Genomic DNA, 57,671 nt, shown 5'->3' with positions numbered 1-57,671 from the left:
CGGCTTCCGCCAGATACCAGGCCAGATGCACCGCGAGCGTCGTCTTGCCGACGCCACCCTTCTGGTTGTTGATCACGATCGTCTTCATGCGGCTGATCGCCTTCAGAATGGAACGCCGGTAGGGGCTGCGGTCGGCTGCGGTCGTTACCGTGGTTTGCACCACGGCGCCGCTTCCTGCGACCAATGACGCGACTCGCGATCGGAGTCGCCCTGTCACAATGGACAGGGTGAGGAAGCCAGGGCCGATGACGCCTCGTTTGCGTGATGAGTGCAGCAGCCACGTTTTCTGGGGAGATTCACCGGGGTGGGCAATTTGTCCGGAGATAATGATCGGCTTGGTTAGCGGCGCGCCGCGCGACGAGCTTCACTGGCCCTTCAACGTGGTGCAAACCACCGATCCGATATTGCTGCTTCACGACGGGGCCAGCGAAACGCTTCGTTGCCGCCTGGTCGAAGCGGTGGTGCAAACCACAGTGTTCTCGAAAGCCTCGGTTCGCCCTTTCTGCGGGCATGCGTGACAGCCGTAACGAGCGCGGCAGGCGCGACGACACCATGGCGTACTCCTGTCACGGCGCCAGATGCAGAGAGAACGGGGGCCGCCGCTTGAGGCTTCGGTCGCCGCGATAACTCTCCGTCGATAAGGCGCCACACCAAAACACAAAAAGCTGCCAGCGAACTGCTGGCGTCGTAAATGCGAAACAGGCGCAAGAAGTGGGGCGGCGAGCGCCGCCTAAACTGCGAGACTCCGCAATGACAAACACGCCGGACTGCGAATTTCGACTGGGCAGCGGCGTTCTTAGGGGCGGCTGCTGGCCCTCGCACTTCTCTTAACATCCCTTCGTTATCGTCGCCTATCATAGCCCCGCGTGGCTTCCAGCCGCTCTCCATGCCGTCAAACTCTGAATGTCTGGATCGTCCATCGGAATGAGCGCAGCCGACCCGGCCACGTATCCATGCACCGCCCAGTCTCCTGAGAAACAAAGAGATCGCTATGGAGAAGATTTGGTTTATGCACCATCATGCCAAATACGTTACGCTTGAAATGTAACGATAGTTACATTATGCTTACACCCATGCCCGATTTGAAATGGCTCCTTCTTACCTACAAGGTTCCTGCCGATCCCCCGGCGAAGCGGGTCGCTCTCTGGCGGCGGCTCAAAAGCATCGGGGCGGTCTACTTGCAGAGTGGCGTCTGCCTACTACCCAAAACCGATGATCATGTGCGCCAATTGAAAATGCTGGAAAACGACGTCGCCGAGATTGGCGGCGAATCGGTGCTGCTGGAAGCGGTCGCGCTCGATCAAGCCCAAAGGGAAAAAGTCATCGCCCGGTTCAAGGCGGACCGTGACGAGCAATATCGAGAGTTTCTGGGCCGCTGTGCGGGCTTCGAAGCCGAAATCGCCAAGGAATTTGCGATCAACAAATTCACCTATGCCGAACTGGAAGAAGAGGACACCGACCTGAAGAAGCTTCAGGGGTGGCTGGAGAAAATCAAAAAGCTGGACTTCTACGGCGCACCACTCGCCGCTGATGCCAGTGAGCGCCTAAAGGCATGCGAGGCATTGCTCGAACGCTACGCGCAACGCGTTTACGACGCCCATGATGAAAACTGTGCAACAGGCGGCGACGATGCTGTCTGATCTTGATATCGCGGTGACACGCGGAATGAACGGTTGGACCGGGCAATCGCCGCTGATCGACCGCCTGATGGTTTGGACGTCCGAAATCGGTGTGCCGTTTTTGGTTGCGGCCGTCGCCTTGCAGTGGTGGCAAGGCAATAACAAGCCGCGCACTCGACACGCTCTTTTGGCGACCGGCTTCTCTTTCCTCTTTGGATTGGCCCTCAATCAGGTCATCTTGCTGTTCGTCCAGCGCGCGCGGCCCTACGAGGCAGGCGTCACCCACCTCTTAATCGAGCGCAGCGCCGATTTTTCGTTCCCTTCAGATCACGCAACCACGACCGTCGCGATTGCGGCAGCTTTCCTGATTCATGGCATGCCGCGACGGGAACCTTGTTCCTCGCAGCGGCCATGTTGATGATTTTCTCACGGGTCTATGTCGGAACCCACTACGCCAGCGATGTGCTGGGGGGTGCTCTTACGGGCGTCATTGCTGCAAGCCTGGTGCGCCCCGTCTATCAGCGAGACACACGGATAGACCGCCTTATGACAAACATTCTGTAGGAACGGGACAAAGGTAGGATGGATAAATTGGCGCCAAGTTGTCGTGCTTTGGGCTGGGCCCACTTCGTCCATAAGTATTTCATTTGGATTATCGTCGCTTCCTACGCCGCGGCGGCTTTCCTGCCACAGTTCGGGCTTTGGATTCACGCCTTCAATCTCGGAGGTCTCCTTTCACTGCAAAACGGCGTGAACCTGAGTTTGCCTCCGGTGATGTTAGCCGCGCTCTTGTTCAACGCTGGCCTCGGCGTTCCACTGCACGAGCTGTCGGCGCTTACGCCCCACAAAGCGTTCGTGATGCTGGCGGCACTCGTTGGCAACCTCGCTGCGCCGCTGACGGTGATTGCCGCAATTAGCTTAGCCATGATGTTCTGGCACGATCCCGACGAAGTTCAGCAGCTGCTGGTCGGGCTTGCCCTCGTAGCGGCGATGCCGATTGCTGGGGCGTCAACGGCGTGGGCACAAAATACCAACGGCAACACTGTCCTGAGTCTGGGGCTCGTATTGCTCACCAATCTGCTTAGTCCAATAACGACGCCTTTGATTCTTCACTCGGTCGGCTTTTTGACAACTGGCGATTATTCTGAAGACTTGCATGAGCTGGCCTCGGGACAGGCCGCGACATTTCTGGGTGTATGGGTGATTCTACCTTCACTCTGCGGCCTCGCGACTGGCAGATTGATGGGCGAAGCGCACATAGCGCGAGTGATGCCCTACGTGAAGCTCGCAAATTTCGCCGTTCTCGTGCTCCTCAACTATTCAAACGCGACGCCCGTCTTGCCGAAAGTGGTGTCTCTTCCCGACCCGGATTTTTTGGCAGCCGTTTTGTTCATCGTCAGCATGTTGTGCGTGGCCGGCTTCGGTACGGGCTTGCTACTATCGCGCTCGCTCAAAACCAGCCGTGCCGAAACCGCCTCCCTGATGTTCGCGCTCGGCATGAATAATAATGGAACCGGTCTCGTCCTTGCTTCAGTAGCGTTGGCGAACCAGCCTCAAGTTATGCTGCCGATTATTTTCTATAATCTCGTGCAACACCTTTTCGCGTCGATAGTTGACTTCAAGCTCTCGCGCTCTCGCGTTGGCTACTCATAGCGTTTGCATCTGCTTGTAATCAGGTTCCGCCTTTCGTATCTCGTGGCCGAATACCTCATATCAAATAGAGCATCAGGTCGCGCATTCCGGCGTCCGCCCCCCTGCACTGCGCCGCCTTTTCCTCCATCGCCCGTTTGAGCCGCTTCAAGTCATCCGCGATCTTGCTTCGAATCGAATTCTCGATCACGCCGCGATCGTGTCGAATGAACCTTGACCCCGCGGCACAGCGTTAAAAATCCGTTTAGGGGTTCAAGGCTAAATGGCGGCCCCTTCAGCCCGGTCAGAGAAACGAGTGCATGAGCCAGGATGCCGATCTCGAAAAGAGAGCTCTCGAAGCATTGCTCCATTATCGCGAAGCGCTCGCCAAGGTCGAAGCGTTGGAAAAGGAAGAGGCGACGGCGCACCTGGCGCTTGTCGAATGGCGCGGTCGCGTTGAAAAGTCGACTTCCGACCCCGCCGCTTCGATCGCGAGATCGAATCTTCTCGGAGCTGAGTGCGACGCCATTTCTCGATTGCACAATATCCGCAACGCAATGAGCGAAGCAACGGCGAAGTTAAAATCGGCTTTCACGACTCTTGTCGTCTTCGAGGACGCGTTGGGCTACCTCCCGATTCCGGAGGCGACCGATTCGAATGAGAAGGACGCCGGCGACAGTCTCGAAGAGTGAGCTACTGGAGAGAGCTTGCCGTTTTCTTGCTTGTCGGTGACGCCGATAGGTTGGAGCAGGCCTCGCTCCCGAACCGAAGCGGCCAATTCCTCAAGAGCGAACTGTTGACGCGGCTGTCCGGGTCTTCCTCGATCGCGCTCAGCGCGATCTCGAGCGGCGCGCCGGTGGCGCCGACGGACGGTTCGAGGCACTCGAGCTGATCATGGAGCGCTGCGACATCGTCGAGTTTTTGTGCATAGCTCATGTGAGCTCCATTTTGGCCGCGAGTTTGTCAAAGACCATCCGCAGCTCTCGACCGGCCTCGCGGGGGGCCGTCTTCGGCAGGCTCCAGACCGTTTTCTTCTCCGCTCGATCGACGAGCGTTGCGGGATCACGCCGTCGAAGAGGTATTTCGTGCCAAACTTCTGTACGAGGTTCTTCAGATTGTCGCGCTGGCGCGGCGAGGTCGTCTGCAGGCGGTTCGGGATCAACCCGAGAAAGGTAAGATTGGGATTGTACTTCTGGCTGACGCCGAGGATCTGCTTGAGAAGCGTTTCGATCCCGTCGATCGCGCAATCGTCAAGGTCGATCGGTGCCAACACGAAATGACCGGCGATCAGCGCAGCTAGGTTGCGCACGCCGAGCGTCGTCGTGCCGTTGCTCTGTGGGTCAAGATCGAGAAAAAGGACGCGCTTGCGATGCTCGGCAAAATACCAGGCGAGGTGAACGGCGATGGTGCTCTTTCTGGCGCCGCCCTTCTCGTTATTCACTAAGATCATTTTCACGAGACGGCTCCGGTCGAGGCAGCGTGATCCATGCTGAGTTCTCCGCCCGTTCAAGGATACGACCTCGACGCATCACTCGGCGGGACGTTCGCCTGAAGAAGCAAATTCGACTGATCACGGCGAAATTTCACAGGGGTAGACAAACTTGCGTGAGCGATTAACGCACGCAGATGCACAGCGACCAAAGTCGCAGAGTTTCTTGTTCAGAAGTTTGCCAGACAAACTTCTGAGCATCCCCTCGCTTGAAAAAGGAGCACGTTGCGAGCGTCGCTGCACGCGAAAACCAGTCGCAACCCCGCCGTGCTCTGGGTCGAGCGCGGTCGACGCGGAGAAATCGGGCCAGTCATCCGCTGGCCCGATCGCAAATCCAAGGAAGCTCGCATCGGCGGGCGGCGCGCGGCCGCCCCATTGTTCACGTAACTTGCGCTTCGCAGTTTTCTTCTGCGCCTCGGTCGCGGCGTCAGCCTCGTCCCTGTCGGATTGGTCCGTCTTGGCGGAGGCGAGGATCGAGAAGTCCTCGCAGTTGAGGTCGACGGTGTAGACCTTCTCGCCGTCCTTCTCGAAGCTGCTCTGCTTCAGCGTGCCGCGCGCGACAACGAGGTCGCCGGGCTTCGCATAGTCGCGGACATATTTGCGAGTGCTCTCGCTCCAGATCGTGATTTCGTTCCAATAGGACTTGTCCTTGGTGTCGCCGTTGCGGTCTTTGAAGGCGTAGTTGGCGCAAATCGAAACGTGCGTCGTCTGCCCAACTCCACGAACCTTGCCGATGCGGCCGAGGATCTGGAATTCCGCGAAGGTTTTCATCTTGCTCTCCGTCGTTGGGGCGCCAGCCCCAGTTGCGATGGCAGTCCGTGATGACCGCGAAGGCGATGCCCGAACCGAAGCGCCGAGAGGCGCGAGGCCGAAGCAAAGCGGAGGACCCGAAGGCCACGGCGATTTTGTTGCGCGAGGAATTGGCGCGCTGCGCCAAGGGGAAAATCGCCGCGGCCGCAGGGTTTTGGGCGGCGACCGCGGCCATAGGACGAAACGCCATGCACCCGGAGGCGGGCGCGGTAATAGCGAGCGATGGAATATGACGCGGCGAATTCAAATCATCGCCGCGGCGGGCCTTGTGAAGCCCGGTAAGTCGCGGTTTCGATTTCGCAGGAGCCAGCTATTCTAGGACCGTATGGCGAAGTGAGAAGAGGCTCTTGGAGCAATGTCCCATCTGACAAGGCATGACGCAATGGGTCGCCGGCGCATGAAACAGGCGCATAACGATGGAGCGGCCGCGATGATGCGCGGATGAGGCAGTATTGGCGAAGCAATCGATCTCATCGACGAGACGCAACCGGTCTCTGCCTGACGACAACATGCCGAGACGCGGCGTGAACGGAACAAGACGCCCGAACCGAAAGACGCTGGAAACCGTAAAAAACGACGTCCGGCAGCATCGGGCGCGCGCGCAAAGTGGATAAACGAGACAACAAGGTCGGATCGAAGCGGGACAGAGCACCCATTGCCACGGCTTCGGCATCCGCCTCACAGTTCGCGACTGGTGCAAGATCAATGGCTCGCAATGAGCAAGACTGTGGCCAAACCGGCAGGACGCGATGCGCCAGCGTTGTCGAAGGGAGCCGTGACGAGGGGGCGCACGGCGAGCACCTCATGGCGCCAAGCGCCGAACGATAAGGGCCATGGCCGAAATATTTGCGCGCGGCGACCGATCGCAGGAGGCATGAGTGCGTCGCGGATCGAGTTTGCCATCGCATTCGCGCTATGAGCGATGCGGCGCGGACAAGGCGCCCGCAGTCGAACCGGTCGTTGGTCAAAAATGAGCGCGCATTATCAAGGCAGGCCGGCCTCTCAAGGTACTCCGCCTCAAGCTAACGATTGCGACGACCCATCATGCGGTCCGAGCCTTATTAAGCCATGCGTTCGATCAGCGCCGCATGCATGCGCAAGGCACGCTGACACTGTTCGTGCTTGTTCATTGATCGCGATGCAACAACGGTGTCAGCTCCTGAACGCTAATGGACGATATCTAGTCCCGCGCGCAATCCACGCGCCAATTTCACGGCGTCGGCATTCGCCCAGAAATGAACGAAGAACAGCCGCGGCTCGTCATTGAGCATGTGGTTGTGGAGCGCCGTGACCTCGATCCCGCTGGTCTGAAGCGCTTTCAACAGCGGCTCGACCTCCTTGGCCTTTGCGACGATATCCCCCGTAATCGCCGCCTTGCCCGCCCCGGTGGATTGGAAGTTTACGGCGTGTGCGACGCCCATCGCGGGGGCGACTGTCGCGCCTTCAGCCTTGATGGCCTCGGCTCTTGGAATGCTGAATTGGTAGACGCCGCCGTTGTTTTTCCCATGGGAGCCGAGGACTTCTTCGACCTGCGCCGTGTCGAAGTCGATCTTCGGAGGTTCACCAACCGGAACGACGGAAGGCTCAAACGGCGTCTTTGTTTCGGCGAGCGCCTGCCGAACGACCGTGGCAAGTTTCGCGGGATCGCCGTGCGCGCCGACGTGCATATAGAAAGGCGCGGGGCTGGCACGCAGGAGGTGGTTATGCACGGCCGTCACCTGGACGCCGTTGGCGAGTAGAGACCGCATCACGGGATTCACCTCGGTTTCCGTCAGGACCAAGTCGCCCATCATCATGGCCGCATGTCCTGACGGCTCGAAAGCAATCCAGCCGCCGAGGGCGAGACCGGGCTTTATGGTGACGCCGTCGAGGGTAACGTGAAGATCGCTGCGCGGGAGACCGTATTTATGCACGCTTCCAGCGACGGCGGCCTTCTTGCCGATAGCGGCATCAACCTGCGACCAGTCGGTTTCAGCTACAGCAACGGACGCGGGCGATAGCAGACAGATTGTGGCGAGAGCGGCTAGCGGTTTGTTCATGGCTTTCTCCCTTCCCGTCGAAAGTCTAAATCGCCCCTGCGAGAAACAGCCCTATTCCAGCCAGGCACGAGGCCGCCAGGGTCTGGAGAATGTCGACACGAAGCCGGAAGATCGCAATCGCCGCAGCGACCGAGAGGGCGAGACTCCAGAAATCCATGCTTGCGAGCACGGGCGCGTCGAATGACAGCCCGTAGCCATCCACGGCGACCGTCTTGCGAAAGATGGTGTGGATCCCAAACCAAATCGCGAGGTTCAGGATCACGCCGACGACGGCGGCGGTGATCGCCGCCAATGCGCCGGAGAGCGCCTTGTTGGCGCGGATTTTTTCGATGTATGGCGCGCCGAGAAATATCCAGAGAAAGCAGGGCGCGAAGGTGACCCAGGTTGCGAGCAACCCGCCGAGCATCCCCGCCAGGAGCGGCGGCAAGTCGCCCGGCGAGCGAAACGCCCCCATAAAACCCACGAACTGCAAGACCATGATGAGAGGCCCTGGCGTCGTTTCCGCCATGCCGAGCCCATTGAGCATCTCCGCCGGCGTTAGCCAGTGATAGCTCTCGACCGCCCGTTGCGCGACATAGGCGAGGACCGCGTAAGCTCCACCAAAGCTCACGACAGCCATTTTGCTGAAGAACACCGCGATCTGGGAGAAGACGTCGTCGGGACCGGCCACAAACAGGATCGCGGCGACGGGGATTAGCCAGGCCACCAACCAGATTATGCCGACATGCAGCGTATGTGTTAGAGAGGGTAGCGCGTGAGCGGGCGTTTCATTGCCAAGCAGGCTTTCGCGGTCCTCATGCGTTGCCCCGTGTCCGACTGCCGCGAACGCAGGATTCCCCCGCGTCGCTTCGACATATCCGATCAACGCCGCGGCGAGGATGATGAGCGGAAATGGCAAGGCGAAGAAAAAAATGCCGACGAACGACGCTGCAGCTAAAAGGCGCATTGCCGTTGATCTGAGCCCACGCCTTCCAATTCGCACGACAGCTTCGATGACGATGGCGAGAACAGCGGCCTTCAACCCGAAGAACAATCCGCCCACGATCCCGACATTCCCCCAAAGCGCGTAAATGATGCTGAGCGCCATGATCGAGATGACGCCGGGGAGAATGAATAGCCCGCCAGCGACGAGGCCGCCGAGGGTGCGATGCATGAGCCAGCCTATATAGGTGGCGAGTTGCTGAGCCTCGGGGCCGGGCAATAGCATGCAGTAGTTGAGGGCATGCAAGAAGCGGCTTTCCGGCACCCATCTCTTTTCATCGACTATGATCCGGTGCATCACCGCAATCTGTCCGGCGGGCCCACCGAAGCTCAGCAGAGCAACTCGCGCCCAGACGCGGAACGCTTCCGATAGCGACACGCCATGATCGCTGCTCGTCGTTTGTATGTGAATGTTCACGCCGTTTTTCCGGATTTTGTTGCAGGCCAGTTGTGGGGCTCGTCGGTCGCGTCACGACACCAGCGATAAAAGGCGTCGTAGAGCTCCATCCCCGCTTCGAGCTGTTCGAGATCATCCGCATACATGCGGGATTGGCCGAGCGATGCCGCGAGCAGCCCCGCTGCTTCAGGAGCAAGGTCAGGCCGCGCCGTATCGGCTCCACGAACGATGACGGCAAGCTTTTGCAGAGGTTCTATCGTTAGGCCCCATTCCTCGAGCATCGTATCGAATGTGCAGCGTTCGCCCCTGTGGCTCCAGAACGCGCCCTCTATGTCGAAAGGCGCGCCGCCGAAGCGTTCCGCGACCGCTGACACTTCCGCGGGCGCGACGAAGAGGAAAACGGCGCTCGGATCGACAAACCGGCGAATAAGCCATGGACAAGCGATACGATCGACTTTTGGGCGGGAGCGCGCGACCCAGATTGTTCGTCCGAGTGCATCACGCGGCGGCACTTTCCCCGCGGGGACGACTGGGCCGCCTGCTTTGACCCAAGCGAGGTGTCCGCCCGCTAGAACATCGGCGGATTTCGCCCCTGCGTAACGCAGCCACGCGGCGACGCCTTCGCTGACCTGCTCGCCACATTGATCGATGACGATGGAGGGGCGACCGACGAACTCCGGAGACCAGTCCGGGACAGATTCGTGACGGCGGCGCAAAGCGCCCGGCGGGAAGCGCGGATCTGCCTCGTAATCCCTATCGGTCCTCACATCGATGAGCGCCGGACAATGGGCGACGCCGATGAGACGCGCGAGCTTGTCAGGAGAGATGGAGTTGATTGACGACATAGTGCGCCCTTGGTGGAAAACCTGGACGCGATTCTTGGGCATGTCGCCTCGTGGGGAGATCGCTTCCCCATGGAACGACAATCTGCCGCCTAGGCGTCAGAAGTCAAGGCCGATTTTGACGTTTGGACTTGCGGAAAAAACAGACAATTTCACATAGTGCGGCTCTGCGAACAACTGGACGGCTACTCAAATTGCCGGCGTTTCGCGCAAAACCTCGCAATTGAAGGTTGACGATGCCTATAGCGTTTTCGAGCAAGTTGAACTGTAAAAGGAACAGACGGTTGCGGTTTTGCCAAACGCAATGACCGCGTCGCACCATAAAGCCATCGCTAACACCATAGAACGACCTGTGAGGGGATGTCCCGAAGAATGTTGAAAATGGAGGAGCGGCGTTGCTCGCCTTGAGCCGTTAGGCTCGGGGTGCTGATTCCACGAAAGGAAAGCAACGCCATGAAGGAACATACCACATCGACGGCGATTCCCACGCATGCGCTGAAAGCCGAAGCGCTGGCGAGCATGTCGGCGAGCTTCGAGCGGTTCTGCCTTGCCGCCGGGGTCGAGGCGCTGAACGAGATGATGGAGCAGGATGCGGCGGCGGTCTGCGGCGAGCGTCACGAGCGGGGCGAACGGCGCAAGGCGCATCGCTGGGGGAGGACGAGAGGCAAGATTGGCTTCCACGGCGGCAAGGTCGAGATCGAGCGCCCGCGCGTTCGCGGGCTCGATGGCAAGGAACAGGTTCTGCCGAGCTGGGAAAACGCCATTAACGAAGATTTGCTCGGCAAATGGGCGATGAACCAGATGCTGATCAACGTCTCGACGCGCAGGTTCAAACGTTCGGTTCGCCTGCCCGAGGGAGACGTTCCATCGCCCGAGGGGGCCGGGCTGTCGAAGTCGGCGACGTCCCGCCGTTTCGTCGCGCTGTCGGCTTCGCGCATGAAGGCGTGGATGGAAAGCAGGCTCGATGCACTCGATCTGCTGGCGATCCAGATCGACGGCATTCACATGGACGAGGACCTGATCCTCGTCGCGGCGATCGGCGTCGACGCGAACGGCGACAAACACCCGCTCGGCCTCGTCGAGGGCGCGACGGAAAACGCGACGACCGTGCAGGCGCTCATCGACAATCTCGTCGAGCGTGGGCTCGATCCCAGCGCGCCGCGGCTCTTCATCATCGACGGCTCGAAAGCACTGTCCAAGGCGATCCGGCGGACCTTCGGACGCGACGCGGCGATCCAGCGTTGCCAGGTTCACAAGGCGCGCAACATTCTGGAGCGCTTGCCCAAATCCATGCACGCCTCGGTGAAGCGCGTCTTGCGGCAAGCCTGGGAACTGGACGACGCCGACAAAGCCGAAAAGCTCATTCGCAATCTCGCGCGCCGTCTCGAACGCGATTGGAAGGGCGTTTCAGCTTCGATTCTGGAAGGCCTCGACGACATGCTCACCGTCACGAGGCTGAAACTTCCGCGGGAGCTGCGCCGATCGCTCGCCTGCACGAACATCGTCGAGAACGTCATGAGCACGGTGCGCCGCGTCTGCCGAAACGTTAAATACTGGCGGTCGGCATCGATGGCCCTGCGCTGGGCCGCCGCCGCCATGCAGGAAGCAAGCAAAGGCTTCCGGCGATTGAAGGCGCACAAGCATCTGCAAGCTCTCCGAGCCGCTCTGGTGCAGCGAAACGCAAAGGCCGCGTCAGCGGCGCACCTTGTTCAAACCGCCGAGGCCGCATAAGATTTGTCACGCAGCAGCCGCTTCGCGCTTTTCAACAGCGACCGGGACATCCCCACCTGTGATGTTTCTGCATCACTGCCAAGAAAAAGGACGCTATGTAGCGTGAGCCTCAACCAGTTGGCTTGACTTGAAAACCGCATTTTGCGCCTACTCTAGCGACGGTTCCCGAAAGGGATCAATAGGGAATGCGGTGAGCGCGCGTCGCGCAATTCCGCTGCTGCCCCCGCAACTGTAAGCGGCGAGTCAAAGACCGATACGCCACTGGAGCAATGTTCCGGGAAGGCGGTCTTTGAGCGAAGACCCGCGAGCCAGGAGACCTGCCGTCTTTCGTGGTTACGCGCGAGAGTGTCGGACGGGGTGCGCCGATGCGGGTGAAGCCTGTCGTGGCGCGTGGCGCGGACTAGGCGGAGCTCTTCGCAGTAACGGTCCACGTCTGCTGCGAGCGCTTACAATGCCGCTTCCGCCAAATCTGGCCCGCTTCCTTGTGCCGATACTCGCGGGCACAATTGCTTTGGGCGCGAGGGCTCAAACCGCGCTCCCCACAATACAGGTGGGTGGACATCGCAACGCTCCAACTGCTCATCTCCACGCTCATCCGCCCGCGACGGGACATGTGCGCGTCCAAACGCCCCAACAAGCGCCACGACCTTCGCCGGTCGTTGCGGCGCCGAATCCCGGACCGACGCAGCCGACTGAACCCAAATCGCCGCCGATCACCGCGGCGAGCGAGCAATTCTTCACCGGCAAGGAAGTGAACGCGCTGCCCTTCGCCCGCCCCGGCGACGCGCTGGAGATCGTGCCCGGCCTCGTCGTCACCCAGCACAGCGGGGAAGGCAAGGCGAACCAGTATTTTGTGAGAGGGTTCAATCTCGATCACGGCACTGATCTGGCGCTCTATCTCGACGGCATGCCGCTCAATATGCGCACCCATGGCCATGCCCAGGGCTATGCCGACAGCAATTTCCTGATTCCTGAACTCTTGTCTTACGTGCTTGCCCGCAAGGGGCCCTACGACGCGCAAGACGGCGACTTCTCTTCGGCCGGCTCGATCTACATGCAATACAAGGACGCGATCGACAAAGGCTTCTATGAGCTGACCGGCGGCAGCTTCGCCTATGCGAGAGCTCTTGCCGTCGCGCCATACAGGGAGTTCGCAGGCGGCTCCGCCTATGGCGCGGTCGAGGCGCAGTATTACAACGGTCCCTGGGAGCGCGGCGACAACATGCGTCGCATCAACAGCGTGTTGCGTTGGTCGCGCGGCACGCAGGAAGACGGCGCCTCCGTGACCTTCATGGGCTACGCCAACAAATGGTATGGGACCGATCAAATTCCGCTTCGCGCCGTCAGCTCCGGGCTGTTGTCGATGTGGGGCACGATGGACCCAACCGCGGGAGGCGCGACGTCGCGCTTCTCGCTCTCATCTCGCTTTAGTCAGATTGAAGGCAATCAAGCCACGCGCGTCGAAGGCTATCTCGTTCACTCAACCTTGGACCTCTACAGCAACTACACCTACTTCCTGACGCATCAGAATTTGGGCGACCAGATCCGCCAGTTCGACTACCGCACGATCGTCGGCGTTAATGCGCAGCATGCGATCAGATGGGCCGACGTCAATGGCGCGCCAGTCGAGACCCGCATCGGCTTTCAGGGACGTTACGACGACATTCGTCTTGGATTGCAGGAGAGCGTCCGCCGCCAACTCTATGACACGCTCAGCAACAACGGCGTCGGCGAAGGCAGCATCGGCGTCTGGACCGATACGACGGTGCGCTGGACGCCTTGGCTGAAGACCGTCACCGGCGCGCGCTTCGACTATTACAATGCGGCGGTAAGCTCGCTGCAGACGCTACTGGATGCTCCAAAACTGACAACGAGCGCCGGCTTGCCCGCCTTTCTGCTCACTGGCCCGTTCAATCAAGGCGTCAAGAGCGCGGCGCTGTTCAGTCCGAAGGCCTCGATCATCGTTGGCCCATTCTACAGGACGGAATTCTTCGCCAATTATGGAGAAGGCTTCCACTCGACCGACGCCAGAGGCGCCGTGCTGCAGTTCTCCACATCGGAACTCGCAGATGGCGACGGCTTCGTTCAGGCGGCGTCGATTCCGCTGCTTGTGAAGTCGCGGGGGGCGGAGATCGGGGCCCGCACCAAATTCCTGGAGGGGCTTGATTCCAGCATCAGTTTGTTCTGGCTCAATCTGGAATCGGAAAACCAATTCGTTGGCGATAGCGGCACGACCATTTTCGGTCGCCCCAGTCGAAGATATGGGATCGAATTGGCCAACCGATACGCCCCGAACCCCTGGATCAGATTTGACGGCGACGTCGCGCTCGTTCATGCGCGCTACCGCGGCGTCGACGTTGGGCAGACCTTGGCATGGCTCGATCTCATCACGCCTGACGCGCTGCCGTATGGGACCTTTCTCGGGAATGCGCCCGGCAACTATCTTTCGAACGCCATAGCGGTGACGGCCATGGGCGGACTGGAGGTTGGTGAGGCGACCGGATGGTTCGGCGCTCTGAAATATCGCTATTTCGGGCCGAGGCCTTTAACCGAAGACGGTTATTTCAATTCTCCTGCAACCGGCACGTTGAACGCACGACTGGGTTATCGATGGGCCGACGGCTGGCGGCTGCAGTTCGACGCCTTCAATGTTTTCAACTCGCGTTCCGACCAAATCACTTTCGCATATGGTTCGCTCCTGCCGAGCGATCCGCTCTACGCTCAATGCATTGCGGGCGTCGCCCCCGGGCAGGTGTGCGGCGTCGGCGTCATGGACCGTCATTTCAAGCCGCTCGAACCCGCAGCCGTGCGCGTGACGCTGGCGGGACCCCTGAGTTTCGAACAACCGATCGCCAAGCTTCCTGATTTTACGAAGACTTTTTCGTGGCCCTCGAACTAGCCACGTCTTCGCGTTCGCTAGCAAGAACACGATAAACATGCATGCGCGAGCAGCCCAAGGATTTCGCAATAGTGGCAACCCCTTCCCGGCACTAGCCATCGCGAAGAGCTGCTTTCGATCGATCCGTCGTTTGCCTCCTCGATACACGCGCTCGGCCTTTGCCCGTTCGATGCCTTCGCGCTGACGCTCCTTGATGAACCGCCGCTCCAATTGCGCCACCATTGGGGATAGATCAAGGCGCGTCACCATTAGTTCATCTCTCGGCCGGAGAAACTCTATGATGGTCGCCAGCTCACTTCGGCCGGCGCGACTTCCGCCCGAAACCTTTTCCGAGCGAATAACGCCGCAACCCTCGGCCTTGAGCCTGACAAGTTGCGTGTCGAGGTCTTGGTCAACCGTGCTGACGCGGGCGTAACCAATTCGGGCCATGGCGTGTCACCTCAGTGTTTAGGCCCGACCCTACAGTGTCACAAATAGTCGCCGTCAACCCGGATGTTACATAACGGTGTTCGCCCCAGGTTGCGTCGTATCAGGGTATACCCTGATGATGTTGGCGCGCATCGATGAAAGGCGCGCGCCCCGTGGCGATGGCAGCCTTCGCCTTTGCGCTTGCCGAATCCTTAGCACACAAGCGCTCGCCAGCCCCTCGCTTCTGGCGCGAGCACGAGGAACGATTAGCGTTGATAGCGTAGCATTTCTCTTCAAGTGAAATGTTCGGTCTGCCCCGACTTTGCGCCATGCCGCGTTGATTAGCTCTGTCTGTTTATTAGTACGAGAATGGCGGCATCTCAATTTTTCGCTCTGGCGCCAACCTGGCCTGCCTCAGTCGCAGGGAATTGAAGACGACGCTTACCGATGACAGCGCCATCGCCGCTGCGGCGATCGTCGGCGACAAGAGTAGCCCAAAGGTCGGATACAGCACGCCGGCCGCGATCGGCACGCCAGCGGCGTTGTAGATGAACGCGAAGAACAGATTCTCACGAATGTTGCGCATCGTCGCTTTGGAAAGGCGTCGGCCACGCACGATGCCTCCGAGATCGCCTTTCAACAAAGTAGCTCCCGCGCTCTCGATCGCGACATCGGCGCCGGTTCCCATGGCGATGCCGACATCGGCGGCGGCCAAGGCAGGGGCGTCATTCACGCCGTCACCCGCCATGGCGACGATTCGACCCGCTTCTCGCAATCGACTGACGATTTTGTTCTTGTCCTCAGGGAGGATCTCGGCTTCTACCTCGTCAATCTCCAATTGTTTGGCGACGGCCCGCGCTGTTGTCCAGTTATCGCCGGTCAGCATCACGACAGCGACGCCATCTTTGCGCAGTGATTGCAGCGCGTCCTGCGTTGACGCTTTGATTGGGTCGGCGATGCCGATGACCCCGGAAATTCTCCCGTCTATCGCGACAAAGATGGCGGTCGCTCCGTCTTCCCGCAGGCGTTCGGCGTCGCTATCGAGCGGCGTCGCATCGACGCCGAGTTCTAAGAGGTATCGACGATTGCCAATCGCGATGGTTTTGCCCTCGACCCGACCGATGACGCCTTTGCCTACGGGGGAATCGAAATCCGTCGCCTCCTTAAGTGCGAGCCCCCGTTCGGCTGCTGCCTGAACGATGGCGAGCGCCAGCGGATGTTCGCTGGCGCGTTCGACACTCGCCGCCGTGACCAATAGATCATTTTCAGCAATCCCTGCGACGGCGCAGATGGCCGTAACGCGCGGCTTGCCTTCGGTGAGCGTCCCGGTCTTGTCCACCACCAGGGTGTCTATTTTTTCCAAGCGCTCCAGCGCCTCGGCGCTTTTTATCAGCACGCCCGACTGCGCGCCGCGTCCCACACCGACCATGATCGACATCGGCGTCGCAAGACCGAGCGCGCAAGGGCAGGCGATGATGAGAACGGAAACGGCTGCAACTAGCCCAAAAGTCATACGTGGCTCCGGTCCCCACATTGCCCAGGCAAGAAATGCAAGTACGGCGATGAGAATGACGACGGGCACGAACCATCCTGCCACTTGATCGGCGAGGCGTTGTATTGGCGCGCGGCTTCTCTGCGCCGATGCGACCATCTCGACAATTCTTGAGAGCATGGTGTCGCGGCCAACCCTCTCCGCGCGCATCACAAAGCCGCCAGTCTGATTAAGGGTGCCGCCGATGACTCTGTCGCCCGCAATCTTCGTCACCGGCATGGACTCGCCAGTGACCATGGACTCGTCGATCGAGCTCCGACCTTCGACGAGCTCGCCGTCGACAGGGACCTTTTCTCCTGGACGTACGCGCAGGCGCTCGCCCACCTTCACAAGATCCAGCACAACGTTTTCGTCGGATCCGTCAGCGTTAATCCGAGTCGCCATTTTTGGCGCGAGATCAAGGAGCGCGCGTATGGCGCCGCCGGTCTGTTCCCGCGCGCGCAATTCTAGAACTTGTCCAAGCAGAACAAGGACGGTGATAACCGCCGCCGCCTCGAAATAGATCGGGACAGAGCCGTCGATGTTGCGAAATGCAGGTGGGAAAAGAGACGGCGCGAATGTTGCGGCGACGCTGTAAATCCAGGCGACACCCGTTCCCATCGCGATGAGAGTAAACATATTCAAATTACGTGTCACGAGCGACCCTGCGCCTCTAACGAAAAACGGCCAGCCGGCCCAGAGCACGACCGGGGTCGCTAAAATGAGCTGTAGCCAGTTCGACGCCTGCGGCGCTAGCAAGTGATGCGGATTGAATAAATGGCCGCCCATTTCCAAGCCGAGCACCGGCGCCGCCAACGCCAGCCCGATCCAGAACCGCCTAGTCATGTCGATGAGTTCGGCGTTCGGTTCGGCTTCAGTTGAAGCGACCACCGGCTCGAGCGTCATGCCGCAGATCGGGCAATTGCCGGGGCCGATCTGCCTAATCTGCGGATGCATCGGGCATGTGTAAATGACGTTCGACGCGTGCGTATCGCCGTGAGTCGAATGTTCGGTCGCGCCGCCGGCGCGGGGGGATCTCGATTCCTCATGGGAGGCGTGATCATGCCGATGTTCGTGGCGCACGTGGGTCATCCTTCTTTTACGCCATCAGAACGGCATCCTAATTGATCTAGGCGTCTCTTGCGCAATGTCGATCGTCGTCGCGCGCTAGGTAATAAAGCGGGCGCGCCTCCAGAAATGGCGGTTCCTTCGCTCACGGCCTCGACACCATTGGAGTGGAGGCTCCCGCTCGACCGAGGTCGTCCGCGCCCTATGAGGTTGCCTGAGGAACACGGCCCGACAGCAAATTGACGGTCGGACCGTTCCATTATTGTCGACGATAGTTACCTTACGTCAGCGACAGACCCACACCCATCTTCCATGATGACGATGCCAGCACACATTATGTCTGTGTTGACCAGGGGCGCTCCAATCGCGATGCCCGTGACGGCTATGCCCCCCAGGGACCATTCCGTGAGTCTGCGGATCTTGCTCTTGCATCTCCCACGCCATTGCAGGGACCGACAGAGCCAGCATCGCCGCCAATGCAATAGAAAGTTTAAGCATTGGTCTTTCCTCCTGTGCTGATTGTTGTGCATCGTTCTATGGAGCTGGCGTGGATAGCTTCTCCCAACTCCCGCTTGACCTCTCCTTCTTGAGGCAGGCCAAACCCCTTGATCAGCGCATAGATCGCCGGAATGACGACGAGCGTCAGAGCCGTCGAAGACACCATCCCGCCAATCATCGGAACGGCGATACGCTGCATAACTTCTGATCCTGCGCCCGTGCTCCAGAGGATCGGCACAAGCCCTGCCATTATCGCGACAACCGTCATCATCTTCGGCCGCACGCGTTCGACGGCGCCGAGCATGATCGCCTCATGCAAATCGGCTCTCGTGAAAGCGGCGCGCGAGGCGTCGCGCGCAGCCTGAATTTCGCGCATGGCGTGATCGAGATAGATGAGCATGACCACGCCGGTTTCGGCGGCCACGCCGGCCAGCGCGATGAAGCCCACCGCCACCGCGACGGACATGTTGAAGTTCAACCACCACATCAGCCACACGCCGCCGACCAGCGCGAAGGGCAGCGACAGCATAACAATCAATGTCTCGGTCAAGCGGCGGAAGTTCAGATAGAGCAGCAGGAAAATGACGAGCAGCGTCATGGGCACGACGATCCGCATGCGCGCGTCGGCCCGCTCCAGATATTCGAATTGGCCGCTCCAGGTGACATAAGAACCGGGCGGAAACTCGATCGCCTCGAGGACCGATCTGCGCGCTTCCGTGACATAGCCGCCAACATCGCGGTCCCGAATATCGACGAAGACATAGACCGCGAGCTGACCGTTTTCGGTGCGGATCGAAGTTGGACCACGAACCAGTTCGACCCTCGCCACCTCGCCGAGCGGAACCGTCCCGCCGCCCGGCATGGCGACGAGCACTTCGCTGGCGATCGCCCTTGGCTCGGAACGAAAGTCGCGCGGGTAGCGAATACTGACGCCGTAGCGTTCACGCCCCTCGACGGTCGTGGTTATGGTCTCGCCGCCAAGAGCCGTCGCGATAACCTCTTGCAAGTCGCCGATCATGAGGCCGTAGCGCGCGAGCATCGCGCGGTCGGGAACAATATCCAGATAATAGCCGCCCATGACGCGTTCGGCGTAGGCGCTCGACGTTCCGGGCACGCGCTTCAAGACGGCCTCGACTTGGCGCGCGAGCCCTTCCATTTGCGACAAGTCGCGGCCGAAAATCTTGACGCCGATCGGCGTTCTGATCCCCGTGGCCAGCATGTCGATCCTGTTTCGGATCGGCATGGTCCAGGCGTTCGACACGCCGGGGAATTGCAGCGCCGCATCCATTTCTGCAATGAGCTTGTCGATCGTTATCCCAGAACGCCACTGATCCTTTGGCTTCAACTGGATGACGGTCTCGGACATTTCGAGCGGCGCCGGATCGGTCGCAGTCGAGGCGCGTCCAGCCTTGCCAAAGGCGGAGTGAACCTCGGGGAAGGACTTGATGATGCGGTCTTGCGTTTGCAGGAGTTCGGCAGCCTTGGTGACCGAGAGTCCCGGCAATGTCGTCGGCATGTAAAGGAGCGCGCCCTCATTGAGCGCCGGCATGAATTCGCTGCCGAGCTGACGGGCGGGAATGATGGTCAGCGCCAGCGCGCCCAGCGCCAGCAGAATCGTGGCGACTTTCGCTTTGAGCACCAGACGTATGATCGGCCGATAGAGCCAGATGAGCGCGCGATTGATGGGGTTTCTCGCCTCGGGAACAATTTTTCCGCGCACGAAGACGACCATCAGCGCCGGCACGAGAGTCACGGAAAGAAAAGCCGCCGCCGCCATGGCGAAAGTCTTGGTGAAGGCGAGCGGGCTGAACAGACGCCCTTCTTGTGCTTCGAGCGTGAAGATGGGCAGGAACGAAACCGTAATGATCAGCAGGCTAAAGAACAGCGCGGGACCAACCTCGGTCGCAGCATCGATCAATATCTCAATACGTCGCTTGTCGGGCAGCGCGCGCTCCAGATGCTTATGCGCGTTCTCAATCATAACGATGGCGGCGTCCACCATTGCGCCGATAGCGATAGCGATCCCACCCAAACTCATGATGTTGGAGCCGATTCCCAGCGCCTTCATCGCAGCGAAAGCCATTAATACGCCAACGGGAAGCATGACGATGGCGACGAGCGCGCTGCGCACATGCATCAGAAAGACGACGCAGACGAGAGCGACAATGACGCCTTCTTCGACGAGTGTGCTCCTGAGCGTCTCGATGGCTGCATGAATGAGCTGGGAGCGGTCGTAAACCGAGACGATCTCAACGCCCTTCGGCAAGCTTGTCGCCATCTGCGCAAGGGCCGATTTGACATTGTCGATCACTGTGAGCGCATTGGCGCCATAACGCTGTAGCGCGATGCCGCTCGCAACCTCGCCCTCGCCATTGAGTTCGGTGACGCCACGCCGCTCGTCGGGGCCGAGCTCGACGCGCGCGACATCCTTCAGGAGAAGCGGCGTGCCGCTTTCCACGCGCAGGACAATACTTTCGAGGTCGCTCACGCTGCGCAGATAGCCTCGTCCGCGCACAATGAATTCAAATTCGGAAAGTTCGACCGTACGACCGCCGACATCGGCATTGCTGGCGCGGATGGCGCCGCGCACTTTCGACAGCGGAATGCCGAGCGCGCGCAATCGATTAGGATCGACAACGACATTATACTGCTTGACGAAGCCGCCGACGCTCGCGATCTCGGCGACGCCTTCGGCCTTGGCGAGGCCATATCGGATCGTCCAGTCCTGGATCGAGCGCAATTCGGCGAGCGTCATTTCCTTGGCGATGAGCGCATATTGATAGACCCAGCCAACGCCCGTCGCATCGGGACCAAGAACAGGCGTCACGCCGGCCGGCAATCTCTTACTCGCCGCGCTCAAATATTCGAGGACGCGCGAGCGCGCCCAATAAATATCTACGCCATCCTCGAAGATGACGTAGACGAAGGATACGCCGAAGAATGAAAATCCGCGCACCACTCTGGAGCGCGGAACGGTCAGCATCGAACTGGTGAGCGGATAAGTGACTTGGTCCTCGACGACTTGCGGGGCCTGACCAGGAAATTCGGTGTAGACGATCGCTTGCACATCGGAGAGATCGGGAATGGCGTCGAGCGGCAGCGTGCGCAACGCATAGACGCCCCCTGCAACCGCGAAGGCCGTGCCCAGGAAGATAAGCAAGAGGTTGCGCGCCGACCAGGCGATGATACGGGCGATCACCTGCCCGACTCCCCTTGGTCGAGAGCTCGTAACGCCGCCTTCAAATTGCTTTCGGCGTCGATGAGGAAGTTAGCGGACGTAACGACGCGTTCGTTTTCGCTCACGCCGCTCTTGATTTCGACGAAGCCTTCGCCGCGTCGCCCGACTTTGATTTCGCGCGGCTCGAAGCGCCCTTCGCCCCTGTCGACAATCGCCACTTGCCGCTTGCCGGTGTCGATGACGGCGCTTTCGGGCGCGGTTAGCACTCTTTCGTTTACGCCGGCGGCGATCTCGACCTCGGCATACATATCTCCCCGCAGCAGTCCGTCTGGGTTCGGCAGTTCGATTCTGACGCGCGCCGTTCGTGTCTCCATATTGAGATGGGGATAAATCAGCGCGACCTGCCCCTGGAAGGCTCGATCGGGATACGCTCTTGGCCGCACGTCGACCTTTTGTCCAGGCGCAATCAGGGCGATGTCCCGCTCGGCGATGTCAGCGAGCACCCAGACCAGGGAATGATCGACGATACGAAACAGCATGTCCCCAGGCGCGGCGCGCATGCCGTTAATCGTCGCCCGCTCCAGGACATGGCCGTCTTGCGGCGCGGGCCATGCAATCACACGTGGAACGCTGCGGGCGCGCCCGATCACAGCGATGGCGCTTTCGTCGAGGCCGAGATTGACGAGCCGCCGCTTGGCTCCTTCCAGGCGCTGGGCGTCCATCCCGCCGCCACGCCGCATGTTGAGGACGGCGACATATTCGGCGGCTGCGCTCGAAAGATTCGGCCCATACACGCGCATCAGCGTCTGGCCCTTGCGAACGTAATCGCCCTCCGCAAACTTCCCGACCGACTCGATGAAGCCTTCGAAGCGCAAGGAGACGACCGAGATTCGGCGCGGGTCGAACTCGATCCTACCTGTCGCTCGAACTGGGACGCTCAGCGTCCGGCGTTGGACGGGTTCGGAGCGAACCCCCGTCTTTTGCATCTTTCCGGGGCTTATGACGACGGTCATGCCGTTGTTCGCATCGTCCTCGTAGACGGGTACGTAATCCATTCCCATCTCGTCCTTCTTGGGAACGGGCGATGTATCGGGTAGACCCATGGGGTGGCGGTAGAAGCGCACGCGCCGCTCGCCGCTCGCGGCGGCCGCGGGCGGCGGCTTGTCTTCGAAGCTGATGTCCTCACCCGCACGCACCGGCAGATAATCTCTCCCCGCCGGTGTCTTCTTGGGCGTCGAGGAATAGGCCGGGCCACCGTCGGGATCTCGGTAGTAAATGATAGAGCCAGTCGTTGCAGGCGCCTTGCCCGAGATGTTAGGCCCGGCGTCGCCAGGCGTTCCTGTAGGTGTGACCCATTTGAAGCGGCCCTCAAGCAGCCAAGCAAGGCTGGCCGCGACGATGACAAAGCCCAAAAGAATAGCGAAATGACGGCGAGTCATAGAGAGCCTCCCGCCAGACGTTCAAGCTCGGCGTATCGGGCTTGCTCTTCGACTTTGAGCTTAAGGATTTCGAGTTCGATCGCTCGCAGGCGTCGTTCGGCTTCCAGAGACGTCGCCAAGTCGGCGGCGCCGGCCGCAAAGCCGCTTCGCGCCGTCTCTACCGACAGGCGCGCCGGATTGAGCTGGCGTTGTTCGACAATCCGAATCGCCTTGCGCACCGCCTCCAGCCCGAACCACGCTTCGGCGACATCGCCGTCGAGCCGGATTCGGATGGCGTCGTAGCGCATCTGCGCAGCGCCGAGTCGCGAACTGGCGGCGCGCTGTTCGGCGTCTTTCGCTTCATATTGCAGCGGCACCTTGAACCCGAGCATGAACATGCCGCTATTGTCGCCGGTGGGACGCTGCACGAAATTCGCGCCAACGGTGACGTTTGGGTAGTAATTCAGGTCCGTGAGTTCTTTAGTTCCGGTCGCCGCGCGAACCTGAGCGCTGGTCGCGGCGAGCGCTGGATTGGCGACCCTCGCGAGCTCCTGAACGCCAGCGAGCGTCAGCTTTGTTTTCAGCGGCCGAAAGCCTCTGGGCATAGCGAGCGGCTCTTGCGAGCCGCGACCGACCAAGGCATTTAAGCGAGCGGCGGCCGACTTTGCCTCGCCTTGACGGCGTGCGACCTCTGTTTCAGCCGTCGCCGCCTCGATCTCGCCTTTGATCACTTCCTGCTGATCGACGGAGCTTGCGCCATACCGCAAGCGCAACAAGCCGAGAGTTTCATCGAGCCGGCGCTTCAATCCAAGGGAGAGGTCGATCGCCCGATACGCAGCGGCATATTGCGCATAAGCTGTCTTGACCCGTGCGATTAGGTCTGTGGCGACGACGCGGCTCTGATGCCTCGCAGCCTCGGCGTCGGCCTCTGCGACGCCGCGCTCCAGGTCAAGTTTGCCCCACAGTTTGAATTCCTGTTCAGCGCCGATCCAACGTTGGCCGACGCCGCGTCCATTCACGTCCCATGCCTGGAGTGTGACTGTCGGATCGGCTAGGACGCCAGCCGCGCCCACTCGATGCGCTGCGGCATCGGCATCCAGCGCGGCCGCCGCCAGTTCTGGGCTAAGCTGCTCTGCAAGCGCGACAACGCTTTCGACGGTGGCGCCGGGCAAGTGTCGCTCGGTTGCCGAAAGCGATGGCGAGCACATCAATATCGTCGCCGACCCCACAAATGAGATGGCACGAAGGCGCCAACCTCGACTCATGGCGCCACCTTTAAAATTAGTCGGTTCTGGAGCGTGCCGCTCTCGCCCTGCACCTTTGCAGCGAGCGATATCCGCCACGTTCCCGCATCAGTCAGATCGACCTTGAAACGATAAACTCCAGGTTCAGGGCTTTGCGCCGGTTCGATCACGCTGGTCATCGCCTCCATGCCATCTGGAGCCATGTCGAGTCGCATCGCAAAGATCACCGCGTCTGGCGCCGGTTTGTCGTCGGACTTGTGGACGAGGCGCACCGATACGATCGCTTGTCCCGTCCTAAATTGTGCTTCAACGAGCCGGAATTCGTAGTCGTTGATGTTGGCGTGGGCGAACGGCGATGGGCCCAGGACGCCAAGCGCGACCAGCGCGAAGAACTGCGCCTTGCCCGAGTTCACGAGCATCATCAGACTGTCTCCGTATCCCCCTAATGCGCATGGTCGTCAGAGGGATCGCAGCTGCGATCAATCCTGATGAAGGACATCATCGCGGCTCACGCGATCGATGCGACAACGGCGCTGGTTGTTGCGTGGACGGGATCGGGGAATCGATCTCCCGTCGCGCTAGCGGCGACCGCTTGAAGTCGCGCCAATCTGCTCCCGGCGCTGCCGTGAGCGAGATTGGACTTTCGGCTTTAGACGATTGGAGGTCGAAGAGCGGGCTGGCTTCGTAAGCCACCGAGCTCGATGTCATCGCAGGGAGTTAGCGGCGGCGCGTATGCCCAAAGGACGGCATCAAGGAATGGTTGAAGCTGCGGGAGCGCTGCTTGACTTGGCCCGCACAGGATCTCAGCGCACACGGGGAGTGCCGCGCCGTCGTCACCGTTGTGGTCGGGACAATCGTCCATGCTCATTTCAATGCAAGCATGGTTCATCTTGGCGGCAAAAGCTCCGCCTGCCCCAGCTAAAGCTGTAGCCAGAATAACCACAGAGACCAAAAGGCGTAGGCAGCGGAACATTTCGTTACTCTGTCAGCCACTAACTAGCATGGCAAGCGCCACGCCCCAACCAATTTCTTAACGCGGCCAAGGTCGCGAGGCCGTAGAGTGCTTGCCGCGCCGCGGCCGGATCAAGAAATCAAGAATAAGAGTTCCTCGCAGGCGACCGAGTCGCGTAAAACCAATCCCCACTTACCTTCGGCGTTCGTCTGAGCAAAGCGATGGGCGGCTTCGAATGGTAGGCCTAGCTCATGTTTCGCAACTGTAACGGAACGTGCTGAATTGAAATTTCTGCACTGCCTGCCATGGCGTTATCTGCTCGTGATGGCGGCTATCAATCAGATTAAAGTCCGGCGCCAAGAGCGCGCTAAGGCTTTCAGCGCTGTGCCGCGCAACCGGAAGACCGCTGCACTTCTCGGGGCCGTCGAGCGCAAACGTCCCGATAATCAAGTGACCGCCGCGCTTGAGCGCCTGCTTGAGCCGTTTGATATAGGCCAACTGTTCGTTCTTGCTGGTCAGGAAGTGAAAGGCGGCGCGATCATGCCAGATGTCATATGAATCTGTCGGCAGCCATTCAGTCGCATCGGCTACGATCCACTTTACCGCATCGCCTTTGTCGCCAAGCCGAGCCCGTGTTGAGTTGAGCGCGGCAGCCGACAAATCCAGAACGGTGAGATTCTCGAAGCCCTTCGCCAGAAGGTTGTCGACAAGAAGAGACGTGCCGCCGCCAACATCTATAATGGCCGATGACGGCTGAGCGCCGACAAGCTGGAGCAATCGGAGGGATTCAGTGGGGGTTTCCTCAAACCAGCTAACTTCGGCCTCGCCCTTGGCAGTATATATACTTTCCCAGTGCGCCTGCCGGCCAGTTGTCGCCATCGCTGTTCCTCATGCCAGCGTGGGCGCAGTTGATATTCATCAGCGGCCAGCCAGCGTCGAGCAAAGTCTTCGCCTTTTGCGCACGCGCTCGCTCAAACGCGTCGTGTAGAGGTTATATGACGGAAACGGCGGCGTTCTTTCAAAAGCTGTGACCTGCCCCTGAAAAACTCCTCCATCATCGATTAGAGTCCGGCCTATTGTGCTCTGCTCCCAAACATTGGACCGCCCGAAGTTAGAGTTTTCGGGCTTTATTCACGATGACGGGCTGGGTGCGCCATCGGGCAGTTGCAACGTGATCGGGGGTTTGTTCCCGATCGCCCCGTGTGGGCGTTCCTCATTATAGTATCTGCGCCAATCCTCCATTTTCGACCGCGCGTCGTCAAGCGACAGGAACCAGTGCGCATTCAGGCACTCGGCCCGGAAGCGACCGTTGAAAGCTTCGATGAACGCATTATCGGTGGGTTTGCCCGGGCGAGAAAAATCCAGAGTGACGCCCTTCGCATAGGCCCAAAGGTCCATGTCGCGCGAGACGAACTCCGAGCCTTGATCGACGCGGATCGTCTTCGGGTAGCCGATCTGCGCGCATGTGCGCTCCAGCGCCCGCACAACATTCTCAGCCCGGTAGCTGAGGCGCGCGCGGCGGAACATTTTCCTGATGGGCTGCTCGGCGATGAGCAGAGTCGCAAGACCGGCGAGATGCGCGCCGAAGCGACCGTCGATCCGGGACCGCGGCTATACGCTAGAAAACTTGACCGATGGCGATAGGTTCCTGTGGTCGACGAGGCGGGCTTTCTCAAGCAGGGCAAGGCCCTGCCGCGTCGCGTGGCCAATATACACGTTCGCCGGGAAAGATGACGAACCTCAGATCGGCGTTTTTGCCTGCTATGTGTCGAACCGTAGCCATGTCTTCGTCGACAGCGAACTTTTATCTGCCGAATAGCTGCACGGACGACAAGGCGCGCTTGACCAGGGCACGTGTGCGACAGGAGATCACAGCTCCTCTCGAGGCGCGCTCCGTCAGAAAGGGGTCTTAGAATCGCGCGTTCAACGTCACATAGGCCGAGCGCGGGGCGCCGGGCATGATGTTGTTGTTGTTGTGCGCGGAGACGAAGTACCGCGCGCCAGCCAGATTCTCGACGTTGAGCTGTCCCGAGACATTCTCGCTCAACCTGACGAACACGGCGCCGTCCACGCGCGCGTAACCGGGCACGACGACGAAATTGTCGATCGCGGGATAGAACTTCGAATTGTAGACGACGCCGGCGCCCACGCCCAGAATGCCGGGGCCCGCGTCAAAGAAGGCGGAAATGTCGTATTTGTTCCAGAAGGAGAAGGTGTTTCGGGGCACGGAGGGATTGGTCTTGCCAACGTCGGTGAAGAACGGCGTCCGCAAGGTCGGCGTTCTGTCTGTCCTGACGACGCGCGCGTCCTGATAGCCGTAGCCGAGCGAAACCTCCCAGCGATCCGTAACATTGCCGACGAGCCCGAGTTCTCCGCCCTGCGTCCTTGTATCGGCGAGGATGGCTGTCGTCGCATTGACCGTGAGCTGTTGATTCGAACGATTGAGCTGATACAGCGCGCCCGTCAAAAGCAGGGCCGGCAAGAGCTGCGCTTTGAAGCCCACCTCGACGTTCTGGAAGCTCTGCGGCGCGAGATTGGCGACGGTCGGAAACAGCACGTTGAACTGATCGCCCGCCACCGGCAGGAAGCTTCGCGAATAGGACCCATAGATTGAAAGAATCTCGATCGGCTTGAACACGAGGCCAAAGCGCGGCGACCACACATTGTCGACGCGTCGCAGCTGGCCCCTGAAATCTGTGGGGCCCGTGTCAAAGCCAGTGTATTTCAGGTCGAATCGGTCGAATCGCACGCCTGCGATCACGTCGAAATACCGCGTGACTTCGATCTGATCCTGAACGTAGCCTGCGGCAAGGTCCAGATTGGTGTGGCGACGACGGTTTGGATTGGCGAACACGACCGGGAAATACGCAGTCGGCGACCAGAATGGCGTCGTCACGCGCTGCGTTCTGCAGGACACGTTGAAACAGGAGAGATCGCGATTTTCGTCGGATAGCTGGTTGCCGACCTCGGCGCCAAACATCACCGTGTGACGGATGTCGGGCGTCATCTGCCATTTATAGACGAGGTCCGTCTGGTTGAAGATATTCTGCCGTGGACTGGAGTTGACATAGCCGTCGAGACGCACGATCCCGGCTGGCGTAACGGTCGTCGCGACAGGGTTAAGAAGCGTCGTGACGAAGCCCAGCCCCTGATCCGGGAATGTGTTCTGATAGCGCTTCTCATAGTCCGCATAGACGAACTGATTGCGGATGTTGAGACCGAATTCAGTCGTATGGTCCAGTGCGAGCGCGGCGCGATTGAGGTCGACCTTCGAGTAATTCACCGCTTCGACCGAAGGATTGCCGACGCCGAAGAAGGCGTCGATCGGCGCCGGCGACGGGTATCCCGGATAGATCGACGAGCCTCCGAAAACGAAGCCGCCCACCGAGGGAGTGCCGCGATCGGCGGTGCGGCGATCCCGGAAATGCTCGTAGCTCAGCGTGATGAAGGTCTTTTCGAGCGGATGCCAGGTCATCGTCGGATTGACGCCATAGCGCTCGAGCTTGAAGAAATCACGGTAGCCGTATGATTGCTCGTAAAGCCCGTTGAGCCTTACGGCGAGCGTATCGTTGATCGCGTCGCCGACGTCCACCGTGAGGCGTTTGCGCGCGAAGCTGCCTGAGCTGACGATCATGGACCGCAGCCGTTCGCCGTCCGCCTTTTTCGTGACGCGGTTGACGATGCCGCCGCCGCCGCCGCGGCCGAAGATCAGCGCGTTGGGTCCCTTGAGAACTTCGACGGCCTCGATGTTGTAGAGATCGCGATAATATTGCGCGTCGTCGCGAATGCCGTCCGTGTAGAAATCCGCGGTCGTGTCCTGTCCGCGGATCGTGATCTGATCGCGATTGCCTTCGCCTTGGGCGACAGTGACGCCGGGCACATATTGCAGCGCCCGGCTTATATCGACGCTGTTGCGGTCCTGAAGCTGCTGCTTCGTGAGAATCGTGATCGACTGAGGGATGTCGATGATCGGCGTATTGGTTTTCGTCGCGGTCGATGTTCTACCCGCGAAATAGCCGACGACGTCGGTAGGGCCGCGGCCGAGCGCCGTGGCGGGGAACAGCGGACGGTCGCCGGGAACGCCCTGAACGGCTGGAGCTGCGGCCCCGACGGGCGCGCGCGTCGTCGGAATCACCCTGGCGCTGCGCCGCGCGCCTCCCACGTCAATGGTGGGCAAGCGCTGCGCGCCGCTCGCGCGCCCTTGAGAGGCGACGGACTTCGGCTTCGACTGGGCGACAGGGCGCGGCTTCTCCGGCGGAGCGTCGACCCTCACCGCCGGCAAGGGCGTCGCCTGGGATTGCGCGAGAGCAGGAACGCTGACGCCGGGCGTCAGCGCTGGGGCCAGGCCGAGGGCGACGACCGAAAAGCCTGTCACACGGTCGAAAGCCGCAGAAAGAGAAGCGAAGCGCGCCAGCCGCGGACTCGATTGTTTCCGACTCATCTCTGCCCTTCTCGCGCCCATTCGTCAGGAGAAGGTCATTTGATAAGTTTTCTCTTTGAAAACGGTCAATTAGGAGAGAGGCTAGTCTGGAATGGTTCCGGCCGAATATTTCTGATTTGCGATGAGTGTTGCTCAAATGCATCACAATTGGAATTTTTCTAAGTTCGAAAATTTTCATCCACGGTCGTGGTCTTGGCACACGCGACGCCGCTCACGATCGCGGGTTGAAGCGAGTCTGGCTTCTCCGATGAGGGGAGTGGGAAGCTGGGGTCAGGCCACGAAATGGAATGTTGGGGTTGTTACAGATGACCTGATGTGGTGGACGGCCCCCGCTCCCCGGCACGGATGTGCCAACGTGTGGTCGTTTTCTGAGCGGCCATCGAGAGGAGCCATTCGCCATGCAGGTTACGACGATCGGGATTAACCTCGCAAAGCATGTTTTTCAGGTTCACGGTGTCGACGCCGATGGAAGTGTCGTTGTTCGCCGCAAATTGCGTCGGTCCGAGGTGATCAGATTTTTCGTTAAGTTGCCTGCTGCTCTGATCGGGATGGAGGCCTGTGCGACGTCTCATTACTGGGCGCGGGAGCTCGAACGGCTCGGCCACGCCGTCCGCCTGATTCCGCCGTCTTATGTGAAGCCGTTCGTAAAGCGGCAGAAAAGCGACGCCGCCGACGCCGAGGCGATCTGCGAGGCCGTTTCTCGCCCTTCGATGCGTTTCGTGCCGCTGAAAAGTGCGGAGCGACAGGGCGTGCTGGTGCTGCATAGGACCCGTGATCTCCTCATTCGACAATGGACTATGGTGGCGAACGCGCTTCGAGCGCACCTGGCGGAATTCGGCATCATCGAGAAACTCGGCGAGGCGGGCTTGGATGCGCTGATTTTGCGGATCGAAACCGACGACGTCAGCGGCGTGCCCGAGATCGCTCGAGACGGCCTGCCGCTGCTAGCTGGACAGATTCGAGCGGCTCGGGTTCGTGTGACCGAAATCGAGAAACGCATTCAGACCTGGCATCGGGCAAACCCCGTGAGTCGACGCCTGGAAACGATACCGGGCATCGGCCCAATCATCGCGAGCGTGATTGCCGCAACTGTAACCGACCCAGGATTGTTTGCGTCCGGACGTCAACTTTCCGCGTGGCTCGGTCTCGTGCCGCGACAGCATTCCAGTGGCGGCAAAGAGCGACTGCACGGCATTACGAAGCAGGGCGATCCTTACATCCGACGGCCGCTGATAATAGGGGCCACGTCCGTGGAGTGCACCCCGTTTGCCCGGACATCGGGCGGGGCTGCTTAAGCACTGAGGCGGATGAACTCCCGAGGGGATCGGAACTTCAGGCCTGAGTGCGGGTGAACCTCGCAATAATCCTCGATCCAGCCGGGCAGTTTGGCAAGGATCGTTTCGACGTCTGACAAGACGGCAAGCCTCGCGTAATCGCGTTTGAGCGTCTTCACAAAGCTTTCCGACATGCCGTTGCTTTCGGGGCTGCGCACGGGCGTGAACAGCAGCGTCAGGCCAAGCGCACGGGCCGTATCCGCGGTGTCGGCGGCGATGTAGGCGCTGCCATTGTCGGAGAGCCACTCGACCCGGTGCGGGACTTTCAAGGCGCCAAAGCGGCGCTCGACGGCGGCGATCATCAGATCGCGCACCATCTCGCCCGAGACCCCGCCATTGGCGACCGCCGACCAGGCGATGATCTCGCGATCGCAGGCGTCGATGACGAACAGCACGCGCACGACCTCGCCGTTGCGAGCGCGGATTTCGAGATGATCCGAACACCAGCGGCAATTCGAGCGCAGCGCGATGACGACGCCGTCATGGGTGCGGCCCGGCCAGCGCGCGGTATGTCGTTCGAGTGTCAGGCCGTTGTTCTGCATGATCCGCAGCACACGCTTGGCGTTCACGGGCGGCTTGCCCTCGGCCCGCAACTTTCGGTTCGCCAGCGCGCAGATGCGGCGATAGCCATAGGTCGGGCGCTCGTCGACGATGGCGCGGATGAGCGGGGCGATTTCGACGTCCCCGGCCTTGTGGTAGCGGCCTCGGGGCTTGGTCATGCCCTTCTTGCGCGCGGCGAGATTGGAGCGGGCGACGCCCAGCGTTTCGGCGACGGCGCTCATCGGGAAGCGTCCGGCTTCCACGACACGAGCGGCAAGATCGGTTTTTTTGCGCGCGCCGTGTCGAGAGCCTCCCGGAGGATCTCGACCTCCATCGTCTTCTTGCCGAGCAGGCGCTCCAGTTCACGGACCTTCTTCTCGAGATCGCGGACCTGCGAGGCGCCGACCACATCCTCGTCCGCCGCGACGGCAGCCTGACCGCCCTCGGCCATGCGGCGCTTCCAGGCAAAGAGCTGAGACGGGGCGATTCCGGCTCGACGCGCGACACAGGAGACGCTCATGCCGGGCTGCGACGCTTCTTCGACAAGGCGAACCTTCTCGGCCGCGCTCCAACGCCGACGGCGCTGAACAGAGGTGATGACTTCGACGCGCGAAACGGGCGTCTCGGGGGCATTGGTCATAGTCGTATTCATAGGCTTACGCCTACGCCTTATCGGCTATGCCCGATGTCCGGTCAAAACGGGGTGCACTCCAGCTGACCGTAACGCCAGGCTCGCGCGTCTCGGCGACCATCGACAGCTTCTCGGCTACGGTCCAGCGCCGCCGGCGCTCCGGACCCGTCAGAATCTCTGCCTTCGGATAAGAACCAGTCATAGACACGGCATTACTCCTAACCCTTATCTTAAGGGTGGGCAGTGTCCGGCCAATTAAGGGGCTACTTCATCGATGATGATCCACGCTTCCTTGAGCGAGTAGAAGATCTCGCCGTTTAGCAGTTCGTCACAAAGCTTCAAGCGCGCGCCGCTCGAGGCGGCCTGGCCGGGCGATGCGTCTCTAGAGTGACGGTGTTCGAATCCTCATTCCGGAGCGACCGGCCATGACCAACATGCAACCTATCCCGAACGACGCCGTGCTGATAGCGATCGATGTCGCCAAGGTGCGCAACGAAGTCCTCATTGAGGCGGCCAATCATCGACGCCGGCGGCGATTGACGGTGCTGAACAATCGGATCGAGCATGATCGGTTCATTGCGACGCTGGCTGGCTATAATCGCCCTGTGATCTGCGCCTTTGAGACGACGGGCAACTATCATCGACCTTTAGCTTGGCGGCCGACCGAAGCCGGTTTTGAGGCGCGCCTCGTGTCATCGATGGCGTTGGTGCGAACGCGCGAAGCGCTGGGCGGCAAGGAGCGCTACGTCATATTGTCCGAGCAATTGCTTGGCGTCCTGCGCAGCTATTGGCATCTCGCTTGGCCGGAGAGCTTTTTGTTTCCCCGTCGCGACAAGGATAAGCCGATAGATCAGACCGTGCTGCACGCCGGCCGCCGTTCGGCGCGCGCCGCGGCCCGCATCGACAAGAGGGTGAGCGTTCACGTCCTGCCGCACAGCTTCGAGCGGGGTCGACATTCGCATCATCCAGGTGCTGCTCGGCCATGAGCATCTGTCGACGACGGCGCGGCTACACGCAGGTCTCGACGCATCTGATCAGCGGGACGAACAGCACGCTGAACCGCCTTTCCCTAGAGGTGACGCCGCTCGAGTGACCCGGGCGTGGAAAGGACGGCGATCGAACTCGCCGACATCATCCGCCGTCATGGCGACGCCTATCTTCGCGATAACGCCGGGCGTCTTGGCCGCGGCGAACGCCGCATCATGGGCGCGATCGCGGCGTGCCGAACGGTGGCGCTTGGGGGCCATGTCGCGCAATGCGACGATTGCAGCGCCAGACGCATCGCCTACAGCTCCCGCCGTAACCGGCATTGGCCTAAATGCTAGGAAGCCGCGAGAGCCGCCTAGCTCGACGCGCCCGATGCCGAGCTGCTGCCGGCGCCGAGACGCCTGGGACTATCGGCGAGCGTCACGGTCGTCTCGGCGGCGACGCGCATCAACACGGCATGGGCGAGCCTCTCGTTTTGGAAAGCGATCTCGGCAGCGCTCCGGAAGAACCTCTACGATCGCATGGAAGACTGCCGTGATCGGCGAGGCTCCGGACGGCCTCGTCGCTTACAACCGCGCGCTACTCGAATCTCGATGTTCTGAACGCCGGGAGCAAAGTCCAGGTCGCGATCAGCTCATTGGCGCGGGCTTTGAGTTCCGTCGCCCAGCCCATGCGTCCCGAAGAACGGTGTCGAGCGCATCCATGTCATAGGGTTTGCGTAAAATCCTCAAACCTTCCACTCCGTTAGCATCACGGAGCGCGGCGCTGTAGCCCGTCGCTAGGATCACCGGCATATCGGGCGCGCTCCGCTTGATGGCGCGCGCCAATTCGATACCGTTCATCCCGCCCGGCATCACGATGTCCGAAAAGACAAGGTCAAAGCTTAGCCCGTTCTCAAGCGTGGCGAGCGCTTCCATGGCGTTTGACACCCGATGCGGCGCGAAGCCTAATCCCTGGAGCATCTCCTCAACCAACGAGGCAACTGCGTCGTTGTCCTCAACCAACAATACCCGACGCTGGCGATCCCCACCTTTCCAGTCGCTGCGCATCAGCCGGGCCCGAGAGGTGATTTGGGCGACAGCCTCGCCGCGGGGCAGATAAAGGATGACGCTGGTCCCCTCGCCTTCACGGCTGCTGATCTCGACATGCCCGCCCGATTGTTTGGCGAAGCCATAGACGTGGCTCAATCCCAGACCTGTGCCCTTGCCTACTTCCTTGGTCGTGAAGAAGGGATCGAAAACCCGATCGAGAATTTGGGCCGGGATACCGATCCCCGTATCGGAAACCTCGATGCGAACGAACTCGCCCGAAAGCGCGTAATGATTCGATCCCTCCAGCGTCGCGTTCGTCGCCGTTATCGTCAGCGTCCCGCCCTTCGGCATGGCGTCGCGCGCATTCACGGCAAGGTTGAGGATAACGAGATTTAGCTGTGTCGGATCCGTCAAAACGGGCCAGAGGTCGGAGGCGATCCTGATATTGATAACGATGTCTCCTCGCAATGCGCCTGCGATCAGGATGCGCATGCCTTCCAACAACGCCGACAGGTCGGTCGGCTCCGGAGTTAATGCCGTGCGGCGTGAAAAGGCCAGAAGCTGGCGCGTGAGCGCTTCGCCCCTGGCCGCGGCTTCACGCATGCCTGTCAGAATCCGTCCCCGCCGCGCGGGATCGTCGGTACGCTCCAAGAGGTTGAGGCCGCCGGAGACGACCATCAGGAGATTGTTGAAGTCATGCGCCACACCGCCGGTGAGCTGACCGATCGCCTCCAACTTCTGGGCGTGCCGCAACGATTGCTCGGCTTCCTGGCGCTGCTTGATCTCCGCCACCAACTGACGGTTGGCTTCCTCGAGTTCCGCTGTTCGTTCGCGCACCCGCTGCTCGAGTGACTCATTGAGTTTGCGAAGTTCGTGCTCCTTCGCGCGTAGTCGCGCTTCATTACGCTCATGCTCTAGAAGGTGATCCCGGATTTGATACTGGCGGCGCCTAGCCTGTAGCGCGGAGCGCAACGCGCTGACGAGCGCGGCGGAGGAGAAGGGCCGCTCCAACAGCACCAGATTGCCATATTCAGGGAGAGCGTTGCGGCCGCGCCCGTAGCCTTTGTGAGGCGCCATCGCCACTACGATCGGCGGCTCGGACCAGGGCGGCTGTCGTTTCAGAAAGGCGGGAAGGCATGCGGCCTCAAGAGGATCATATAGACTCTCTTCCGCGACGACGGCTGCGCCTGCGCCAACGGAGAGGTCGTCACAGAGCCCCCGCATAGTGGCGCAGATCTTCGTCGACAGCCCGGCTTTGGCGAGGACGGCCGCGAGGGTTGGCCCATCTTGATGCGAAGGCGCCAGTATTAGAACGCGCTCCTCTCGTGGATCAATACGGCGGATAATGCTCATGAGGCGTCATGGCGTGCGGGACAAGCTGTCAGGGGAACCTATGAATGTTGGCACGCCCGTGAGTACGCCCTGGAACTCCCGTATCGGCGGGCCTACGCCAACCCCCTGCTTCGATCTCATGTGATATTCACGAATGGCGGATTCATGGAGTCCGCTACGGCTTTTCAAGACCGACACCGCCTTGCGCACCTCGCCTTCAGCCTCGAAGTACCGCAACAGCACAATCGTGTCGGCCAGGAAGCTGAGATCGAGGGGTGCTTCCGTGCTGCCGACCAGTCCGTGCTGCGCCAGTAAAAGAATGGTGACGATTCCCTTGTTGCCAAGATAGGCGAGGAGCTCGTGCATGTGCAGCAGCAAGCTCTGCTCTTCGGGCATCGAGACCATGTAGCTGTTAAGACTATCGATCACCACCATGCCGATGCCGGCATTCACCTGCCGTTGGACTTCTTCGACGAATTCGCCGGGAGAAATCGTCGTCGGGCTGCATCTTGTCCAGATAAGGCGGCCCGATTCCCGTGCGCCCTCCAGGTCGATGCCAAGCCCCCGCGCGCGCGCGCAAGCGGTGCGGTACGCCTCGTCAAAGGCGAAGATACCGACGCGTTCTCGCTCGCTGGTCGCCGCGACCGCAAACTGCAGCGCCATCGAAGATTTGCCAACGCCGGAGGGTCCAATCAGCAGCGTGCTTGTCCCGCGTCGAAGCCCTCCGCCGAGCAGAGCGTCGAGCTCCGTAATCTGGCTGGTGAAGGTTCCTGGCGAGAATATGGTTTCATGATCGGCGGCGATGAGGCTCGGAAAAACACTGATCCCGCCTGTGCGAATTACAAAATCATGATAGCCGCTGCGGTAATTGGCGCCGCGCAGCTTTATGACAGACAGGCGCCGACGAACCGCGCCGTATTCAAGCCGGCGTTGCTCGAGATTAAAAACGCCATGGACGATGCTGTGCAATTGCAGGCCGGGCTTCAGGTCGGTCAAGTCGTCGAGGGCCAGTACGGTGCTTCGCGATTGAGCGAAGAAGCGCCGGAGAGCTAGGACCTGGCGCCGATAGCTGAGCGCGTCTTGAGCAAGGAGACGCAGTTCGGTCAGCGCATCAATGACCAACCGATCCGGGCTCAGCTCCCGCACCTTTTGGATGATAACGCCTACAGTTTGGTCGAGCTCCACCTCCGATGGGTAAATCATGCTCTGCTGCTGCTCCGAATCGGCCTCGAGCGGCATCACTTCAAAAATTGTCACGCCGTCAAGAGACCAACCGTGGCTGCGCGCAGTATTTCTGAGCTCGCGCTCTGTTTCCGAAAGAGTGACGTAGAGACACCGCTCGCCTTGCTGTGCGCCCTCGAGCAGGAACTGAAGCGCCAAGGTTGTTTTGCCAGAGCCAGGCATCCCCTCGATGAGATAGATGTGTTTCCGCCTGAAGCCCCCAAAAACGACTGCATCCAGGCCAGGCACACCGCTCGAGGCGAGTCGACTCAGCTGCTGCTTTGCATTCATGCTCGATCCGTAGTCTTTGCCGCCTATCTATCTATAGCGTATCGTCGGAGCAAGACTAGCCTCTGGCGGGTCGGCTAGGATGAGGCGTTCTGTAGCCCTTGGCGCAAATTCGAAAATGTTTTTGCTAAGCTCAAGGAGCACCCCCATTGCCATTCGTTATCATCGATGCGCCCACGTCGTCTTTTCAGCTCCCGCGATTCACCTGTCCGAGGCCGCGGCTTCCGACCATTGTCGACGTGGAATCTTGCGCTGCCGCTCACGCCCCGATTCAATACCAATTGAATGACTGATTTTTTCGTGAGAATCAGGTGTTTCCCAACAGATCTCAAATGGCATCTTTCTTTGTGTGAAAGAGAGAAGGTGAATGACGAAAACAGCGACTATTCGAGCTCGCCGCGTCCCAAGGCGTGGACAGAACAGTAGGAACAACTTATCAGACGATCAACTCCAAGAAATCCTTCAGGCATTGCAATCCTTGAAGGAGGGCGACTTCACCACTCGCTTGCCGGGCCATTGGGCCGGAGTAATCGGAAAGATTGCCGACAATCTCAATGAGATAGCTGGCGCCAACTGCAGGATAGCAGGCGAACTGGAACGGGTCCGTCAAGCCGTTGGACGAGAGGGCAGGACGCGTCAGAGGGTGAAGTTCGCGAATCGCGCAGGGGCTTGGGCGGGGATGGAGGCGTCGGTCAACGCTTTGATTGACGATCTCCTTTGGCCGACGAACGAAATGACCCGCGTGATCGGCGCTGTGGCACAGGGAGATCTCCTGCAGTCGGTACAACTAGAGCTTGAGGGCCGCCCTCTCATGGGCGAGTTCCTGCGTTCAGCAAAGATCGTCAATACCATGATCCGCCAGCTTCGCGAATTCACTTCAGAAGTGACGCGCGTGGCGCGCGAAGTTGGAACAGAAGGAAAACTCGGAGGACAGGCGCAGGTCCGCGAGGTCACGGGCGTATGGAAAGAACTTACAGAATCTGTGAATTTTATGGCCGACAACCTCACGAGCCAGGTGCGAAACATCGCAGACGTAACAATCGCCGTGGCCAATGGCGATCTTTCGAAGAAGATCACGGTCGATGTGCGCGGCGAGATCCTGCAGCTTAAAGAAGCCATCAACACGATGGTGGATCAGCTTCGCTCATTTGCCTCAGAAGTCACGCGTGTGGCGCGCGAAGTCGGCAGCGACGGCAAACTGGGAGGTCAGGCGATCGTGCCCGGCGTCGCGGGCACATGGAAAGACCTCACCGATTCAGTGAATGCAATGTGTGGCAATCTAACGGATCAGGTGCGCAACATTGCCCAAGTGACGACCGCTGTCGCGCGGGGCGATCTGTCGCGAAAAATCACCGTAGATGTGAAAGGAGAAATTCTCGAACTCAAGCAAACCATCAATACGATGGTGGACCAGCTGAACTCGTTCGCTTCCGAAGTGACACGAGTTGCGCGAGAGGTGGGCACCGAAGGAAAGCTTGGAGGCCAAGCGGTCGTCGCCGGCGTCGGCGGTACGTGGAAGGATCTCACTGACAACGTCAACTTCATGGCGTCCAACCTAACGGCGCAGGTTCGGAACATCGCCGAAGTGTCAACCGCTATCGCCAACGGGGACCTATCGAAGAAGATAACCGTAAACGTCTCTGGAGAGATACTGCAGCTCAAGGAAACCATCAACACGATGGTCGACCAGCTCAATGCTTTTGCATCCGAAGTCACGCGCGTCGCGCGCGAGGTCGGCACGGAAGGGCGTTTGGGAGGTCAGGCGCAGGTGCTCGGCGTCGCGGGCACGTGGAAGGATTTAACAGACTCTGTCAATTCGATGGCGGGGAATCTTACCGCGCAAGTCCGAAACATCGCTGAAGTGACTACCGCCGTCGCCCGTGGAGATTTGAGCCGGAAAATCACCGTGGACGTGAAAGGGGAGATTCTGCAGCTCAAGGAAACGATTAACACGATGGTCGACCAATTGAACGCCTTCGCGTCCGAAGTGACGCGCGTTGCTCGTGAGGTCGGCACTGAAGGCAAGCTGGGCGGCCAGGCTCAGGTGCCCGGCGTCGCAGGCACATGGAAAGACCTGACCGATAATGTGAACTTCATGGCCGGCAATTTGACGGCGCAGGTGCGAAACATCGCCGAGGTGGCGACGGCGATCGCCGATGGCGATCTTTCGAAAAAAATCACGGTCGACGTGCGCGGCGAAATCCTTTTGCTCAAGGAGACGCTGAACACGATGGTGGATCAGTTGAACGCCTTTGCGGGCGAAGTCACGCGAGTTGCGCGTGAGGTCGGCACGGACGGACGTCTCGGCGGCCAGGCTGTCGTGCCTGGCGTTGGAGGCACGTGGAAGGACCTGACAGAAAACGTGAACTTATTGGCCGCCAATCTGACGACGCAGGTCCGCAATATCGCCGAAGTGACCACAGCAGTGGCTCGCGGAGACTTGAGCCGGAAAATCACCGTTGACGTGAAAGGTGAGATTCTGCAGCTCAAGGAAACCATCAACACGATGGTCGACCAGTTAAACGCCTTCGCGTCCGAAGTAACGCGCGTTGCACGCGAGGTCGGCACTGAAGGCAAGCTGGGCGGCCAGGCTCAGGTGCCCGGCGTCGCAGGCACATGGAAAGACCTGACCGACACGGTGAACGTCATGGCCGCAAACCTGACCGAACAGGTACGCGGAATCGTCAAGGTCGTGACGGCAGTCGCTGAGGGAGATCTTACTCAAAGTCTTACCGTGAAGTCCAAAGGTGAAGTCGCTGCGCTGGCGGACACCATCAACAATATGACGCGAACTCTCGCGACTTTCGCCGATCAGGTGACGACAGTGGCGCGCGAGGTGGGCGTCGAGGGGCGCCTTGGCGGCCAAGCCAATGTGCCTGGAGCCGCCGGCACATGGAAGGACCTGACCGGTAACGTGAATCTGCTGGCGGCGAACCTCACGACGCAGGTGAGATCAATCGCTGACGTCGCGACCGCGGTGACGAAAGGCGATCTTACGCGACTAATCCAAGTCGATGCGCGCGGAGAGGTCGCGGAGCTTAAAGACAACATCAATACAATGATCGACAATCTCAGGCTCACAACGGATCGCAATACTGAACAAGATTGGTTAAAAACCAACCTTGCCAAGTTTACGGCCATGCTGCAAGGGCAGCGCGATCTGAGCTTGGTGGGCCGTTTGCTGCTCTCTGAGCTTGCGCCGCTCGTCGGCGCGCAGCAGGGCGTCATTTATCAGATGCTCGCGGGCGATGACCCACCGAGCCTTGGTCTTCTCTCCGCCTATGCCGATGATGGAGAAAGGAGCCACCAGCTCCGCCTGAGTGTTGGAGAAGGACTCGTAGGCCAATGCGCTACTGACAAGCGACGAATCCTGATCAATGACCTGCCTGCCGATGTGGCCCACATACGGTCGGCGTTGTTCAGCTCAGCGCCCCGCAATATTGTTGTATTCCCTGTGTTGTTCGAAGGACAGGTCAAGGCGGTGATTGAACTCGCCACCGTCGGCGAGTTCAGCGAGCTGCAAACAATGTTCCTGGAGCAGCTCACGGCGTCGATAGGCATCGTTCTCAACTCGATTGAAGCGACGATGCAGACGGAAGCGCTGTTAGGGCAATCGCAGCAACTCGCCGCTGAACTTCAGTCTCAGCAGAGCGAATTACAAAAAACGAACGAGCAGCTTGAGCTCAAAGCTCAGCAGGTCGCCGAGCGAAACGTCGAGGTCGAGCGGAAGAATGAAGAGCTGGAGCAAGCGCGCCGCGCCCTCGAAGAAAAAGCGGCCGAGCTGGCGCTCACCTCAAGATATAAATCGGAATTCCTTGCGAATATGAGCCACGAGCTACGCACGCCGCTAAATTCGATTCTTATTCTCGGCCAGCAGCTCAGTGAGAACCCCCAGGGAAATCTGACCGAGAGGCAGGTAGAATTCGCCCGAACGATTCATGGCGCAGGCACTGACCTTTTGAACCTGATTTCCGACATTTTAGACCTATCAAAAATCGAATCTGGCACGGTCACGGTCGAAGCTGAAGAGCTCGACTTCAAGAGTCTCGTTGACCGCGTTGCGCGGCCGTTCCGGCATGAGGCGGAGAATCGCGGCTTATCATTCGAAGTCAACGTGAGCGCCAACGTTGGCCGCAGTATCGTTACCGATTCCAAGCGGCTTCAGCAAATTCTGAAAAACCTTTTGTCAAACGCCTTCAAGTTCACTCAGTCGGGCGGCGTTTGGTTCGATGTGCGAGCAGCGACAGAAGGCTGGAGCGCGCAACACCCTTCGCTCGCGCAAGCGCAGCGTGTCGTGGCGTTCAGCGTACGCGACACGGGCATCGGCATACCTCAAGAGAAGCAGCCCATCATCTTCGAGGCGTTCCAACAGGCTGACGCTTCAACCAGCCGTCGATTTGGCGGCACCGGCCTTGGTCTCGCTATTAGCCGGGAGCTTGCTACTCTTTTGGGGGGTGAAATTCACTTGCGGTCAACCCCGGGAGAAGGCTCAACATTCACGCTTTATCTGCCGATTGTCTATAGTGGTGCGGGCGCGTCGCGATCAAGCAATCGATCCCCGTTGACGCAAACGCCACCAGCGACGTTTGGGAGCAGCTTCAGCATCGCGCCACAAAAGGATGATCGCGAAAATATCACCGAAGACGACGGCGTCTTGCTCATTATAGAAGACGACCCCGATTATCGACGTATTCTCGCCGACCTTGCGCGTGACAAGGGCCTCAAGGTCATAATGGCCGCAACGGGCGTCGAGGCAGTAACTTTGGCGCGGGCCTTCAGACCTACGGCGATTTCACTTGACGTCTATCTGCCCGATCTGTCCGGTTGGACAGTGCTCTCACGACTCAAACAGGACCCTGCATTGCGTCACATTCCGGTGCAGATGCTGACGATAGATAGCGACCGTAGGCAAGGGTTGGCGCGCGGGGCCTATAGCTTTATTTCGAAGCCAGCTACAGCAAGCGAGATAAGTTCGGCTATCGAACGTATTGTCGATTTTTCGAAGCCACGCCGACGACGGCTTCTCTTGGTCGAGGACAGCGTAGCCGAACAATCAGCGATTCGCGCCCTGCTTGAAGATGATGACGTGGAGATCGTCGTGGCTCAGTCAGGGCAAGAAGCCTTGCAGGCGTTAAGCAGACAGAACTGGGACTGTGTTGTGCTCGACCTAGGCCTTCCCGACATGTCTGGTTTTGACGTGCTTCAGTCCCTTAATGGAAAAGACGTGAGCGCAACCGTACCTTGCGTGATCTTCACTGGCAAAAAGCTGTCGGCTGAGGAAGACGCGCGACTTCATACGATGGCGCAAAGCATAGTGGTCAAGGATGTTGAGTCTCCCGAGCGCCTTCTGGACGAAACTGCGCTCTTCTTGCATCGGGTGATTGCCGATCTGCCTGCCGAAAAGCAACAGATGCTGGAGCGACTCCATCGGTCGGATGAAGACCTGTCCGGCCGGACAATTTTGCTCGTCGATGACGACGCTCGGAACCTTTTCGCACTGTCGAGCTTACTCGAGCGCCGCGGGATTAGTGTCCTTACAGCTGACAATGGTGGTGATGCGATCAACCTCCTCGAAAAAGATGGCTCGATCTCGCTCGTGCTTATGGATATCATGATGCCTGGCATGGACGGCTACCAAACGATCAAAGCTTTGCGCGCAAATCCCCGATTCAACCGCATTCCAATCATCGCGCTGACCGCAAAGGCTATGAACGAGGATCGGGAGAGATGTCTCGAAGCTGGTGCGTCGGATTATCTAGCCAAGCCCGTAAACACAGAGCAGCTCTTGTCTGCGCTACGCTTGTGGTTCGCCGATGAAGGACACTCTTAGTTCTCCTGATGCAAGTGAGATCAATATTCTCCTCGTCGATGATCAGCCGGCGAAGCTGCTGAGCTATGAACTGATCCTGCATGAGCTGGGCCACAATTTGCTGAAGGCAAATTCGGCGACAGAGGCGCTTAGGCTTCTTCTCGACCATCAAGTGGCCGTTATCTTGATTGACGTCTGCATGCCGGATCTCGATGGTTTCGAGCTTGCGCAAATGATCAGAGACCACCCTCGTTTCGCCGATATTGCTATCCTATTCGTCTCCGCAATAAATGTCACAGAGATGGATAGCCTGAGAGGTTATGAGCTCGGGGGTGTGGATTATGTCTCTGTGCCTGTAGTGCCAAATATCTTGCGCGCAAAGGTTCGGGTCTTTGTTGATCTCTATATCAAAACACGAGCGTTGGCCCGCATCAACTGCGAGCTTGAACAGCGAGTGGCGGAGCGCACGGCGGAGCTCGAAGCGGCAGTTGCGCGTCAAGAATTGTTGGCGCACGAAGTAGATCATCGTGCGCGCAATGCGCTTGCGGTAATTCAATCAATAGTGACGTTAACGCCGGACGACGATAGCCTCTATTTCGCTGACGCGATAAGAGGCCGCATTCACGCCATGGCCACGGCGCACAATTTGCTCTCGGAGAGCCGCTGGAGAGGCGCCAGTTTGCTTAGCCTCGTGAAGGAAGAACTTGCTCCCTACGCTCAAAGCAGTATCAAGATTGCAGGAGAGGCGGTTTCGATAGCGCCATCTATAGCGCAGAGTCTGGCGCTTGCGATTCATGAGTTGGCGACGAATGCAGCGAAATATGGCGCGCTGAAAGATCCTAAAGGTTGCCTTTGCGTTGAATGGCGCCTAAACGAAGAACACTTGGAATTGAAGTGGCGTGAGGAAGGTGGCGAACCTGTCAACCCGCCGAATCGTACGGGATTCGGTTCCAAAGTCATCGACGCAGGCATTGCAGGTCAGCTAAGAGGCGAAATTGAACGCGAGTGGACAGTGAATGGTCTGATTTGCGTAATCCGCATTCCGAGAGAGCACTTCCTAACGCCTGAATGCAATTGTAGATCTTCCGAAGGGCAGCGACACCATCCCCACATCAACAAGCAACTTATTTACGGACGCAGAATCCTCGTGTTGGAAGATGAATCCATAGTGGCCATGATGACATGCCGCATGATCGAAGAACTCGGCGCCCGCGCGATAGGTCCTTTCGGTAAGACGGAGGAAGCGCGGGAGGCTCTGTCCGAGGGGCTCGATGCAGCGGTCCTTGACGTAAATTTAGACGGTGAACTCGTTTATGATCTGGCTGCCGAAATAAGAAATCACAACAAACCAATCATCTTCGTCACCGGTTACAGCTCCGGAGCTATCAAGCAAGAGTTCAGGGATATTAAGGTGCTGACCAAGCCGATAGAACCAGAGGACCTCGCATCAGCATTGGCGGAGGCGCTTACAGGATAGCGAAGAAGGCTGCATCGAACCATTCCGCGCATTTAGCTTCTGGGGAAACCTCGAAACGAGCGGATTTCGGCGGCCCCTCGATTTGAAATGCAATGCTTTTGAAGGAGGCCAGATCGAAATCTCCTTCGAGCGCCATACGGTTGGGCATTTGCCCCTCGACTGACGAAAATCGCAAAGTTCGACGAAGGCGCCCTGGGGCATCGTCCCGGCTTCCTTCCGAAATTCGCGCTTAGCGGCCGACAAGGCTTACAGGGCTCTTCACCTACAGTCCTTTCGGGATCAAGCGCCTTCGTCCTTTCGCAGCGGAAATGGATCACGAGAACCTGCACCGAGCCGCGAATCCGGAATCCGGCGGAATGGTACAATTCCCGCGCTCCGCTTGATCATTTCCGTTGGAGGAACGCTGTTCCGGCCGCATAGGGATGCGTGGAGTTTGAGGCGGCTCGAAAACGGCCGCTTCTTCGTCCCGTCGCCGGGACGAAGGCCTGGCAAGGTCGTGGATGATGCTGGGAACGAAACGGTGGATCACGCTTGTTAAGATTGACCTGCTGGCTTTGGATCTTGGCATGGTGTGGCGCCCTTTCACGGATAGCTGATCATGATCCTGACGACGAGAGATTGTTCAGAGCCAGTTGACGAAAACTGATCCATTACATGCAGAAGCGTCATCGGTTGTCGATGGCGGTGTAATTCTCTCCACTTGTGGCATTTGAAAATTCCCCAGTTTTCGTGACGCCCGATCTTCCAAGGCATGCCCTGGAAGGTCGGGTGGCGCGCCGACTGACCGATGCTGCTCCCCTTGGCGGGAGGGAGGGCGCGGTAATCAAACTCGGGGCACTCGTTATGATTTTGGAATTACATGGTCATGGTGTCTCGATATCTGCGATCGCCCGCCAGCTTGGCATCGACCGAAAGACCGTCCGCGCTTACATCGCCAAAGGGCTCGAGCCTCCGGCCTACAAAAAAGCGATCGCCCTCGCCGAGCATTGTTGCAGCCTATGAGCCTTACTTGCGTGAACGCCTTGCGGCCTATCCCGCCCTGACGGGCCGCCGGTTATGGCGCGAACTGAAAGACCGCGGCTTTACTGGCTGCTACAGCGTCGTGCGGCATCGTTTGCGCGAACTTCGGCCGCCACGCAGAAACGGCGTCGAGGTGCGCTTTGAGACGCCGGCTGGCGAACAGGCGCAGGTCGACTTCGCCCGCTTCGATGTCGAGTTCCTCGATGAGCCCGGCGTCAAGCGGATTGTCTGGCTCTTCTCCATGGTCTTGGGCCATTCCCGCTTCATCTGGGCGCGCTTCGTCCTGCACCAGGATATGCAGAGCGTCCTGCGCTGCTACATGGCCGCCTTTGAGGCACTCGGCGGCGTCCCGGGCGAGATCCTTTATGATCGCATGAAGACCGCCGTCATCGGCGAAGACCCGGATGGCCTCATTGTCTACAATCGTGCGCTGCTCGATCTGGCGCGCCATTACAGCTTTCAGCCGCGCGCCTGCAAACCCTACCGCGCCAAAACGAAGGGCAAGGTCGAGCGGCCCTTCCGCTACATCCGGGAAGATTTTTTCCTGGGCGGCGCCTTCTGCAATCTCGATGATCTGAACCTCCAACTCCGGACCTGGCTCGACACAATCGCCAATCCGAGGGTCCACGCCACGACCAAGCGTGTCGTCAACGAGGCATTCGCCGAAGAGAGAACAACGCTCAAGTCATTGCCGCTCACGCCCTATCAGGCCGTACTGAGGCTCGAGCGGCGCGCCTCGCATGAAGGCATGGTCAGCGTCGGCGGCAATCTCTACAGCGTGCCGGACACCACCCGCCGGCGCGTCCTCGACGTCCATGTCTTCGCCGACGCCATCCGCATCTTCGAAGACGGGGTGTTGATCGCCGTCCACGCGCCGCTCGAGGGCCGCGGCGAGAAACGCCTCGATCCGGCGCATCGTAAAGCCCCGTCGGCGACGCCGCGCCGTCGACCAGCAGACACGTCGCCGCCCCTTGTGCTGCGCGCCGGCGATCAGGCCGCAAGGCGTCCGCTGGCCTTCTACGACGCTGTGGGTCGCCGGCTGGCGATGCAGGGAGGCTCGCAATGAACGCGACGCCCTCCGCCATCATCGACCGCGTCAAACGCAATCTCGTCGGCCTGAGAATGCCGCGCGCCCTCGAGATCCTCGACGTCACCCTGCGCGGCATCGAGCGTGGCGAGACAACGGCGCTCGACGCGCTCGACATTCTGCTCACTGAGGAACTGACGCTGCGCGAGAACCGCCGCGTCCGGATGGCGCTTCAGATGGCGCGCCTGTCCGCCGTCAAGACGCTCGCCGGCTTCGACTTTGCCTTCCAGCCCTCTCTCGACAAGAGTCGGGTCATGGCGCTGGCCGAATTGCAGTTCATCGACCGCGCCGAAGCCGTCCATCTCATTGGACCGCCCGGCACGGGCAAAACCCATCTCAGCCTCGCGCTCGGCGTCGAAGCCGTGAAAGCCGGCCGCAGCGTCTACTTCGCCTCTCTCGCCGAGATAGCCAGGGCCGAACGCGAAGGGGCGTTGCGCGAGAAAATCCGCTACTTCTGCCGCTTCTCGCTGCTGATCGTCGATGAGACGGCTATCTGCCCGTTACGCCGGGCGGCGGCAATCTGTTCTTCCAGCTCGTCAACGCCCGCTACGAAAAGGGCGCCATGATCCTCACCTCGAACCGCGGCTTCGCGGAATGGGTCGAGATATTCGGCGATCCCGTGGTCGCCACGGCGCTCCTTGATCGCCTCCTGCATCACGCCGTTGTCTTCCAGATCGAAGGCTCCAGCTATCGGCTCCGCGAGCACGCCGATCTGCTGCCCGAACATGTTCGCATGAAAGCGAGCATCCAGCCCGCGCCGATCCCGCCGACCCTCCGGCGCCGTGGACGGCCGCCAAAAAACGGAGGAGCCGATCAAGACATCGGCTGATCGCCATGCCCGCCAACTGGGGAATTTTACGGCGCCACTTTCGGGGAATTTTCGTGTGTCATTGACAATCGGTCTCGACCTTGCAAAGCGGTCTTTTCAAGCGCACGACACCTGCGCGGATGGCCGCCAAGCGATGTTCTGCTCCTGCGCCCTCGCCAGAACGCCCCGACCGTGGACATCGCGGCGGGGCATTTTTTGCGTGCTTGGCTATTGCTGCGCCGCTTCAAGATGCCGGAGAGCCTCTATGGCGTGCCCGATTGCGGTGGTGGCGTTCTCTTTCTTGCCTTCGACAATCGATGCCTTCAACTGCGTTATTCCTTCCTTAATGTGCGGATGGCTCGTCTCCTTTTCGGCGGCTTCAGCATTTTTGAGCGCAGCTTCGGCGTGCGTCACCAACACATCCGCATGTCCTTGTTGCCGTGGTCGAGCGCTTTCTTGGTGTGGCTGATCGCCTCGGCCAGGTGACCATCAGCGAAGGCCAAGGGCGGCGCCAGAAGCGCGGCCCCGCCACCCAGACCGAGGGATAGCGCAAATATTCTACGGTTCATAAAATGCCTCCAGTGCACCATTCCTCAAGCAAACGAAGGAGGCCAGATAATCCACCGACTCTTGATGACTGGGCGCATGAATTGAATGAGCCTGTCGTCTAGGTCGGGCGACGAGACCTGCTATCGATCAATCTCGCCGCCCTAGCCGCGCCATGGCGGGGTTGGCCGGCGCAGATTGTGGATAGATGGCGCGGGCGAGCAGTCCGGCAACCTTGGTGTGTGGTGGCGGGACTAAGGCTGCGCTTGCTTCGATGGCTGTGCGGCCTATTTGCCGTGCCACGCCGGCGCATCAAAGACATCGCATTGATTGCGCGCGGACCACGCGGCTGCCGCGTTTTGGGAAATGGCGGTGGAAAATTCTTCAGATCAAGAAGAGGAAACAATGGCTCATAAGATTTTCGCCGTTGTCGCTCTCGCTTCGGCAACGGCCCTGACCGCGACCAGTTACGCCGTCGCCGGCGAGTAAACTTCGTCAAGCAACTGGAAGCCGCCTCAGGTCGTCGGGCAGCCGGGCTATAAGGAAGAGGTCGCCAAACCGCGTGAAGCCGCCGCGCCGCGCGCAATCGGCCAAGACCCTTTCGCGGCAAGTAATCCGAACGTATCGCGAGATCGGTAGCGACAGGTCGAGCGCATGGCGGCGTGACGCAGCGCCGAAAGGGTCCGCGTTGCTCGACGGGCCTATGATGGAATGCGCCGGCGTCATCCGGATCGCGCTGTTCTTTTGTCCAGATTTCCAATCCGGCCGGCGACGGCGGTTTTTTCGTTCGGGATGGGCGCACGAGGACGCCCCGACCATGCATGTAACGGTGGGGCATTTTTTTGGCAGGCCAGCATAGCTTGCCAATGCGGGCATTCGCCCCAATTGGACACCTCAATCCGGCCCAGAGAGGGCTCACGCGCTACACAGCGTTGCGTCAGGAGCTCGCTATGGAAAAACTTCTCGCCATCATCGTAAGCCTCGGCATCGCCGCTTCGGTGCCGGCTGCGTTTGCGCAATATCAGGGAGAGACATCAGGGCCGACCACCGGCAAGCCCGTCAAGCCCTCTGGGGCGGTGCAAAAGGAAAATCCCAGTATCCCGCACACCCAAAAAAAGGACGTCGCGACGCCGAGCGGAATGTCGGCTGGTGAGCCAGGCGTCGAAGGTAAAAAGGGCACACAGAGCGGCAAGGAAGCGACTCCGCCGCGGGAAAGTCAGCGTCGCTAGCGTTTGACGGCCACATTGAAGCAGAGGTCGTGGCCGAGCGGTATTCCTGAAACTGCGCGAAAACCGCTCCGCCGCGCGCATTTGATTGCGCGCAACCGCGTCGCTCGGGAGTGAGAGGATTCGACTCCAACCGGCGGGAGGGTGCAGATCGCTCGCGGAGACGATGTAGCAGCGTCTCGGTTTGCGCGCACGACAGGAGCGTGCAGATATGCCAGATCAAGCTGATGTCAGACATTGGACCGATCCCCATCGAGCAACGTTGCGAGAGACACACGATGAGATCGACGCGATCTTCGACGAAATCCGTGCGGTCGCGCACAACTTCCCATTTCGCAAGAAAATTGCGGCGGGCGATAAGGCGCTTTCGCTAGAACTACTCGTCGAAATTAATCGGATTCAGCGGCTTGTGCGCGCGATCGAGCGCGAGCTCTCGGGATGATGTGCCCGGCTGAAGAAGCCCAGAAATCGGACCCGCATGCAACGTTTCGCTCGCGCCGCCGTGAGAAGTGCGATCACGAAGGTTTGGAGCAACGGTCCAGGTCAAGCGGGGCCAGAACTTCTCCGTGCGCGCTTCCTCCCTGTAGTGATCCCTGCAATATGAAGTGAGGCAGAATCCATTATGTTGGATGCGTCCGCCGCGACCGTTGACGATAGGCGCGCAATCTCTAGGTGTTTGGTCCCGCAGTATGATGGCGCAGATTCGGATGCCGTCGATCGGGATGGATTATGGGTCAGATACTTCACGGGAGCGCCCGCACGACAGAGGCGGTGCGTCGAGCGATACAGCATAGTCAAGAGAGCATAAGGGCGCTGGCCGGCCGTTACGGGATCAATCCGAAGACAGTCGCCAAATGGAAGCGTCGGACCATTACCGCCGACGCTCCGATGGGGCCGAAGGCGCCGTCGTCGACCGTGCTCACCCTCGAAGAGGAGGCGATCATTGTCGCTTTCCGCAGGCACACGCTGCTCCCCCTCGATGATTGCCTTTACGCCTTGCAGGCGACGATCGCGCATCTGACGCGTTCGTCATTGCATCACTGCCTGCAAAGGCATGGGATCAGCCGATTGCCGGAGATCGAAGGCGACAAGCCGAACAAGAAAAAGTTCAAGGCCTATCCGCGGCTTTTTCACATCGACATCGCCGAGGTGCGAACCGAAGAGGGAAAGCTCTATCTTTTTGTGGCGATCGACCGCACCTCGAAGATCGCTTTCGCCAAGCTCGAACACGAAGCCAATCGTCTAACGGCGACAGCTTTTCTCGAAGCACTCTCGAGGCGATCCCCTACAAAATCCACACCGTCCTGACCGACAATGGCATTCAGTTCGCCTATCTGCCCAAGAACCGCAACGGCCCAACGGCCCAATTGCGACGCACATGTTCTCCCTGCGCTGCCGCCAAAACGGCATCGAGCATCGCCTGACCAAGCCCAATCATCCCTGGACGAATGGTCAAGTTGAACGAATGAACCGAACCCTCAAAGAGGCGACAGTCAAACGTTATCACTACGACAGCCACAACCAGTTGCGTGAGCATCTCGCAGCCTTCATGGCCGCCTATAATTTTGCGAAACGGCTGAAGACCCTGCGAGGCCTGACGCCTCATGAATATGTCTGCAAAATCTGGAAAGCCGAACCCGCCGTCTTCAATAAGAATCCGATCCAGCTTCGGGACTATACACCTAGCTGAAAACCAGATACTGAAAGCGCTGCCCGACATGGTTCAGAAGGCCTCCGAGCCGCGCCTGAGGGATGCGTTCGAGCAGCACCTTGACGAGACGAAAACCAGGTGCACCGGCTCGAGAAAGTATTCCAAATGCAGGGCGTCGCGCCGAAGGGCGTCAATTGCCCGGCGATCGACGGCATCATCGAAGAAGCTGACGAAATCTCCAGCGAAACCGCCGACAATGAAGTGCTGGACGCGGCATTGATCGCGAGCGCTCAGGCGGTCTAACATTATGAGATCACACGCTCCGGCACGCTGATCGCCTGGGGGGAAGAGCTTGGCCGCGAGGACTGCGCGCAGCTTCTGTCGGAGACGCTCGCCGAAGAAAAGAATTCCCACAAAAACTTTCCGCGCTCGCCGAAGGGCGAATCAACCGCAAGGCCGCCTAACAGGCCGCCTTTCGGGAGCATCTGCGTCGGGCTCGTCCGGCGCCGCTGAAGGCATGCGAATGCCATGCAGAGCTCCCCCTAAAAAAAAAATTTCACAGTTCCGGTGGCTGGGCGCTCATGTCCTGTTTCGCTGTCTATCGATAAGCGCGGTTGTAAATTGTGCATTGCAGCAATATTTGTACTGCATCGCAGCGAGAATGCCCTTGCTGGTAGCCCTCCTTGGGAGTTCCTCCCTCGACTTGGGACATCGCGAAGCGATGGCCCACGGGTCGCGAACTGTGAGGACGCGTGCGCATGTATATGTCTCCGACATTTTTCTTCGACGCCGGCTTGCGCTCGCTCATGCGCAATCCATTCTTCAATCCGACGCGCCCCATCCTGCTGGAGGGCGAAAGCGATTTCCGTCTGTTGGACGGGCGCGAGGGCCTTGTCGTCACGCTCGCGCCGAACGCCTCGATCTTCGACCGGCCGGGCCGATCCGTTTGCCGATGGCCTGGAATGAAAACGCTTGCGCGTCAAAATCCGCATCCGCCGCCGCGACAATCGCGGCTGATGCGCGAATTGAGTATCTTCCTTCATATGTTTTGCGGTGGCGGCGATGTTCTGCTCAACCGAATTACGACGCAAGGCGAACAGCGGGACATCCTGCTGACCGCGGGCGAGGGCAATGTCGTCGAGAAAATCGATCTGGCCGAGCTCGCCAGAGACGGCGCGCCGCCGCTGCTGTTCCTTCAGCCAGCCTATCTCTGTTCGTCCGCCAATGTGGTTATCCAGTCGGCTCCGTGCGACGCCTCAGTCATGAGCTGGGCGCGGGCGCTTTACGTGTATGTCGCGCCCTTCCGCCGTGAATTCGGCGCGTCGGCGATACTGTGCCTCGCTGGACGGACAAGGGTCTGGTGCGAGCGATTGGCGCCGGGCGAGAGTCGGGACTTCGCTCTTGGCAATGTCATCGCGGCGACGGCCAATGTCGCCTCCACGCTGCGGCCGACGAGCAAATGTCATCCCCAGGACGGCGTTGTGAATGTCGCCGATCGCGAACATGTCGACATGTCCCGTGCCTGCGCCGACGATGATGTCGCGCCGCGCGCGCCGAAAGACCGGATCGTCGATTTTTTCCGCGCCGCCCGGGTTCTCTTCGAATCGATCCGCGCCCGCGAGGGGTTCTTCCTGTGCGAAATGACGAACCCTTCCGACAAGCCGGCCTTTGTCTTTGTTCAACTCAACAGGAGCGGGTTCTATGGCGGCTCCGGGCTCATCGGCTTCGCCATAAGATTCATCTCGGCGCTATTCCGGAGCTCGCATTTGTCGATGGGACATTGAAAATGTCGAGCGACCGATTGGCCGCTGTCGTCAGCGTGGATCAAATCACCACCCGCTCCACCTCGTCGAGGCTCATTTCGTCGCGCCGCCGATCGTAGAGCTGCGTCGTGCGCGTCGAGGCGTGGTTCGCCATGGCGGCGGCCTTTTCCAACGTGCCGCCGTTCTTGAGATAGGCGGTAATGCCGGTGGCGCGGAAACTGTGATTGCCGATCTTGGTGGCGATGCCCGCGGCCATGGCGCGGCGCTGGATCATCGCGTAGGCGTTGGCCTGGGGCAGGGGTGCTTCGGTGAGCTGGCCCGTGCCGCGCCCGATCGTGCGGAACAACATCCCCTTCGCATCGCCCGCCAGCCCGCAGCCCTCGATATAGGCGTGAAGGTAAGTCTCCAAATTATGGTGACAGGGCATTTCATGGCGCTTGCCGCCCTTCTCGTGCAGACGCACCCATAGGCGATGGTTCTGCACGTAGACGTCTTCGACCCTCATGGCGAGCGCCGCGCTGACGCGCGCGAAAGAATAGACCATCAGCGCGATCAAGGCGCGGTCGCGCAGCCCCGCCGGCGTCGTCACATCGATGCTGTCGAGCAACGTCCGCGCCTCCTGGGGGTCGAGGACCGGCGTCTTGCCGACTTTGACGACATGCCTGGGGCCGCGCACGCTCGCCGCCGGGTTGGTCGGGACAATCTGACCCGTCACCAGCCAATCGAAGAACATGCGGATGGCCGCCAGGCGCTGCTTGGCGGTCGGCGCGCTGCGACTGCGGGTGAGGGCTTCGACATAAGCCCCGACCTGCAGCGGCCCCACGTCGAAGATCGACGCGACTCCCTGCCGCTCGCACCAGGCGAGGAATTCGCCGACGGCCCGGCCGTAGGCGCGCCGCGTGTGCGGATTGCGGAGGTTGGCGACGAAGAAATCCCAAAAGCGCGTCTGCGCGCGATTGCCGGCGGCGCGAACGAGGGCGGGAACGCGGGCGTCGATGGGAACGAGCGGGTTCATGTGGTCGATTTCTTCGCCAGCGCCTTTTCGAGTTTTGCCAAATCCTGCTCCAGTTTCTCGATGAGCAGCGGCGTTGACGCCGCGACCAGTTCAAGCCCCTTGGTCGTCGGTTTCTCGGCGACCGTCTTTAAAAGGTCATGGCCGCGTTGGATGGCTTCCTTGGTCTGGTCGATCGCCGTTTTGAGTTCGTTCTCACTAAGCTTGCCATAGGCCATGGGCCCTCCTCCGAATGTTTGATAAAGGATATTATCATACATAAGATCGAGTTGGAAGGGCCACGGTCGGGGCTCGGGATCCCCTTGCTGTGTACGGATTGAATCCGTATCCTAAGCGAAGAGGTGGATCATGCCCCGCGAACACGTCGAAAGCGGCCGGATCGAGCTGCGGCTCAAGCCAGAGGACAAGGCCGTGCTGGCGCGCGCCGCCGCGCTCGAACGTCTCGACCTGACCAGCTTCATCCTGCGCGCCGCGCTGCCGCGCGCCCAGGCCGTCATCACGGAATCCGAAAAGCTGCGCCTGTCGGAACGTGACTCCTTGCGCGTGCTCGATCTCCTCGAAAATCCGCCAGACCGCCCGCGCGCCTCGTCCGCGCCGCCAAGGCGGGCTTCGTGCTTGAATGACGGCCCTCCCTTGGGAGGAAGCGCCGCTTGGCAAGAACCACGACCGCAACGCCTTCAACTGCGGCGAGGACAGTCTCAACACTTACCTGAAACGCTGTGCGCGCCAAAACATGAGAGCGGCGGCGCGAAATGCTTCGTCGCCACGCCGCGCGTGGCGCCCGCCCGCATCCTCGGCTTTTACACACTGAGTCCCGCCTCGATCGAATTCAGCCGCTCGCCCACGGTCGTGACGCGCGGCCTCGGCCGCTACTAAATTCCGGTTTACCGCCTCGGCCGTCTCGCCGTCGATCACAGCGTGCAAGGACGCGGACTCGGCGGACGGCTATTTCTGCGCGCCGCCGAACGTTGCATGACGGTCGCGCAGGAAGTGGGCGGAGTGGCGCCGCTGATCGACGCCAAAGATGACCATACGGTGCAATTGGTGTGCACCCCGTTTGACCGGACACGGGGCGGGTCTGCTTAAGCACTGAAGCGGATGAACTCCCGAGGGGATCGGAACTTCAGGCCTGAGTGCGGGTGAACCTCGCAATAATCCTCGATCCAGCCGGGCAGTTTGGCAAGGATTGTTTCCGCGTCCGGCAAGATGGCGAGCCGGGCGTAATCGCGTTTGAGCGTCTTCACAAAGCTCTCCGACATGCCATTGCTCTCCGGGCTGCGCACCGGCGTGAACAGCAGCGTCAGGCCGAGCGCACGGGCCGTATCCGCGGTGTCGGCGGCGATGTAGGCGCTGCCATTATCGGACAGCCACTCGACCCGGTGCGGAACGTTCAATGCGCCGAGGCGGCGCTCGATGGCGGCGACCATCAGATCGCGCACCATCTCAGCAGAGACGCCGCCATTGGCGACGGCCGACCAGGCGATGATTTCCCGATCGCAGGCGTCGCGACGAAAAGGATGCGCACGACCTGGCCGTTGCGGGCGCGGATTTCGAGATGATCCGAACACCAGCGGCAATTCGAGCGTAGCGCGATGACGACGCCGTCATGGGTGCGGCCCGGCCGGCGCGCCGTATGGCGTTCGAGCGTCAGTCCGTTGTTCTGCATGATCCGCAGCACGCGCTTGGCGTTCACGGGCGGCTCGCCCTCGGCCCGCTGCTTTCGGTTCGCGAGCGCGCAGACGCGCCGATAGCCATAGGTCGGGCGCTCATCAACGATGGCGCGGATCAGCGGCGTCAGGTCCGTGTCCTCCGCCTTGTGGTAGCGGCCACGGGGCTTTGTTGCGCCCTTCTTGCGCGCGGTGAGATTGGAGCGGGCGACGTCCAGCGTTTTTGCGACGGCGCTCATCGGGAAACGTCCGCTTTCCACGACACGACCGGCGAGGTCGGTTTTTTTGCGCGCACAACATCGAGAGCTTCCCGGAGAGTCTCGACCTCCATCGTCTTCTTGCCGAGCAAGCGCTCCAGTTCGCGGACCTTCTTCTCAAGATCGCGGACCTGCGAGGCGCCGACCACATCCTCGTCCGCCGCCACGGCGGCCTGACCGCCTTCGGCCATGCGGCGCTTCCAGGCGAAAAGCTGAGAAGGCGCGATCCCTGCGCGGCGCGCGACGAAGGAAACGCTCATGCCGGGCTGCGACGCTTCTTCGACGAGGCGGATTTTCTCGGCCGCGCTCCAGCGCCGACGGCGCTGCACCGAGGTGATGACTTCGACGCGCGACACGGGCGTCTCGGGGACATTGGTCATAGTCGTATTCATAGGCTTACGCCTATGCCTTATCGGCTATGCCCCGTGTCCGGTCAAACGGGGTGCACTTCAGCAATGGTATGAGCGCTATGGCGGGTTGGCGTCTCGTCGATGCGCCGCTCTCGCTCGTGCTGCCCTTCTCGGTCGTCCTCAAGGCTCTGAAATAGGGGAATTGAAAAAACCCTTCCGCAACTGACTTCTGCATCAAAAATGCCTTTAGGAAATGGTCGGGTAGGACCCGGTTTCGGGCGATGTCATGGTCATGCACCCGTTTGGCTCAAAACTTTCTCCCGTCATTTGAGCGGATTTAATGCGCAGCACAAAATTTGGGCCCATAGTTATTTTAGGATGTAATAACAAATGTTTACATGGATAGTTCGAGGAACGCGCAACATCAGATGCTTGAACTTTTATGGTAAGCCTCCGGCGAGAACCGTCTGGCGCTGAGCGCGCTGCGCTTGGATAGATTGCGCATGAATGGCGCGGTGATCGTGTCCATTTCTAATACAAGCGGACACTATCGCGGATGTCGGACGGCAAGGACGATGGTGGAGCGGCGCCCGGGCGCAGGCGTCGATCCTGGACCCTTGATGAGAAGCGCCGGATCATCGACGAGAGCCTGGAAGATGGCGCTTCGATCGCCGAGGTCGCGCGACGGCACGATCTTAACGCCAACCAGCTCTTCACCTGGCGTCGGCAGTGCGGCTTGGAGCCCGCCGAGCCGAAGAAGCTCGCGCCGATCCTACCGGTGACGATTGCTCCTGCGGCAGCGGCGGAAGAATCCGGGCTGGGATCAAGCGGCCAGATTGAGATCGTGCTCGCCGAGGGCGAACGGATCCTTGTGTGGTCGGACGTCGAGACGGCGGCGTTGACGCGTGTCTTGAAGGCGCTGTCGCGGCGATGATCCCGATACCGAGCGGCGTTCGGGTATGGATTGCAACGGGCCACACTGACATGCGGCGCGGCATGCAGGGGCTTGCGCTGCAAGTTCAGGAGAGTCTGAAGCGCGATCCTTATGTCGGCGATCTCTATATCTTCAGGGGCCGGCGCGGCGATCTGGCGAAGATCCTCTGGCACGACGGCATCGGGCTGTCTCTCTACGCCAAACGACTGGACCGCGGAAAGTTCATCTGGCCGTCGGCGTCAGGCGGCACGGTGTCGATCTCGGCGGCGCAGATGGCGTACATGCTCGAAGGGATAGACTGGCGGAATCCACAACTGACATGGCGACCCAAGAGCGCCGGATAATCTGCGCCGGATAATCGGCACGCGCTGGTGAAAAATGCGGGGCGCGTGCATTTTGGGGCGCCACAAATCGCTAAAATTATGATTCACTTCGTCTCATGGATGCCGCTCGCGCCGCTCTTGCCCGAGAAAACGCCGCCCTGAAAGCGGAGCTGGCGGTGGCGCGCGCGAAGGCTTCGGAAGATGCGGCGCTGATCGCGCAGCAGACGCTGCGGATCGCGAAACTGGAGCGTCAGGTTTACGGCCAGAAATCGGAACGCTCGGCGCGGTTGATCGATCAACTGGCGCTCGTGTTCGAAGAGCTGGAAGCGAGCGCGACAGAAGACGAATTGGCGGCGGAACAGGCAGTCGCCAGGGCGACCAATGTCCGCGGATTTACGCGCCGGCGCGCCGAGCGCGATACGTTCCCCGATCACTTGCCTCGTGAGCGCGTGGTGATTGATCCGCCGACAGCGTGCGAATGTTGTGGAGGCACGCGCCTGCGCAAGCTCGGCGAAGATGTCACGCGCACGCTGGAGACGCAGCCGCGTCAGTGGAAAGTGGTCGAGACGGTGCGGGAGAAGTTCACCTGCCGGGACTGCGAAAAGATCAGCCAGGCGCCGGCGCCGTTCCATTCAATACCACGCGCATGGGCGGGTCCGAGCCTGCTGGCGATGATCGTGTTCGAGAAGTTCGGACAGCACCAGCCGCTGAACCGCCAAGCCGAGCGTTACGCATTGGAAGGCGCGCCGATCGCGCTGTCGACGATGGCCGACGCGGTGGGCTCGGTCTGCACGGCGCTCGATCCGCTCCTCCGGCTGGTGGAATCTCATGTGATGGCGGCCGAACGCCTGCATGGCGACGATACGACGGTGCCGGTTCTGGCGAAAGGCAAGACCGACACCGGTCGGTGCTGGGTGTATGTTCGCGATGACAAACCGTTCGGCGGCGCCGGACCGCCCGCGGCGATGTTCTACTACTCGCGCGATCGGAAGGGCGAGCATCCACAAACCCATCTGGCGGGATACGCCGGCATCCTGCAGGCCGACGCCTACGACGGCTACAACAAGCTCTATCTGGCGGACCGAAAACCGGGACCTGTTCGCGAGGCCGCGTGTTGGGTGCACGCTCGCCGACCGTTCTTCGCCATGGCCGATCTTGAGGAGAACGCGCGTCGCAAGGCTGCGGGCAAGAAGGAGATACCTC

At 60.1% G+C, this 57,671-nt stretch carries 39 protein-coding genes, 11 pseudogenes and 1 riboswitch (2 of these 51 only partly in view); of the genes and pseudogenes, 25 read left to right on the top strand and 25 right to left on the bottom strand.

Features of this window, described 5'->3' with window-relative positions; all coding sequences use genetic code 11:
* On the bottom strand, positions 1–163 hold the 5' portion of the coding sequence (locus AC0X69_RS22595) for a ParA family protein (RefSeq protein ID WP_482613928.1). The gene continues 656 nt to the left of window position 1, outside the view; the window shows 163 of its 819 coding nt (coding positions 1–163); the start codon lies at positions 161–163; its stop codon lies off the left edge, out of view.
* A gap of 163 nt (positions 164–326) precedes the next feature.
* On the opposite strand from AC0X69_RS22595, the gene AC0X69_RS22590 reads away from it, so the two are divergent.
* From AC0X69_RS22590 to AC0X69_RS22570, 5 genes are all read left to right on the top strand, one after another.
* Entirely contained in the window at positions 327–518 is a 192-nt protein-coding gene (locus AC0X69_RS22590; protein WP_482613926.1) for a hypothetical protein, read from the top strand.
* A gap of 555 nt (positions 519–1,073) precedes the next feature.
* The gene (locus AC0X69_RS22585) at positions 1,074–1,640 is read left to right on the top strand and encodes a Chromate resistance protein ChrB (RefSeq protein WP_482613925.1); all 567 of its coding nucleotides are present in this window, start codon (positions 1,074–1,076) and stop codon (positions 1,638–1,640) included.
* Positions 1,630–2,037, top strand: a complete 408-nt coding sequence (locus AC0X69_RS22580; RefSeq protein ID WP_482613924.1) for a phosphatase PAP2 family protein — start codon at positions 1,630–1,632, stop codon at positions 2,035–2,037. Before AC0X69_RS22585 ends, AC0X69_RS22580 begins: the two co-directional genes overlap by 11 nt.
* Entirely contained in the window at positions 2,031–2,183 is a 153-nt protein-coding gene (locus AC0X69_RS22575) for a phosphatase PAP2 family protein (protein WP_482613923.1), read from the top strand. The genes AC0X69_RS22580 and AC0X69_RS22575 overlap by 7 nt, the downstream gene beginning before the upstream one ends.
* 18 nt (positions 2,184–2,201) lie before the next feature.
* Entirely contained in the window at positions 2,202–3,272 is a 1,071-nt protein-coding gene (locus tag AC0X69_RS22570; protein WP_482613922.1) for a bile acid:sodium symporter family protein, read from the top strand.
* Positions 3,273–3,327: 55 nt separating this feature from the next.
* On the opposite strand, the gene AC0X69_RS22565 is transcribed toward AC0X69_RS22570, so the two are convergent.
* A complete protein-coding gene (locus AC0X69_RS22565) occupies positions 3,328–3,459 on the bottom strand; it encodes a hypothetical protein (RefSeq protein WP_482613921.1) in 132 nt (43 codons plus the stop codon).
* A 109-nt stretch (positions 3,460–3,568) separates the two neighbouring features.
* Here AC0X69_RS22565 and AC0X69_RS22560 point away from each other — a divergent pair, with 109 nt between their 5' ends.
* The gene (locus tag AC0X69_RS22560) at positions 3,569–3,940 is read left to right on the top strand and encodes a hypothetical protein (RefSeq protein WP_482613920.1); all 372 of its coding nucleotides are present in this window, start codon (positions 3,569–3,571) and stop codon (positions 3,938–3,940) included.
* A gap of 200 nt (positions 3,941–4,140) precedes the next feature.
* Here the strand turns inward: AC0X69_RS22560 and AC0X69_RS22555 are convergent, their stop codons facing one another.
* The 5 genes from AC0X69_RS22555 to AC0X69_RS22535 all read right to left on the bottom strand — a co-directional run bounded on the left by AC0X69_RS22555 (position 4,141) and on the right by AC0X69_RS22535 (position 9,809).
* The gene (locus AC0X69_RS22555) at positions 4,141–4,698 is read right to left on the bottom strand and encodes a ParA family protein (protein WP_482614048.1); all 558 of its coding nucleotides are present in this window, start codon (positions 4,696–4,698) and stop codon (positions 4,141–4,143) included.
* 120 nt (positions 4,699–4,818) lie between these two features.
* A complete protein-coding gene (locus tag AC0X69_RS22550; RefSeq protein ID WP_482613919.1) occupies positions 4,819–5,508 on the bottom strand; it encodes a single-stranded DNA-binding protein in 690 nt (229 codons plus the stop codon).
* A gap of 1,205 nt (positions 5,509–6,713) precedes the next feature.
* Positions 6,714–7,586, bottom strand: a complete 873-nt coding sequence (locus tag AC0X69_RS22545) for a DUF1259 domain-containing protein (protein WP_482613917.1) — start codon at positions 7,584–7,586, stop codon at positions 6,714–6,716.
* A gap of 25 nt (positions 7,587–7,611) precedes the next feature.
* Positions 7,612–8,985, bottom strand: coding sequence for a chromate efflux transporter (gene chrA, locus AC0X69_RS22540; RefSeq protein WP_482613916.1), 1,374 nt, complete (start codon positions 8,983–8,985; stop codon positions 7,612–7,614).
* Positions 8,982–9,809, bottom strand: coding sequence for a chromate resistance protein ChrB domain-containing protein (locus tag AC0X69_RS22535; RefSeq protein ID WP_482614047.1), 828 nt, complete (start codon positions 9,807–9,809; stop codon positions 8,982–8,984). Before AC0X69_RS22535 ends, chrA begins: the two co-directional genes overlap by 4 nt.
* A 450-nt stretch (positions 9,810–10,259) precedes the next feature.
* Here AC0X69_RS22535 and AC0X69_RS22530 point away from each other — a divergent pair, with 450 nt between their 5' ends.
* Together AC0X69_RS22530 and AC0X69_RS22525 are read left to right on the top strand one after the other, a co-directional pair.
* Positions 10,260–11,537, top strand: coding sequence for an IS256 family transposase (locus AC0X69_RS22530; RefSeq protein WP_482609394.1), 1,278 nt, complete (start codon positions 10,260–10,262; stop codon positions 11,535–11,537).
* A gap of 142 nt (positions 11,538–11,679) precedes the next feature.
* Positions 11,680–11,876, top strand: a riboswitch (cobalamin riboswitch).
* A 112-nt stretch (positions 11,877–11,988) separates the two neighbouring features.
* Complete coding sequence (locus tag AC0X69_RS22525) at positions 11,989–14,436, top strand: TonB-dependent receptor (RefSeq protein WP_482613914.1); 2,448 nt, start codon at positions 11,989–11,991, stop codon at positions 14,434–14,436.
* Here the strand turns inward: AC0X69_RS22525 and AC0X69_RS22520 are convergent.
* The 8 genes and pseudogenes from AC0X69_RS22520 to AC0X69_RS22485 form a co-directional block, all read right to left on the bottom strand.
* Positions 14,405–14,865 (bottom strand): annotated as a pseudogene (locus tag AC0X69_RS22520) (recombinase family protein). The gene AC0X69_RS22525 and the pseudogene AC0X69_RS22520 overlap by 32 nt on opposite strands.
* Before the next feature lie 337 nt (positions 14,866–15,202).
* Positions 15,203–17,467, bottom strand: coding sequence for a copper-transporting P-type ATPase (locus AC0X69_RS22515; protein WP_482613913.1), 2,265 nt, complete (start codon positions 17,465–17,467; stop codon positions 15,203–15,205).
* A gap of 466 nt (positions 17,468–17,933) precedes the next feature.
* Positions 17,934–21,140 (bottom strand): efflux RND transporter permease subunit, encoded by a 3,207-nt coding sequence (locus AC0X69_RS22510; protein ID WP_482613911.1) that lies wholly within the window; start codon positions 21,138–21,140, stop codon positions 17,934–17,936.
* Positions 21,137–22,558 carry an efflux RND transporter periplasmic adaptor subunit gene (locus AC0X69_RS22505; RefSeq protein WP_482613910.1) on the bottom strand — a complete coding sequence of 474 codons (1,422 nt, stop codon included), beginning with the start codon at positions 22,556–22,558 and terminating at the stop codon, positions 21,137–21,139. The genes AC0X69_RS22510 and AC0X69_RS22505 overlap by 4 nt, the downstream gene beginning before the upstream one ends.
* Positions 22,555–23,709 (bottom strand): TolC family protein, encoded by a 1,155-nt coding sequence (locus tag AC0X69_RS22500; protein ID WP_482613908.1) that lies wholly within the window; start codon positions 23,707–23,709, stop codon positions 22,555–22,557. The genes AC0X69_RS22505 and AC0X69_RS22500 overlap by 4 nt, the downstream gene beginning before the upstream one ends.
* An 89-nt stretch (positions 23,710–23,798) precedes the next feature.
* A complete protein-coding gene (locus tag AC0X69_RS22495; protein WP_482614063.1) occupies positions 23,799–24,200 on the bottom strand; it encodes a FixH family protein in 402 nt (133 codons plus the stop codon).
* Between the two features lie 782 nt (positions 24,201–24,982).
* Positions 24,983–25,612: a class I SAM-dependent methyltransferase gene (locus AC0X69_RS22490; protein WP_482613906.1), complete on the bottom strand. Its 630-nt coding sequence runs from the start codon at positions 25,610–25,612 to the stop codon at positions 24,983–24,985.
* A 252-nt stretch (positions 25,613–25,864) separates the two neighbouring features.
* A pseudogene (locus AC0X69_RS22485) lies at positions 25,865–26,245 on the bottom strand (integrase core domain-containing protein); the annotation flags it as partial.
* Between AC0X69_RS22485 and AC0X69_RS22480 the strand changes: the two are divergent.
* Positions 26,243–26,598, top strand: a pseudogene (locus tag AC0X69_RS22480) (transposase); the annotation flags it as partial. The pseudogenes AC0X69_RS22485 and AC0X69_RS22480 overlap by 3 nt on opposite strands.
* Positions 26,599–26,642: 44 nt before the next feature.
* Here the strand turns inward: AC0X69_RS22480 and AC0X69_RS22475 are convergent.
* Positions 26,643–29,174, bottom strand: coding sequence for a TonB-dependent receptor (locus AC0X69_RS22475; protein ID WP_482613904.1), 2,532 nt, complete (start codon positions 29,172–29,174; stop codon positions 26,643–26,645).
* 398 nt (positions 29,175–29,572) lie between these two features.
* On the opposite strand from AC0X69_RS22475, the pseudogene AC0X69_RS22470 reads away from it, so the two are divergent.
* Positions 29,573–30,427 (top strand): annotated as a pseudogene (locus tag AC0X69_RS22470) (IS110 family RNA-guided transposase); the annotation flags it as partial.
* Between the two features lie 38 nt (positions 30,428–30,465).
* Here AC0X69_RS22470 and AC0X69_RS22465 read toward each other — a convergent pair.
* Positions 30,466–31,688, bottom strand: a protein-coding gene (locus tag AC0X69_RS22465; protein WP_482613902.1) for an IS3 family transposase whose coding sequence is annotated in 2 segments (ribosomal slippage) — positions 30,466–31,340 and positions 31,340–31,688 — 1,224 coding nt in all. Because the reading frame shifts where the segments join, the coding sequence is not laid out codon by codon here.
* A gap of 416 nt (positions 31,689–32,104) precedes the next feature.
* Here AC0X69_RS22465 and AC0X69_RS22460 point away from each other — a divergent pair.
* Both AC0X69_RS22460 and AC0X69_RS22455 read left to right on the top strand, forming a co-directional pair.
* Positions 32,105–32,407: pseudogene (locus AC0X69_RS22460) on the top strand (IS110 family transposase); the annotation flags it as partial.
* 372 nt (positions 32,408–32,779) lie between these two features.
* Positions 32,780–33,001: pseudogene (locus tag AC0X69_RS22455) on the top strand (transposase zinc-binding domain-containing protein); the annotation flags it as partial.
* A 294-nt stretch (positions 33,002–33,295) separates the two neighbouring features.
* On the opposite strand, the gene AC0X69_RS22450 reads toward AC0X69_RS22455, so the two are convergent.
* Both AC0X69_RS22450 and AC0X69_RS22445 read right to left on the bottom strand, forming a co-directional pair.
* Positions 33,296–35,050: an ATP-binding protein gene (locus AC0X69_RS22450; RefSeq protein ID WP_482613900.1), complete on the bottom strand. Its 1,755-nt coding sequence runs from the start codon at positions 35,048–35,050 to the stop codon at positions 33,296–33,298.
* 6 nt (positions 35,051–35,056) lie between these two features.
* Positions 35,057–36,541, bottom strand: a complete 1,485-nt coding sequence (locus AC0X69_RS22445) for an ATPase domain-containing protein (protein WP_482613899.1) — start codon at positions 36,539–36,541, stop codon at positions 35,057–35,059.
* 364 nt (positions 36,542–36,905) lie between these two features.
* Here AC0X69_RS22445 and AC0X69_RS22440 point away from each other — a divergent pair, with 364 nt between their 5' ends.
* Complete coding sequence (locus tag AC0X69_RS22440; protein WP_482613897.1) at positions 36,906–42,368, top strand: HAMP domain-containing protein; 5,463 nt, start codon at positions 36,906–36,908, stop codon at positions 42,366–42,368.
* Positions 42,352–43,824 (top strand): response regulator, encoded by a 1,473-nt coding sequence (locus tag AC0X69_RS22435; RefSeq protein ID WP_482613895.1) that lies wholly within the window; start codon positions 42,352–42,354, stop codon positions 43,822–43,824. The genes AC0X69_RS22440 and AC0X69_RS22435 overlap by 17 nt, the downstream gene beginning before the upstream one ends.
* On the opposite strand, the gene AC0X69_RS22430 is transcribed toward AC0X69_RS22435, so the two are convergent.
* The gene (locus tag AC0X69_RS22430) at positions 43,814–43,972 is read right to left on the bottom strand and encodes a hypothetical protein (RefSeq protein ID WP_482613894.1); all 159 of its coding nucleotides are present in this window, start codon (positions 43,970–43,972) and stop codon (positions 43,814–43,816) included. The genes AC0X69_RS22435 and AC0X69_RS22430 overlap by 11 nt on opposite strands.
* A gap of 711 nt (positions 43,973–44,683) precedes the next feature.
* Here AC0X69_RS22430 and istA point away from each other — a divergent pair.
* On the top strand, positions 44,684–45,910 hold the full coding sequence (istA, locus tag AC0X69_RS22425; RefSeq protein ID WP_482613893.1) for an IS21 family transposase: 1,227 nt from the start codon (positions 44,684–44,686) through the stop codon (positions 45,908–45,910).
* Positions 45,907–46,760, top strand: a pseudogene (gene istB / locus AC0X69_RS22420) (IS21-like element helper ATPase IstB). Before istA ends, istB begins: the two are co-directional and overlap by 4 nt.
* A 207-nt stretch (positions 46,761–46,967) precedes the next feature.
* Here istB and smbP read toward each other — a convergent pair.
* Together smbP and AC0X69_RS22410 are read right to left on the bottom strand one after the other, a co-directional pair.
* The gene (gene smbP / locus AC0X69_RS22415; RefSeq protein WP_482613892.1) at positions 46,968–47,153 is read right to left on the bottom strand and encodes a small metal-binding protein SmbP; all 186 of its coding nucleotides are present in this window, start codon (positions 47,151–47,153) and stop codon (positions 46,968–46,970) included.
* Positions 47,150–47,308, bottom strand: a complete 159-nt coding sequence (locus AC0X69_RS22410; RefSeq protein WP_482613891.1) for a hypothetical protein — start codon at positions 47,306–47,308, stop codon at positions 47,150–47,152. The genes smbP and AC0X69_RS22410 overlap by 4 nt, the downstream gene beginning before the upstream one ends.
* Positions 47,309–48,235: 927 nt before the next feature.
* Here AC0X69_RS22410 and AC0X69_RS22405 point away from each other — a divergent pair.
* The 5 genes and pseudogenes from AC0X69_RS22405 (at position 48,236) to AC0X69_RS22385 (ending at position 51,946) form a co-directional block, all read left to right on the top strand.
* Positions 48,236–48,514 (top strand): hypothetical protein, encoded by a 279-nt coding sequence (locus tag AC0X69_RS22405; protein ID WP_482613890.1) that lies wholly within the window; start codon positions 48,236–48,238, stop codon positions 48,512–48,514.
* A 259-nt stretch (positions 48,515–48,773) separates the two neighbouring features.
* On the top strand, positions 48,774–48,953 hold the full coding sequence (locus AC0X69_RS22400; RefSeq protein ID WP_482613889.1) for a hypothetical protein: 180 nt from the start codon (positions 48,774–48,776) through the stop codon (positions 48,951–48,953).
* 287 nt (positions 48,954–49,240) lie between these two features.
* Positions 49,241–50,201, top strand: a pseudogene (locus tag AC0X69_RS22395) (IS481 family transposase).
* Positions 50,161–50,626: pseudogene (locus AC0X69_RS22390) on the top strand (YciE/YciF ferroxidase family protein). Before AC0X69_RS22395 ends, AC0X69_RS22390 begins: the two co-directional pseudogenes overlap by 41 nt.
* Before the next feature lie 294 nt (positions 50,627–50,920).
* A complete protein-coding gene (locus AC0X69_RS22385; RefSeq protein WP_482613888.1) occupies positions 50,921–51,946 on the top strand; it encodes a hypothetical protein in 1,026 nt (341 codons plus the stop codon).
* Between the two features lie 40 nt (positions 51,947–51,986).
* On the opposite strand, the gene AC0X69_RS22380 is transcribed toward AC0X69_RS22385, so the two are convergent.
* Together AC0X69_RS22380 and AC0X69_RS22375 are read right to left on the bottom strand one after the other, a co-directional pair.
* Positions 51,987–52,940, bottom strand: coding sequence for a tyrosine-type recombinase/integrase (locus AC0X69_RS22380; RefSeq protein ID WP_482613887.1), 954 nt, complete (start codon positions 52,938–52,940; stop codon positions 51,987–51,989).
* On the bottom strand, positions 52,937–53,155 hold the full coding sequence (locus AC0X69_RS22375; RefSeq protein WP_482613885.1) for a hypothetical protein: 219 nt from the start codon (positions 53,153–53,155) through the stop codon (positions 52,937–52,939). Before AC0X69_RS22375 ends, AC0X69_RS22380 begins: the two co-directional genes overlap by 4 nt.
* 130 nt (positions 53,156–53,285) lie before the next feature.
* Here AC0X69_RS22375 and AC0X69_RS22370 point away from each other — a divergent pair.
* Positions 53,286–53,543 (top strand): annotated as a pseudogene (locus tag AC0X69_RS22370) (type II toxin-antitoxin system TacA family antitoxin); the annotation flags it as partial.
* 476 nt (positions 53,544–54,019) lie between these two features.
* Here AC0X69_RS22370 and AC0X69_RS22365 read toward each other — a convergent pair.
* Positions 54,020–55,253 (bottom strand): annotated as a pseudogene (locus AC0X69_RS22365) (IS3 family transposase).
* 514 nt (positions 55,254–55,767) lie between these two features.
* Here AC0X69_RS22365 and tnpA point away from each other — a divergent pair.
* From tnpA to tnpC, 3 genes are all read left to right on the top strand, one after another.
* Positions 55,768–56,145, top strand: coding sequence for an IS66-like element accessory protein TnpA (tnpA, locus tag AC0X69_RS22360; RefSeq protein ID WP_482613884.1), 378 nt, complete (start codon positions 55,768–55,770; stop codon positions 56,143–56,145).
* Positions 56,142–56,489, top strand: a complete 348-nt coding sequence (tnpB, locus tag AC0X69_RS22355; protein ID WP_434500965.1) for an IS66 family insertion sequence element accessory protein TnpB — start codon at positions 56,142–56,144, stop codon at positions 56,487–56,489. Before tnpA ends, tnpB begins: the two co-directional genes overlap by 4 nt.
* Before the next feature lie 95 nt (positions 56,490–56,584).
* Positions 56,585–57,671: the 5' portion of an IS66 family transposase gene (gene tnpC / locus AC0X69_RS22350; RefSeq protein WP_482613883.1), read on the top strand. 524 nt of this gene lie beyond the right edge of the window; the window shows 1,087 of its 1,611 coding nt (coding positions 1–1,087); its start codon is at positions 56,585–56,587; its stop codon lies beyond the right edge, outside the window.

This window comes from Methylocystis sp. Uni0008, from assembly GCF_056838045.1.
Note: the sequence above shows the minus strand (reverse complement) of the source record. Positions and strands in the feature narration are given on the sequence as shown.

Excerpts from the sequence above, each read along its gene's own strand:
- AC0X69_RS22590 (WP_482613926.1), top strand. The coding sequence starts at position 327 with ATGATCGGCTTGGTTAGCGGCGCGCCGCGCGACGAGCTTCACTGGCCC.
- AC0X69_RS22585 (WP_482613925.1), top strand. The coding sequence starts at position 1,074 with ATGCCCGATTTGAAATGGCTCCTTCTTACCTACAAGGTTCCTGCCGAT.
- AC0X69_RS22580 (WP_482613924.1), top strand. The coding sequence starts at position 1,630 with ATGCTGTCTGATCTTGATATCGCGGTGACACGCGGAATGAACGGTTGG.
- AC0X69_RS22575 (WP_482613923.1), top strand. The coding sequence starts at position 2,031 with ATGTTGATGATTTTCTCACGGGTCTATGTCGGAACCCACTACGCCAGC.
- AC0X69_RS22570 (WP_482613922.1), top strand. The coding sequence starts at position 2,202 with ATGGATAAATTGGCGCCAAGTTGTCGTGCTTTGGGCTGGGCCCACTTC.
- AC0X69_RS22560 (WP_482613920.1), top strand. The coding sequence starts at position 3,569 with ATGAGCCAGGATGCCGATCTCGAAAAGAGAGCTCTCGAAGCATTGCTC.
- AC0X69_RS22555 (WP_482614048.1), bottom strand. The coding sequence starts at position 4,698 with ATGATCTTAGTGAATAACGAGAAGGGCGGCGCCAGAAAGAGCACCATC.
- AC0X69_RS22550 (WP_482613919.1), bottom strand. The coding sequence starts at position 5,508 with ATGAAAACCTTCGCGGAATTCCAGATCCTCGGCCGCATCGGCAAGGTT.
- AC0X69_RS22545 (WP_482613917.1), bottom strand. The coding sequence starts at position 7,586 with ATGAACAAACCGCTAGCCGCTCTCGCCACAATCTGTCTGCTATCGCCC.
- AC0X69_RS22535 (WP_482614047.1), bottom strand. The coding sequence starts at position 9,809 with ATGTCGTCAATCAACTCCATCTCTCCTGACAAGCTCGCGCGTCTCATC.
- AC0X69_RS22530 (WP_482609394.1), top strand. The coding sequence starts at position 10,260 with ATGAAGGAACATACCACATCGACGGCGATTCCCACGCATGCGCTGAAA.
- AC0X69_RS22525 (WP_482613914.1), top strand. The coding sequence starts at position 11,989 with ATGCCGCTTCCGCCAAATCTGGCCCGCTTCCTTGTGCCGATACTCGCG.
- AC0X69_RS22515 (WP_482613913.1), bottom strand. The coding sequence starts at position 17,467 with ATGACCCACGTGCGCCACGAACATCGGCATGATCACGCCTCCCATGAG.
- AC0X69_RS22505 (WP_482613910.1), bottom strand. The coding sequence starts at position 22,558 with ATGACTCGCCGTCATTTCGCTATTCTTTTGGGCTTTGTCATCGTCGCG.
- AC0X69_RS22495 (WP_482614063.1), bottom strand. The coding sequence starts at position 24,200 with ATGCTCGTGAACTCGGGCAAGGCGCAGTTCTTCGCGCTGGTCGCGCTT.
- AC0X69_RS22490 (WP_482613906.1), bottom strand. The coding sequence starts at position 25,612 with ATGGCGACAACTGGCCGGCAGGCGCACTGGGAAAGTATATATACTGCC.
- AC0X69_RS22475 (WP_482613904.1), bottom strand. The coding sequence starts at position 29,174 with ATGAGTCGGAAACAATCGAGTCCGCGGCTGGCGCGCTTCGCTTCTCTT.
- AC0X69_RS22450 (WP_482613900.1), bottom strand. The coding sequence starts at position 35,050 with ATGAGCATTATCCGCCGTATTGATCCACGAGAGGAGCGCGTTCTAATA.
- AC0X69_RS22445 (WP_482613899.1), bottom strand. The coding sequence starts at position 36,541 with ATGAATGCAAAGCAGCAGCTGAGTCGACTCGCCTCGAGCGGTGTGCCT.
- AC0X69_RS22440 (WP_482613897.1), top strand. The coding sequence starts at position 36,906 with ATGACGAAAACAGCGACTATTCGAGCTCGCCGCGTCCCAAGGCGTGGA.
- AC0X69_RS22435 (WP_482613895.1), top strand. The coding sequence starts at position 42,352 with ATGAAGGACACTCTTAGTTCTCCTGATGCAAGTGAGATCAATATTCTC.
- AC0X69_RS22430 (WP_482613894.1), bottom strand. The coding sequence starts at position 43,972 with ATGCCCAACCGTATGGCGCTCGAAGGAGATTTCGATCTGGCCTCCTTC.
- istA (WP_482613893.1), top strand. The coding sequence starts at position 44,684 with ATGGTCATGGTGTCTCGATATCTGCGATCGCCCGCCAGCTTGGCATCG.
- AC0X69_RS22410 (WP_482613891.1), bottom strand. The coding sequence starts at position 47,308 with ATGAACCGTAGAATATTTGCGCTATCCCTCGGTCTGGGTGGCGGGGCC.
- AC0X69_RS22405 (WP_482613890.1), top strand. The coding sequence starts at position 48,236 with ATGGAAAAACTTCTCGCCATCATCGTAAGCCTCGGCATCGCCGCTTCG.
- AC0X69_RS22385 (WP_482613888.1), top strand. The coding sequence starts at position 50,921 with ATGTATATGTCTCCGACATTTTTCTTCGACGCCGGCTTGCGCTCGCTC.
- AC0X69_RS22380 (WP_482613887.1), bottom strand. The coding sequence starts at position 52,940 with ATGAACCCGCTCGTTCCCATCGACGCCCGCGTTCCCGCCCTCGTTCGC.
- AC0X69_RS22375 (WP_482613885.1), bottom strand. The coding sequence starts at position 53,155 with ATGGCCTATGGCAAGCTTAGTGAGAACGAACTCAAAACGGCGATCGAC.
- tnpA (WP_482613884.1), top strand. The coding sequence starts at position 55,768 with ATGTCGGACGGCAAGGACGATGGTGGAGCGGCGCCCGGGCGCAGGCGT.
- tnpB (WP_434500965.1), top strand. The coding sequence starts at position 56,142 with ATGATCCCGATACCGAGCGGCGTTCGGGTATGGATTGCAACGGGCCAC.